The following is a 57,671-nucleotide window of genomic DNA, read 5'->3' on the forward strand; positions in this document are numbered from 1 at the left end:
CCAGTTGTTCTATACGTGGCAATAGCCCGGAGATCCAAATGGAAATTCGAAATCCAAAAATCCCTCCGATTGTGTTGGTAATGAGATCATCGACATCAAAAAGACGGTAAGGATGATCGAAGAAACCGTAAATCCCTGTAATCTGCGTGATCTCAAAGGACAGGGAAAAGGCAAAGGATAGTAGAATGCACACGACCCAGCGTGTACGAAAATAATAGCCCAGAAACATTCCAAACGGTACGGTTAATGCAACGTTAAAAATGACCTGTAAAAATGCAGGCTCACGCAGTAATGACCAGTAGGTCGAGATTTGATCAGGGATGATCGTCGATCCATCCACAATATCCTGAATAAATTGAAGGGGAATGAATTGGACGATACTCCCAGAAGGTGCAGCATTGTGCCGGGAGGATGGAAAAGGAAGCAAGACTAGAAAATAAGCGTTCATCAGATAGAGCAACAGCAGATATAGGATTAAAGCTCTAAGCTTATGTATATAGCCATGTCTGCGGTATTGTACGATAAGAAAAGGAAGTGTGAAGAACAGCGCTGCTATTGGAAACATCATGAACGCATACGAAATTGGAAAAAAGTACGAATGAAACATAAGTCACCTGCCGTGGAATTGTTTTTATAAGAAATTTGACTCTACTTGGAAATTAGCTATCCCCGGCTCATTATAAGTTTTTATGATAGGGAACTCAACTAATTTATCGAACGTTTCCGGCATACATATGTCTATGAAGGAGCGTGAAGTGGATGGAGAAAAAGGTTCAGCAGTATTATCGGCTCAAGCAAAAGCAAAAAGATATTGAAAAAGAATTGGCCGAGCTTCGTCAGGATATTTTAAATTATTGTAGTGAGCAGGAAACCACCGAGACTGAAATTGGCAGCTATAAAGTGAAGCTGGTCGTGCAAAACCGCAAAGAATATGATGATGCAAAGTTATATGAGACCTTATCGGACCCTGAAGTGTGGCGTTTGCTCTCCAAATCAGATCCGGCAAAGGTGGCAAGCTTGACCAAGTTGAATGTAATTTCAGAGGATAAAATCATGCATACTTATGCTTTGAAGACCGTAACACTGCTACAGGTGGATAAAAAATAGTGATTCAAGTGAGCGGTTCCTTGTGGGAGCCGCTTTATTTGGCTGATAACTGTCCAGATTAAGGAAATATGTTACAGTATTAGGGTAGAAGGGAGGCTGAATAGTGAAAAAAATAATCATCGGAGGCGTCATGGGCTTAACGATTTTACTTTTTTTCTTCTTTATTTTGCAGCATAATAATCAATCACTTGAGGTGAAACCGGAAGTTCTGTTCCCAACAGCGGAATACAGGGTGACTGATAGTAGTGCTCCAGGATTACCTATGCTTATAACTGCTGAAGGGGCGAATGTTATTAAGATACAGGTTACGTCCGGCAATTTATTGTTATGGAACCCCCCTGACTACAAGGTGCATAACAAAGGTCTTGAGCTGAAAATCAAATCTGGAGATCAAATTTATTGGAGTCCAATGGATGGAAATAATAAACAAATAGATGAGCCTCAGGATACCAAGATCATAGTGATTGCTTACCATAATGATAAGCAGATCGGAATGTCCAACGTAGAGATTCATAAGAATGATCTAGGTGTCTATACAGGGGAAATACCTGAAGTGAAGTAACTGAGAATCTAAATCGAATCGCAACTATCCTCGTTTTGCGTTAAAATAAGAAGTGAAGCTGACCGAGTGCTTATAGCAACCCTAGAGATGGAGGAAGAGAATTCATGAAAGATTTTGAAGTAATGCTGGAGAAATACGCGAACCTAGTTGTAAAAGTAGGAGTAAATGTACAGCCTGGACAAGTCCTTATGGTACATGCACCGATAGAAACCGCAGAACTTACTCGCTTGATTGTAGCGAAAGCCTATGAAGCGGGAGCTAAATATGTAATTGTTGACTGGGACGATGAAGCAACTACACGGATCCGTTATGAAAAAGCCCCAGAGGATTCTTTCGATTACTATCCACAGTGGCAGGCTGAGATGATGGAGAAATTCGCGGAAGAAAATGGTGCCATCTTACATATTAAAGTACCTGATCCGGAACTGTTTAATGGCATTGATTCTTCTAAGGTATCTAGAGCAGTCAAAGCAGCAGCTATTGCTCGCAAGAACTACTCCAAATATACTCGGAACAGCAAAATCAGCTGGTCTCTGGTCAAAGCGCCAACACGTGCTTGGGCGAACAAGGTTTTTGCCGATCTTCCTGAAGAAGAGCGGGTAGAGGCGATGTGGGAAGCTGTATTCCAGATGAATCGTGTGGGCAGCGATGATCCGGTAGCTGCTTGGAGAGAGCATATTGGTCAGTTGAAAGAAAGTCAGGATAGAATGAACGCTAAACGTTATAAAAGCCTGCATTACCGTGCTCCGGGAACGGATCTGCATGTAGAGCTTCCGGAAGGCCATTTATGGCGCGGGGGTGGCGGTGAGAATGATAAAGGTGTTTATTTTGTTGCTAATATGCCAACGGAAGAGATTTATTCCATGCCCCATCGTACTGGAGTGAATGGCACAGTTAGAAGCACGCTCCCTCTTAATTTGAATGGACGTTTAGTTGAAGGACTTTCATTCACTTTTGAAAAGGGGAAAGTCGTAGCTTATGAAGCTGAATCCGGACGTGAGCATTTAACCTCACTGCTGGCAACGGATGAAGGTGCATCTTATCTAGGAGAAGTAGCCTTAGTGCAGCATGATTCTCCAATCTCTCGCTTGAACCGCATTTTTTACAATACAGGGATTGATGAGAATGCCTCCTGCCATTTCGCGCTAGGAAGTGCTTATCCTGTAAATATTGAAGGCGGCACAAAGCTTACGAACGAAGAGCTTGTGGCTAGAGGAGCTAATGTCAGCTTAACTCATGTCGATTTTATGATCGGTTCAGCAGAGCTGGATATTGACGGAGAGCTGGCGGACGGCACGATTGAACCCGTATTCCGTAAGGGAAATTGGGTGTTGTAAGGAGAAGAAAAAAGCCGGATCTCTTCCAATGAGCTTCCGGCTTTTTTGAGTACCTATAAATATCATTTTTAGATTGAAAAATAGTTAAGACTCATAGCCTCACGTACTTCGGCCATTGTTTCCTGAGCAATGCTGCGGGCATGCTGTGTTCCAGAGATTAAGATTTCCTGCACAAGCTTGGGCTTAGTAGCATAATAGGAACGCCGCTCTCGCATCGGTTCTATAAGCTGATCTAGAGCTGTCGAAATCAACTGTTTGCAAGCAGAACAACCCATGGTACCCCGCTCACAGCCTTCACGAATTTCGGTTACCCCCGCTGAGCGAAAAGCACCATGATAAGCAAAAATAGGACAGATATCTGGATGTCCGGGATCATTTTTATGCACACGCGCAGGATCGGTTGTGGCTTTTCTTATCTTGAAGGTGATTTCTTCCTTAGTGGAGTCCAGCTCGATGGCATTGCCAAGGCTTTTACTCATTTTAGCGTTGCCATCCGTACCCACAAGTCTCGGCGTCTCACTGATCAGCGCTTTGGGTTCCACCAGTATCGGGCTGTACAGCTCGTTGAATCTGCGGACGATTTTGCGGGTTAATTCCAGATGGGGGAGCTGGTCTTCTCCTACAGGAATGATCGTTGCTTTACAAAAAGTTATGTCAGCAGTCTGACTAACTGGATAACCTAGAAAACCGTAATACAATTCATCAAAGCTGGAATTTTTTGATTCGGCTTTAATCGTGGGATTATGCCGTAAAGAATTCACAGTAACAAACATAGAGAACAAGATGGTCAGCTCTGCGATTTCAGGGATCATCGATTGAATAAATATAGTTGTTTTCTCCGGATTTATACCCGCAGATAAATAGTCCAGTGTGATCTCATGCAGATGTTGACCCAGTAGCTGCGGACGATCAAAATGGGTCGTTAGGGCTTGAATATCCGCTAAAAACACAAAAGTTTCATATTGCTCCTGAAGGGCTACTCGGGTCTGCAAGCTGCCGGCGTAATGGCCAAGGTGAAGCTTTCCAGTCACTCGATCTCCAGTTAAGACACGTTCGTTCATCATATAAAAATTCCTCCTGTTATTTAGCATTTGGTTACACTCGAGTCGCCACCACCAGCCATCATCCATGGCCATCACCTCCTTTAAATGACAAAAAAACCTCATCCAATAAGGACGAAGTTGTCGTGGTACCACCTTAAATGATCGTGTCACCTTACGATTCTTGGCTTTCGATCTTCTCTTACCTGTACGGAGAGGTTGAATTAATTCTCGATACAGGTCCCTTGATAACGGCGGGAACCCCGGTTTTCCCTACTGCATCCATTAAGATAGTTCGGAAAAACAACTATAAAGGCCATTCGAGCATACGCTGGTCACCGGTTCGCACCTACCACCGGCTCTCTGAAGACCATGTTCGTCTGTCTACTTACCCTTTGTCATCGTTGTTCATGATATGTGAATTATTGTAATTCTGAACAGGGGTGTTGTCAATGAGTGGAAATCGTATGGTGATTGATGAGGTATCTAGGTTTATATGATCTAGCAAAGTATACCTTAAATGTATATAATCATCAGGAATTTAGTCCAATCTATCATTGCGGATTCACAATATACTACTCTATAACCTTGAAATGGAGTGATGATAAATGGCGACAATAATAAGTTATGGGTCACAGGCAAAAATCCCGTTAGATCCGTTTACTACAGCTATAACGGTTGCAGGGATTCCTGGAGCTGGAGCGGGTCTAGCCACAGCGCAAGTAAATATTAGTCCGGCTAATCCGGCTTCTTTCTCCAGTAGAGTCGAGTTAAATGGTAGTTTTAGTCTTACTGCACTTGCTAATAGCCAATTTCTTGTTATCATCCGACGAGCTGGAGTCGATATTTATAGATCCTTTTATCGTTTTACTACTATTACTGATATTCAATTAAGTGCTCAGTGGGTTGATGGTGCTTATATTGGAGTCCACAACTATGAATTGGTAATTCAGAATGATAGCAACTTGCCTATAAATCTATTTGGACCCATATCATTCACAGCAACTGCTATTGGAGGAGAGGGCGTAATTTAAGTTATGTTCCTATGCGCCATTCAAGGGACGGGTGAATCAAAGCTTTGGACAGTTGAATCGATCTGATTCAGCTGTCCTTTTTTCATGAACGTATAATTGAAGTGCAACTCTCGCAGCATAAATATCCAACCATACCCTTGATAGAGCGGTTTATTTATTTAAAATGTTATCCTCTAAAACAGCGTATTTATCGCCGAATTGCTTAATGATATGTTGTTCTCCCCAATTACATAATGCAGTCAAAATATCGCTTAAACTATCACCATATTCACTAAGCTCGTATTCTACTTTTGGTGGAACCTGATTATAAACAATTCGGTTGATGATTCCATCTGCCTCAAGCTCGCGTAGCTGCTGGGTTAACATTTTTTGAGTAATGCCGGGCATCAACTGTTTTAACTCGGAGGTGCGTTTTTTGCCATGAGTTAAATGACATAGAATTACGCATTTCCATTTCCCTCCGATGACCTCTAGTGTGGCTTCAACAGAAATATTGTATTTTTTCTTGACAGTTGTTGTTGGTGTTGTTGTCATGATAACCTCCATGGTATGGGTACTTTTTAGTACCTATGGCACTTTTAAGTGCGTACTATTGATTATGTCCAATTTAACCTATCATAACATTTTTCGTTCAATTTTTATAGAATGCTATAATTTAGAGAGCTTTTGGCAAAAAAGTTAAACGAAACAAAAACCGTTTCTATACCTCCCCCGTCTTAATCTATGAAAGGTTGAAGAGGGGAGGCTAAGGAAGGACATGACGATGACTAATGCAGAAATGAAAAAAGTAACGATTCTTGATACTCGGAGCGAGACGGATTTTTACGATTCGATATTGGTACATAGAGAACAACTGTACAGTATTGCTTATAGTTACTTGCGGAACCGAAACGATGCGCTGGAAGCGATGCAGGAAATGACTTGCCGGGCCTGGATTAAAAGAAAAACATTAAAGGACCCCAAAGCATTCAAATCATGGATTATTCGAATTCTAATTTATGTCTGTATAGATGAACAAAGACGAAGAAAACGTTCCATGCCGCTGGTAGATGAAAGAATAGGAGAACAGGTCACACATATTGGCCATCATCGGATGGAAATGTTGTGGGCACTTGAGCAGGTTAAGCCCAAGTATCGCCATGTGCTGCTGCTAAAATACTACAACGATATGACCTTGACTGAGATCGCTAACATTATGAATAAACCCGAGGGAACGGTTAAGACTTGGCAACATAAAGGGCTCAAGCAGTTGCGAACCATCATAAAGAATCGGGGTGAATGGAACAATGAGTAGTCAAGAGGAGCTTGCCATGTTAAGCGATGCCGAACGTATCCCACAAGAACAAAAAATAGAGAATGCAGCCGCTCAAATCTATGCGATCCAAGCAGGCTTGGAATTAGGCAAGAAACGTGGCAGAAGGTTAATGTTCACAAAAAGCGCGATGTCTGTGCTGGCGGCTGCAGTGATGATAGCGGGCCTGCTGTTCTTCAATCCAACCCAGCTGATGCCACAGCAAGGGACTTCGAGTGCTGAAACGTTCGATTGGGGCGTATTGGAGCCTTTTAAAACATTGGCTGCAGCTGATATTGATGCTCTTACTTTAGAGTCTGCAATCCGGAATGATTATGTACAAATCGTTAGTAAGAGTGCTGAATCAAATGGATATAAAATTACTCTGAATGCTGTGCTTGCTGATGAAAACAAAATCATGCTGCTGTATACAGGAACAACAAGTGATGGTCAGGAAGTGTACAGTGTAAATAGTGTGAAGCTGACAGATGCTGAAACTGGACGAGATGTAATGGAGGAGAATGGGAATAGAGGCGGAATGGGAGCACACGCAGAGGGAACCATATATACTTGGCTCGGCAAAACTGTATTTTCACTGGACCGAAATAAACCAAGGCCAACAGACGTAGTGGCGGATTTTCAGATTGCCTCTGTAGACCCGGGAATGTTAAGTAAACCGAAAACAGGAACGGTTTTATCTGACATGCGGTATTCTGATCGTTTAAAAGTGAACTTCTCTATTGATCCTAAGTTTTGGGAGCTGAAGACGGAGACATTAGTTGTTGACCACCCTTTCATAATTGACGGACAGGAAGTAAAACTAGCCGAAGTCGAGCTTTCTCCGTTAAGCATAGCGCTCAAATTTACGATAAATGAGGAATTGAAAACGGATTGGATCGTCCGAAATGAACTGTTTCAAAAGCTCCCCTATGAATTAACAGCGCAGGTTGGGAAGCGCGACATTAAAATTAATCCGAATTCTGGTAGTGGATCTGATGATGGATTTATAAGTTACTTCAGCAGTAATGTGTTGGATCACCCGAAGTCTCTACGACTGAAGCTTAATGCGGGGGCAGATCGAGAGAAAGAAGAGTATATTGATATTCTGAAAAAATGAGCGGTATACGATATTAGTGAATATGCGTTGGGAGTTGTAATATAGCAAAAAGGCCGCTGGTTGCGGCCTTTTTGCTATTGTAGGGACATTATACTAACTTTGTGAACGACCATTAACACCAAATTCGTCACTTGTTAATGAGGACAAACTCCTAATGCTCCTATCGGGACTGTATGTGCATAATGCTCTTCAGGGGCTACAGGCTCTTTATGTTCCTCAGGCTTCTCACGTTTCACAGGCTCCACATATTTCACAGGCTCTTCATGTTCTCAGGCTCCACATGTTTCACAGGCTCTTCATGTTTCACAGGCTTCTCATGTTTCTCACGCGCGTAACACTCCTAACGGACTGTATTGCAACTATTTTGGCTTTTTTGACCATTTTGCTGAGTTTTCGGACTGCATAGCTCTTATTGGTCTAAATCCACACCAAAATTAAGCATATTGGGTTGAATAGCTGCATCTGAGTCCGATAGCACTGCGAAATGCCCGGATTTTTCGAAATAAGGGCTCCTGAGTCCGAACCATCTGGCCTCGTAAATACTGCACTGTAAACTGTAAACTCCTGACCTCGTAAATACTGCACAGTAAACTGTAAAACACCGTCTGAGCGTCTTAGATATTTCGGCAGAACAAAAGTGGCGTTAGTGCGGTACAAAAGTGTTGCTAAGTGGCAATTAAGTTAATAACGCTCCTCACTTTTCTCATGTTCCTCATGTTTCTCACGCGCGTAACACTCCTAACGGACTGTATTGCAACTATTTTGGCTTTTTTGACCATTTTGCTGAGTTTTCGGACTGCATAGCTCTTATTGGTCTAAATCCACACCAAAATTAAGCATATTGGGTTGAATAGCTGCATCTGAGTCTGATAGCACTGCGAAATGCCCGGATTTTTCGAAATAAGGGCTCCTGAGTCCGAACCATCTGGCCTCGTAAATACTGCACTGTAAACTGTAAACTCGCCATCTGACCTCGTAAATACTGCACAGTAAACTGTAAAACACCGTCTGAGCGTCTTAGATATTTCGGCGGAACAAAAGTGGCGTTAGTGCGGAACAAAAGTGGTGCTAATGTGGTGTTAATATGGCGCTAATATGGCGCTAATTTGGTGCAAAGGTGGCGCTAATGTGGCAACTAAGTTAGTAACTTTTCTCGTTGTAGTTATGGGAGTATGTGTTCAGTGATTAGTTAGTCGCATTAGTCGCATTAGTCGAATTAGTTACTGTAACTTGTTTTCAACCATTCCTCGTTTGACCAGGACAATTTGCCAGCCCCTGAACCGTCAACAGCGGTAAGTCTAGATTTTAGACTAACTGGGTCATCTGAAGTGTAGCTATAAGGTAGTGTTGTGAATCCGTTCCATGCAAATGCTTTAACGGCAGCGGGTGCAGGGGAGAGAGGGCTGTTCTTAGATGTACTGTCTCCTCTGAATGTTGCTCCATCTAGTGAATAGATCGTATCTAAAGCTGCGATTGCACCCGTATATTTGCTATTACTCGCATCCGCTTGATTGTTGCGAAGTGGATTCACTACATCAATGATTACAGAACTTTCAAGTAATACAGCTCCTCCTTCTGTCGAGATTGCTCCGTTACTTGTAACCCCGAAATGATACCCCTTGCTTGAGATCGCTTTTTCCATAGCGGAGGTTAGACGTTTTTTAGCCAATCTGGTATCTTCGTTGTCCATTACAATGTTATAGGCATGCGCATTACCACTACGAAGGCGGGGCATGCGGTCTTGTATATCTTTATAGTAGTTGTGATGGAGCGTCACAGAAAGAAGCGCATTATCAGCTGCAAATTCTGTTGCGCCTATTAAATGGCCCTTTTTTTGACTAGCGGCAATCGCAATGATGTCGTCTTTACTTAGGCCAACTGAGCTGCTTCTTAAATAAGCGTACATGGGATAAGCAGCCTTGTTGGCTTCCATAGCATTAATTTGCTGAGTAACCCAGCTGTTTGCGTTTCTATCATCCCCTAAGAAGGAAGACCATGAAATGGTGACGCCGTTGCTGCCTTTTTTAACATCGACAACTCCGTCATAAGATTTATTGAAGGTGCAGTGGTCGATCCATACGTTGTTGCTATTCTCAATGGTGATGTAGTCCCAGTCGTTTTTATCGTAATTTCCTTTGGTTGCTTCATCCCATTCCCACAGCTCATCAAATTCAAGGTTGCGGATGATGACGTTAGAGCTTCTTTTAAAAGTAAAAGCGGCATGTTTAAGGGTTGCACCCTTAGCAGAGAAAATGGTCAAACCGTCGAAGTTGTCTATAGACACTTTGCTGACACCAGTCTCTATTAATACGGGATGTGTTAAAGCACTGTTATGAGCGCTAAATGGGGAGATCTTTGCCGCATCAGAAATTTCATTCCATCCCAGATCCAAGTCGTTCATAATTTCAATAACCTTTATTTTGGATCCTTTTCTCAGTGCAGTGGCAAGATCTTCTGCGCTATATACCTTTTTATAGAGTGGACTGGTTTCTTGGATATTTCCACCACCTGTTGTTCCTGTGGCAAACCCAGCCAAATCATATTCACTAACCTGTACCGGTGTAGGCGTTGGTGAAACAGTTGGTATCGGCGTAGCAGTAGGTGTTGGTGTAGCAGTCGGAGTCGGTATTGCAGTCGGTATCGGCGTAGCAGTAGGTGTTGGTGTAGCAGTCGGAGTCGGTATTGCAGTCGGTATCGGCGTAGCAGTTGGTGTTGGTATAGCAGTCGGAGTCGGTATTGTAGTTGGTGTTGGTATAGCAGTCGGAGTCGGTATAGCAGTTGGTGACGGCGTGACAGTCGGAGTCGGTGTAGTGCCATTGGTGTCAGAAACGGTCACGTTGTCGAACATCGTAATTGTCTTAAAGGTAACGAGCCCTACTGTACCTTTTTTTAATTTGGAATCGGAAGCTGAGAGCTCCAGCGTATCATTTACATACATGTTGATGGTATTTCCGCTCATTTCAAGTTTTACATTATACCAAACTCCTGTTTGCAGAGTGTAGGGTTTGCTGGTCAAAGTTGTAGTAGATCCAGAAACCTTTTTTCTGATTTCCAGCATGCCATCATTATTATTATACAAAGAAGCTGCATAAAAATTATTTCCATCTATGTATCTGCCTGCAACATAAGTTCTGTTTGAGCCATTAAAATCAACTACTTTTACATCCGCTTCCACAGTGTAATCGCTCCAGGCTGAATCACCTGCAGAAGTACGTCCTTCTTTTGTGGCAGACTGGTAATATACGCTGTTGCCTTCGTCCTCAACAATAGTCCAATTCCCACTAGTGGATGTCCATAGATTATCGCCCTCTTCAAAGCGGTCTTGGAAGAAGGTAGAAGCACTTGCCGGATACACAATAAAAAGAGAAAATAGCAGGGTAATGCACATAATAACACTCACATTTTTCTTGAATGATTTTAGCAAACTCATTGTAATCCTCCTTATGTATTTATAAATTTATATTAATATAAATACATATATCGGAAATAAATATAAGTAATAATATGATTATAAAGTCCTTTTTTTAATTAGTGCTATAATAGCTTTTTGGGTATTCAACGATGAATTCTGATCTATACGAACTAGGAGTGATAGACTTGAGCGTAATCCGAATGGAGAACGTAACTAAGAAATATGAGAATACATTGATCTTTCGAGATATTTATTTTCGTGTGAGCAAGGGTGAACGTATTGGCTTAATCGGACGAAATGGAGCAGGTAAATCTACTGTTTTTAAGCTAATAATGGGAAAAGAGGAGCCAACGGCAGGAAAAGTAGAATTAGATCCCAATGTGAAGATCAGCTACTTCTCTCAATTTTCGGAGCTTTCCGGGTCTTTGTCTGTACAACAAGAGTTAGAACTTTGCTTCGAAGAGGTAGCACGCATTGAACAGGAGCTTAACCAAATAGGAGAACAGCTTGGGCAGGTGTCGGATGATGTCCAGATGAATGTACTTTTAGAGCGCCAAGCTGAGCTTTTTGGACAAATGGAGCATTTGGATGGCTGGAATGTATCTGTGGAAATCAATACGGTGCTGACTAAATTAGGATTCGATGAGAGATCGCGGCATCAACCTGTAGAGGAGTTATCCGGAGGCTGGAGGAACCGCGCGGCACTGGCTAAAGTCTTAATTGAAGGACCTGATGTTGTATTGCTCGATGAGCCTACTAACTTTTTGGATATGGAAGGGATCGTATGGTTGGAGCAGTGGCTGCACCGTTTCAATGGGGCGATGCTTCTGGTCTCTCATGATCGGCAATTTATTGACAGAGTGGTCACGCGGACGATAGAAATCGAGAACTATCATTTCCAGGAATATGAAGGGAATTATACCGATTACGTTCGTAAAAAGAAGATGCGCAAAAAAGTGCTCGATCGGCAATTTGAGTGGGAAGAAGAACTTCTCCTTATGGAGTCTGAGGCCATAGAAAACCGCGGTAGTAAGAAGTCCTCTAAGGATCGTCTTTCGCGTAAGCTAACGGATATGAAAAAACGAGTGGAACCTCATCCAGTTAACGTATTAATCACTGATATCTATAGCAATTTACGTTTTCCTGACAAGCTGGGGGAAGTGAAGCGGGTTGGACAAAGTTATGATGGCCGCTCCATCTTCCAGAACATTAGCTTCGATATTCAAAAGGAAGACCGGATAGCAATCGTGGGTCCGAACGGCAGCGGAAAGTCGACACTCATCAAAGTACTGACTGGACAAGAAGCACCGGAATCGGGGGAAGTGACTTGGGAACGCGGGGTCAGCTATGCGTACTTTAATCAGATGTGGGATGAGCTGGATCATAAAGATACTGTCAGCCATGCCGTAAATGTTTATGGACTGGGACTGGACGCACCGCGGAAAAAGGTGAATAAATTTCTATCGATGCTGCAATTCTCGGAAATGGATCTGAGTAAAACGATTGGCAGCCTTTCAGGTGGACAGCAGGCCAGAGTGGCTTTAGCGAAATGCCTTCTCTCCGGAGCTGCTGTCATTATTTTAGATGAGCCCACTAACCATTTGGATTTAACTAGTATTCAGGTGATGGAGCAGGCGTTGATTCATTTTCCTGGCGCTGTAGTAACAGTTAGTCATGATCGGTTTTTTATTGATAAAATAGCGACGAAAATGCTCACCTTTGATCCTGAATTAGGCATTACTGAGCAAAATGTCTAGGATTACGCGGGAAGACGGATGATCACTGTCGTTCCTTCCCCTACGTGACTGGAAATTTCAATTCCATATTTTTCGCCAAAATGAAATTGAATACGATCATGAACATTTTTAATGCCAATATGTTCCTCATCTAAGGTATCTGAGGGTTGAGAGAGACGGAAACGAAGCTGTTTAAGTTTCTCTTCCTCGATGCCAATGCCGTTATCTTTAACGATAATCAGCATATCATCCCCCGATATCACCGAGGATACCTCAAGCAGACCTGGTTCACTGCGACTTTCTAGGCCGTGTACGATAGCATTCTCTACGATGGGCTGCAAGGAGAAGTGCATGACCTTAACGATCTCGCATTGCGGATCTAGCTGTTCCATATACTGTAATTTATCCCCAAAACGTAACTGCTGAATTTTCACATATAGCCGGACATGCTCAAGTTCTTCGCGCAGGGTAACGGTGATTTTCCCAGTCTGAACATGAATCCGAAACAATCTGCCCACGATTCCCACCATCTCGCCAATCTCTCTTTGCCCATTGATGATGGCTTTCATTTGAATTGATTCAAGGACATTTGCCAGAAAATGAGGATTGATTTGGCTTTTTAGCGCACCATACTGGGCTACCTTTTGTTGTGCCTTGGCCATCGATGATCGCTCAATATAGTTTTGCAAATCTTTTACCATTTTACGAATTCCATTATATAGAACCCCAAATTCATCTTGGCGGTTACTGTACAAATCCACATCGAAATTACCCATCCCCACCAGCTTCACCTTCCGGCTTAACAGAATAATAGGTTTGGTTACGCGTTCCGAGAGGATATACATAAATAAGAGTGCAGTGACAAGCGATAAGAGCGCTAAGGTTAAAATGATTTTGCCAAGAAAAGAAGCCTGCTTAGTCATCTCTTTTTCATCAATATATTGAATGACCTTCCAGTTGGAGTAAGGAGAAGTAACAAAATTAATATACGAATTCTTGTCATCAAAAGTACCATATAAGCTTCCGGCGTCGTTTTTCATAAAAGTATTAAGCGCCTGTTTGTCGATGGGGATAGGCTCTAAAGGACTCGTCTCCAATGAATCTGAGCTATAAACGTTGCCTCCTTTATCGTCTAAAATAATGAATTTCCGCTTGCTATTCTCGGACAGCTTTAAGATTTCACGTAATGAATCCAGCCGGATATCAATTAACATGACACCTAAGGGCTGCTTGCTTCCTTTTTTATTAATGACTCTGGCGATGGAGATGACGGATTGTTTAGAATTGGTGCGATAGAATGGGAGATGACTTCCAAATAGGATTACACCACCCTTTTTTTGTTGCGTCTGTAAATACCAATCCTCTTGGGTGTAGTCCTTCACATCATAATCCGCACGATTGAAATTGGCGGAGTAGAATACACGTGACCCCGCGAAAATCTGCACACTGTCGACATTTTTAATCGTCATTTCAATCCCGCTGATGAACTGTTCAATCGTGTTTCCATACTGAATACTTAGATCATTCCCGATATTATCTTTGTTGATAGTCCAATGCTCGAGGGCGGTTTGTAATTGACTATCTACTTGGGCATTAAGGGTCCCTTTTTCAATGCTTTGCAGATACTGGTCGATGTTGAAAGAAAGATTATTAAGGATGAGATTAGAGCTGCTTTGATATTCATTTTTGACGGCTTGATTTGAAAAAATATAGATAATCGCGGATATAATCAGCAAAGGAATGGTAATGGTCAGGATCATCAGCACAAAAATCTGCCGATTGACATGCCGCATCCGATAACGTTTTTTTGGCTGGTTAATTTGCATCATTTTGCTTACCACCCCGATTGTTTTCTATAGTCTGATGGGGTCATGTTGGTAAAAATCCGGAACGTTTTAACGAAATGCTTATAGCTTTTGTAACCACACATTGTGCAGACATCGGTCACCAGAATCTCCGGTTTTTTTAAGCATTCCTGCGCGTATTCCATACGGATTTCGGTTACAAATCGCATATAGTTCTTATCGAGTTTTCTTTTGAACAGACGACTTAAATAAGAAGGGTTATAGAAGAATCGATCCGCTACCATTTGTAGAGTAATATCTTGATCAATATTAGCTCTAATGAAGGATTTAATATGTTCAAAGATAATCACATCCTGCTGATGGTTATCCGTCAGACCTTCGGTATAAATGTTTCCCAAATGAACCATCCAATTCCCCAGCCACTCGAACATGACCTCAAGGGAGTGGAAATCCTCTACAAAAGTGAGGTTTAAGAGTTTATCGCTGTACACACCATCCATATGAATCTGATTTTTATTAGCGAAGCGGATAATGACACTTATAATTTCTTGTAAATACGCAAGCCATAGATCAGTAGAAGAGCCATCTGTTTTATGCAAAATATCTTGTGCCAATCGTTGCGTTAATTGCAATATCTCTTGTTTATTGGCGTTTTCGATGCAGGAGATTATTCGTTTCTTATCGTTGTCATCTAGTTGAATAAGTGTTGGTTTAGTAGCTGTGGCGCCAGCCTTTATGGATGAGATATGGAATATATTGCGCTCTTTCTGATAGAAGCGCTGATATAACAGCTTTTCAGACTCGTGAAGTAATGAAGTGATTTGAGATAGTTCGTTCGTTACTGTGCCTATAGCAAGATAAAGGGCAAAATGATGTTCTAGTGTAAGCTTGTTCAAATGCTGATCGAGTTCAGTAAGTACTTGTGTCTCAAAAGGGATAGTGCTCGTTGCAGTCTGTGATCCCATGACTATTAGCCCGTATAGTTTGGATTTAGCGGAATATGTAAAAATAGATCTTGGCAGATCTGCCGGGAGATAGGCCTCCGTAGCAAGATGTATAAACTTAGTAGCCTGTTCTCTCATCCACAAGGTGGATTGTGAAGGAGTTTCTCTGATAAGGAAACCTGCCAAAACAAAAGGGAGATACAAATAATGTTTACTTTTGAAACTACATAATTCAGCGATTAAATTAGTGTCCATTGCAGGTTGTTCTTCTTCCAGTAGTAGCTTTATAAGTTGTGAGCCTTCCAGAGTAGAACGTTTTCTTTGTTCTTGTTGTTTAAGTTGCAGCTTGTTCATGCATTCTTGAATCACGGTTAGACTTTCTTCATATTCCAAAGGTTTGAGCAAAAAAGCATGTACACTCCCAAGTTTGATGGCTCGTTGAGCGTATTCGAAATCATTAAATCCCGTCAAAATGATAAACAAAGTATCAGGAAGGAATTGGCGAAGCTCTTCGATCATCTGAAGACCATCCATTTCGGGCATGCGAATATCAGTGATCACTAAATCTGGCTGCTCACGCAGTGCGGTAACGAAGCCTTCTTTTCCATTCTCCGCTTCAACAATACTCTGAACACCAAGCTCCTGCCACGAAAAGTAATGTTTTAATCCCGTCCGTATTAACGGTTCATCCTCTACAATCATAAGCTTGTACATGAAATCCCTCCGGAAGACTAGATTTATAGTGGATTATTCAACATCGATACCATCAAATGTAAGTTATAAGCTAAAAATTAAAATAATTATAGGTGAAATATGTAATGTATTATAACATTGAAGAGGGACTGAAAGAAGGTATAGGTCAGAATACGACCCTAAATGTAAAAGGAGTGGGATTCTCCTAAATTTATAATTGATTTATGATTAGCGCAAGGAATGATAAAGCATTTTATTCCACAAAAATAATAGGGGGTAGCACATGAGAGCAATGAAAAAAGGGCTAATGAGCATTGTTGGTGTCGCACTTTTAGGTACACAGTTAGTTGCATGCGGAAATACGAATACAGCGAATTCCGCCAATGAACCAAGTAAAAATACTGATAAGAGTGAGCCCGCGGCCACTGAGACTGCTGCTAAACCAGTAGAAATAACATGGTGGAATTTTCCGAGCTTTCAAGCTTTAGATGGTGAAGTTGGCAAATATGAGAAGGAAATCATTGCAGCTTTTAATGAGAAGAATCCGGAAATTAAAGTCAACCTTGAGATGATCACCTTTGAAGGCGGCCCTGAAAAACTGAATGTGGCGATTGCTTCGAATACCGCACCTGATGTAATTTATGATGCTCCTGGACGGATTATTGACTGGGGTAAAAAGGACTTATTAGCACCTCTTAATGATATGGTGACCGATGAAGTGAAAAATGATATTTCGGAAGCCTTTTGGAAGCAGTCTAGTGTTGGTGATGAGATCTTTATGTACCCGATCAATACAGCTCCTTTTATGATGGCGGTAAACAAGACCGTTTTTGAGAAGATTGGCGCGTTAGATTTGCTTCCTCTGGATAAGGAAGATCGAACTTGGACGTTTGAAGAATATAAGAAAGCGCTGGAAGCTGTTAAAGAAAAAGCACCTGATGTTATCCCTACCGGATTCTTCGCGAAGAGCCAAGCTGGAGATCAAGGAACTCGCGCCTATCTTGCTAACTTAGGTGTATCCAGATTTCTAAATGAAGATAATTCCGCAGTCGCGATCAATACTGATAATGCTGCGAAAGCGTTGGATTGGATCGTTCAAGCTACAAAAGATAAACTTAGCGTTTCTGGTGCGGCTTCCCTTGCGGCTGCTGACGTGAACGACTTATTTTTGCAAGGAAAATTAGCCTTTACACTTAACTATTCTGCAGTACTTAAAGCTCAGAACGTATCTAAAAAAATGGTTGAATTCGAAGATGTTCTGCTTCCTTTCCCTACTTTAGATGGATCGGAACCTAAGCTTGAACCTTACCTCGGCGGTATGGCTGTATTCAATAATGGTGATGATGCCAAGATTGCAGCTTCTAAGAAGCTGATTGATTTTATCGCTAATGACCCTGTATGGGGTAAGAAAAACTTGATTCAAACAGGTGGTCTGTCTGTTCGTAATTCGATTACAGGCCTCTATGATGATGCAGAGTACAAATACGCTGAGTATGCTCGTAAATTCACAACAGATGCACCTACCATTGCCGATGGATATGCTGATATTCGTACTTTCTGGTTCCCTGAATTACAACGTGCTTTAACTGGAGGAGCAACCGGTAAAGAAGCTTTGGACAGCTTTGCTGCAAAAGCAAACGAAGCGATTACGAAAGCAAAGGCTGCAATGAAATAAAAAAAGTGAATGGTGTCCAAAAGAATAGAGTGCGGGAAGCACTCTTTTCTTTTTAAATCATCGAAGAAATGGGGAAGGACTGTGGGGACAACGGTTCGCAAAATAAAAGGTTATGTGATTCGCGACTGGATGATGAGTTATCTCTTTTTAGTGCCGGCATTTGGGTTTTTCCTGCTTTTTGTAGCTTATCCGATGGTGAAAGGGGTCTATATTAGTTTCTTCGATTATTCGTTGAGAGATTTCAGCTTTATTGGCCTCGATAATTATATCTCCTTAATAAAAGATGATAACTTCAGGAAGTCGATGGGAAATACATTATTGCTTGTACTCATCACCGTACCCATCGTTATTATTTTCTCGTTATTTATCTCTATGAATATTTATAAGAAAAAAGAGTTTGCCAGATCGTTTTTCCGCGGAGTGTTCTATTTGCCGGCTGTATCCTCGGTCGTAAGTATCACAGTCGTTTGGGGCTGGATCTATCATCCGAACTATGGGATTCTAAATTATTTAACCAGCTTTTTGGGAATGGAGCCTATATCCTGGTTAGGAGATACGAGGACTGCACTGCTTGCAATTATCGTGGTTCTGATAACGACCTCTGTAGGGCAGCCGATCATTTTATATGTGGCATCTATTGGGAACATTCCTACTTCTTACATAGAAGCAGCTGAGATTGATCGAGCGACGCCTTGGCAGATTTTCCGAAAAATATTATGGCCAATGCTAATGCCAACGAACTTATATATTATCGTGATTACCACGATCAACACCTTTCAATGTTTTGCGCTAATTCAGCTGCTCACCTCGGGTGGACCTGTGTATAGCACATCGACTGTAATGTATGGCGTTTACGAACAAGCCTTTATGCTCGGTCATTTTGGATATGCCTCGGCGATGGGTGTCATCCTTGCGATTGTGATCGGGATCATTTCTATCATTCAATTCAAATACTTTGGCAGTGATGTTGAGTATTAAGGAGGGGACATCATGAATTCTACGAATCCGTTAGAACTGAGAGCACCTATTGGCCAATCTAAGAAAGTAAGCAGATGGAAAAAAGAATTGACGATTCCAAAAATATTAGCCACCATCCTGTTGATTCTGGCAACGTTGTTTTTTATCTTCCCTTTTTATTGGGTGGTTTCAGGGGCATTTAAGCTTCAGACTGTAGCAACAACGATCCCCCCGGAATGGTTTCCGGCTAAGCCGACTCTGCAAAACTGGACCGAGTTATTTAAGAATCCTGTTGAGCGCTGGATGTTTAATAGTTTCATCATTGCTTTTTGTGAAATGGCAGCGATTTGTATCGTTTCTTCCTGTGCTGGATATGTGCTTGCCAAAAAGTCTTTTCCTGGCCGAGGGATTATTTTTACGATGTTTGTTGCCGCAATGGCATTGCCTAAGCAAGTTATTCTTGTCCCGCTGTTTACGATGCTTGCAGATTTTGGTTGGGTCAATACGTATAAAGGGCTTATTTTACCGGCGATTGGCTGGCCATTTGGAGTCTTCCTAATGAAGCAGTTCGCGCAGACCATTCCAGGAGAATTGATTGAAGCAGCCAAAATAGATGGCAGCTCTGAGATTCGTTTGTTCGGAACCATCATTTTACCTTTGTTAAAACCTGCAATAGGGGCACTGGCCATCTTTACCTTCATCACTTCTTGGAATGATTATTTCAGTCAGCTGATCATGACCAGATCGACTTCAATGATGACATTGCCACTTGGGGTAGCGACTCTTCGGGGTGAATTCACAACAAACTATGGACTGCTTATGGCGGGTGCTGCGTTAGCCTCTATTCCTATGATTGCAATTTTTCTAATGTTCCAAAAAGCCTTTACCCAAGGGATTACTATGGGGGCTGTAAAAGGTTAATTATTCTTATAACAACGAAAATTAGTAGTATGAATTAAACGACGGAGGCTGTAATTTATGAAATCATATGAGCTTGAATCCTTTAAAGGCATTATTATCGCTATGTACTCCAGTTATGATGCTGAGGGGGGAATCGATAAAGAAGCAGCCCGGAAATTAGCTCGTCATTATGCTACTACCGGAGTAAAAGGTCTTTATGTTGGCGGAAGCTCTGGCGAAGGTATGCTGCAATCTGTAGAAGAACGCAAACAAATGCTCGAGGCAGTTATAGCAGAGGTTGGAAAAGAGCTTACAATCATTGCTCACGTGGGTGCTCCATCTACAAGAGACAGTGTTGAACTAGCTATCCATGCTGAGAAAGTTGGCGCACATGCCGTATCGGCTGTTCCTGCGATTTATTATCGTCTGTCTCCGGACAGTGTTGAAAGTCATTGGCAGGCGATTATTGATAGTACGGCGCTTCCATTTATTATCTATCACATCCCGCAAACTACAGGCTTTCAATTATCGAAAAGCTTGCTGATTAAGATGGCAGCTCAGGATAAAGTAATCGGGGTGAAAATTTCGGCGGAGAGCACGTTTGAGCTTCAGCAATTTAAAGCCGCAGGCGGGAAGGATTTTCTAGTCTTAAATGGACCTGATGAGCAGTATTTGGCGGGCCGCAGTATTGGGGCAGATGGCGGGATTGGTGGAACTTATGGGGTGATGCCCGAGTTATTCCTAAAAGTGGAACAATGTTATGTGCAAGGAGAGATGGCTGAGGCGCAGAAATGGCAGTTCATAATCAATGAGCTCATTGTTGAATTGCTATCCTTTCCTTCATTATATGGTGCGTGTAAAGCGATCCTTAGTGTGCGCGGATTTGAAACAGGTCAGCCAAGAATGCCACTTTTACCGATTAAGGATTCCGATCAGGAGCGGGTGGAAGCTCTGAACAATAGAATATTAGACTATATTCTTGAAGCGAAGGGATAGGGTTAATAATGACTCGAATAAGTGATATCTTTCCGGTGAAAGGTCTGATTGTTTCCTGTCAGGCACTTGAGCATGAGCCGCTTCATGGTGGGGATACAATGGCTAAAATGGCAAGAGCAGCGGTTCAATCAGGAGCTATAGGAATCCGGACAAATGGTGTTCCAGATATTGTAGCTATCAAAAAAGAAGTAAATGTACCGGTCATTGGACTTATTAAACGGGAGATTCCCGGATCAGCCATATTTATAACACCAACCTTAGATGAAGTGAAGGCGATTGTTTCTGCAAAAGCAGAGATTATTGCGCTTGATGTAACGAATCGGGAAGAACGCTTAGAGTCAGTAAAGCCATTAATAGAATATGCACATCTGAGAGGTGTGCTTGTTATGGCGGATATTTCTACATTTGAGGAAGGGCTTGCCGCTGAGAAATTAGGTGTGGATTTTATCGGTACCACGCTTTCAGGCTACACCCCATACAGTACACAGCAGGAAGGACCGGACCTTGTCTTAATTCAACAATTAAGCGGATCTGTGAACATTCCTGTTGTTGCGGAAGGACGTATATGGACACCGGAAGACGCAGCAAAAGCTAAGAATGCAGGGGCATCATATGTTGTTGTAGGAAGTGCAATTACTAGGCCACAATTAATCACTTCGAGATATGTTAAGGCCGTGAGCAATGTCGATGACTGACGGAGGTGAGTCCGCGGTGGAAGGATATGATCCTCATATAGAATATGCGATCGGAGTAGATATTGGCGGCACGAAAATTAATGCCGGACTCGTCTCTTCACAAGGGGGCGTTTTACATACTGTAAGCCTAAGCACATTGGCTGGACAGACGAAAACAATGGATCGCATTATACTAGCAATTCAGACATTAATGGATGAAATAACAGCACAACAAGCGGGAATTCAGCTCCAAGGAATTGGCGTAGGATCAGCAGGGCAAATGGATTGGGAGGCGGGGCGTGTCCGCTCCGCTTCGGAGCTTATCCCTGGCTATGCTGGCACAGCTTTGAAGGATTTGCTTCAGACACAGTTTCAACTTCCAGTAATCGTTGATAATGACGTGAATGTATTAGCATTAACAGAGAAATATTTAGGCTCAGGCAAAGAGGTAAAAGACTTTATCTGTCTTGCCCTTGGTACGGGCGTGGGTGGAGCGATAGTCGTAGACGGCCATCTTGTTCATGGTTCTTGGGGTGGGGCTGGAGAGTTAGGCCATATGTCCGTAGATTTCAAAGGTCCTGCATGCGTTTGTGGTGGAAAAGGCTGCTTGGAGCAGTATGCTTCAGGCACAAGTATCGCACGTCGCATGCGCGACAAGCTTTTATTACATAACCAGTCCCCAGAGAACGTAGACTCACGGGAAGTGTTAGCGAGATGGAGGGCGGGTGACTCTCTGGCTACAGAGTTAATGGTAGACACGATTGCTGCGCTCGGATCCGCGATCGCTTCATTAATCCATATTTTTAACCCTAAAGTCATCGTCATTGGCGGTGGAGTGGCTGAAGCAGGCGAACTTTTATTTGAAGGCATTAGAAGAGAAGTAAAGAGCAGAGTAATGCCATCGATGCTGGAAAATGTTCGTATTGAAGCGGCCTATCATGGTAATTTATGTGGAATGATCGGAGCGGGGCTGCAGGTGTGGGAGTATAGCCCCAATAAAGTAAAGAGAGCAGAGCTATAAGGATCTATGCACAATCTATCTGTATAGAAAGTCACCGGGAGCAATACGTAGAAGCATTTAATTGTAATTCGTACAACTATATTTCTCGAATCCCTCAAGCCGATGGATATAAGTGTATTTTGTACAGCTATTTTCTTGATTTACAGCCTTAGTGGTGGCTTCTCGTGTTTTTAGTTGTATAAAATGCAACTAAAGTCAAAATGATTGCATTTGCCTACGAAATAACTGTATAGAATACATTTATTCCATTCCTCAGATTCCCCTGAGATCCGGTGTAATTGAGCCATTGAAGATTGATTAGTGTTTTGGGATTGATTAATTTTTTAAATAATTAAGTTAGAACCACATGTGAATAATACTCCATGTGGTTTCTTTTATTAGTTATAGCCCACCCCAGTACCCAATGCCGAATGAACCCTTCGTTCAACCATCAACACAACTAACCTATGTTATAGAGAGCAGTTTTTCGCTTTTTACGTTGAATTTATGATGGTGATTCATTAATGTGAGTATATCACACGATATCGCTACGACGAATTCAATGTGTCCAAAGACTCGGGGAAATTCGACCTTAACTGGTCCGGCTCGGATAAACTTGTTTGACCAAACCAGCCTAGCTAAGATTTTAATTAGGCTTAAGAAATACAAGATATCCAATTTGTATCCCTTAACTTATATAACAAAGGATGGGCAAACTATGGTCGATTATAATAACAACGAAGGAATAGGCGGTTTTCAACAAGGTAGCTATCGTCCATTAGCCATTAATCCCATTGATGCGAATTGGACCAGACAATCCCGATTCAGAGCTCCAACATCGCTTTCAGTTTTGAAGCGAGTTGTTGACTCGGGGCGGCCGGATTTTTCATATGGATTAAGCCCGTTTACAGTGGATGAACAAGGGAGAGCCATTTTAGCTGTGGGGCAGGGTGATTTCGAGCTTAATCATCAATACGGCAAACCATATTTACCTGTGTACATATGAAGATGAGTCACAAATTATTGGGAGACTCTATGCTTTTGACGCGGATGGAACCATAAGATGGGTTTACAAGTGCTCGTCCATATTTTGGTGCGATCCGGTTATTTCCCGTGAAGGAATCATATATGTTGGTCAAAATGTGAATTCCAAACTTTATGCTTTTAGTCCTGATGGAGAGTTGTTGTGGGAGAAACGGATGGGTCAAGGAGAAGGGCACCGTCCCCCTGTCATAGATCAGGATGGGGTTATGTATTGGTGTCTTTCTAGCCAGTTATATGCCATTGCTCCGGATGGCGAAGTGAAATGGATATACCAACCGGAGGAAAGTTACGTTGACACCAGCCCTTCCCTGGGCGCAGAGGGTAATTTATACGTAAATTTGACCGGCGGGGAATTCATTTGTTAGGTGGTTGAATAATGGGAACTTCATTTGCTAATCTCCACGTGTTTACCCATCGATAAGGAAGCCGTGCTGAAGAGCTTGAAACGGCTAAGACCTAAAGGAAGCTACTACATCGGGCAGTCCCAAGGCTGGACAACAGTACTGGGGGAGAAATTCAACTGGGAAACGATTGGTGAAAGCGCCAGATCTTTGTCTAACTTGATCTCTTCCCTTGTACTTGCTATAGGATACTTTGATGATGAAGTGTTGGAAATATTCATTTATCAGAATGGGGAAATACTGGACAGATATGCTGGAGGTGATGTTCTAGAAGAATATGAAATGGAGCCGGAGACTTTTGACTACGCTGCAGTCGTCGAACGTTTGGGGTTGACCGTTTCGCCCGATTCTTTGGGTGTCATGTTCCAGAATGATGATGTCCGGGAGATTGTAGAGCAACTGGAGACTGTTGTGCCTGCTCCGCTTATTCTGAAATATGACTGGGTAGAGGACGATGAGTCGCTTGGTGGGGAATTTGTTCACGTCCGCAGAGACCTTCAAACTATCAAAGCCTAAGAGGATTTGCTCCGGCACAGTGAATTATATAGTCCTAATTAGAAAAGGTTTTTTTATAAAATGCTATAGATATGATAGGGAAAGCCAAATGAAAGGAAGTTTTTCTTTTATAGTTCGTGATGAAAATATAGATTTTGAGGAAATAAGTAAAAGGTTAGATCTATCACCACCTTCAATTATTAAAAAGGGGCAATACATTAGAGATGGTGGGAGAACAAAAGCGCTGTAGCTCAAATCATAATTCAATTTTGATGGAAGGAGCTTTAATATTAAGAAAACCACCATGTTATCCATAATTCTTGCTGTAGTAATGTGTGCTGTAACAGCTTGTACTAACAAGGAGCCGACACTTGAAAACCACATAAACGAAACTAAGCTAATCGAAAATCAACACAGCATTTCTTATGAATTATCTCCGGAGTTATATACTTACAATGAACAAATTAATATTAACTATCCGCAAATATCTATTTTTGGAAAACCGAATGAACAAGAGAAGTTAAATGAAATGATCAAGGAACGTGCTTATAGTTATTTGGATAATTACTCTCCGGAGGAAAAAGAGACCTTTAGTTTAGATATGGATTATTCTGTATCTTTAGAAAATGAGGGCTTACTAAGTATTCAGTTTTCAGGATACAGTTATGTTGAAGGTGCTGCTCATCCTGTAGATATTTTTGATACTATAAATATTGATATGAAGAAATTTGAACCCCTACAATTAACTGATATCGTGACCATCGATGCGGAATTTTTGAAGGAGCTGAAGGAAAGTGAACTTCAATCCGATATTATTGAGCAAAAGAATATTCTTACTGAAAGATCAGATGAGGAATGGCTGACTTCACTTCAGCACGCAGATACTAGTGGAGCGGATATAAGATGGTACTTGACGGAGAATACGCTGGGGATAAGTGTGCAGATTTCTCATGCTATCGGAGATCATGCTGAGTTTGAAATCAAGTATGACAAACTGAAGCCTAAGCTGAATACTTTTTTCTTCCAGAAATAATAGAGCCTATTAAATTCCCTTGATTTAATAGAATAATTTACCGATAATGTTAATGGGGAACCCAGAATCAAATCCGTCATGAAGCAGGAGGCACTATCGGACAATGATGACTTTAATGAACATGGTGCGGGGAACGGAGAACGATCTTCCTGCTAAAGAAATGATTAAGTATTGGAATCATGAGCCTGGAACTTTAAAGATGGTAAGGGCCAGTAGCAATTTTATTTATACCTTTCAGTGGAATGGTAAACGCTTTTATTTAAGGTTTACTCATGAAGAGGATAATTCTGCAGACAATATCCAGGCAGAGCTGGATTTTATGATGTATTTATTAGAGCAAGGTTATGAGACCGTCGCTCCTGTGCGTTCTAAGTCTGGCAATTGGATTGAAACGTTGTTAACGAATCACGGGCGATACCACGGGGTAGTTTTTGAACAGGCCCAGGGTGAATATGTTTCACTTGATGAGATGAAGGAACCTCATTTTTATCAATGGGGCCAATCGCTTGCACGTCTGCATAATTTTTCGGAAACCTATGCACCGAGCACGCCTTATCGCAAAAGCTGGGTCGATTCATTGAATTTTATTTATTCCGTATTGAGCAGGCATCCTGAGGAGCATAAGGCGCTTAAGGAATATGAGCGGATTGAAGCTTGGTTATCAGAGCTCCCTTTTGGAGTGGGGCATACTGGGCTCGTACATTATGATTTTGAGATGGATAATATCTTTTATATGCAAGAAGAATCCCGCTACAGTGCCATCGATTTTGATGACTCTATGTATCACTGGTTTGCGATGGATATTACATCGGCGTTAAGAGACCTGACGGAATCGGATGATGATGAAAGTAGAAGAAACATTGATGTTTTTATTAGTGGATATAGATCGGTTAAGCAGCTAGATGATGAGTATATTAAGATGATACCTGAATTTCAAAGATTTGCAGACTTATACAGTTTTGCTAGATTACTTCGGTGTATGGAGAATTCGGATGATTCTATTTTCCCGGATTGGGCGCAACAGCTTAAACTGAAATTAGAAAGAATTTGTGACCGATTACGAACCGGCTTTCAAGCACATATAGTGCTGAAGGATATCACGGAAAAAAACTGGTACGCTTGTACTCAATTAGAAGTATCGGATGCGCAAAAGTCTATTTTCCCCGTACCGGTGGTCTATTGGTTAGCAGAAGCAGCTTATTGTGGTATGACCCCGCTCGCTTTATATGCAGATGAGGAATTGGTAGGTTTCTCTGTGTATAGCGTAGATCCTGAGGATGGAAGTTATTGGATTATGGCTTTTATGATTGACCAGAAGTACCAAAACAGAGGTTTAGGCAGAACGGGTATGGATACCTTAATTCGTTATATTAAAGCAGAACATCATTGCGACAAAATCGTTATTGGCCATCGGATCGAGAACGAACGTGCTTCGAATTTATATACATCACTCGGGTTCGTTGAAGTCAGTAGGGACGAGGTTGAAGTTATACGAGGGTTGGTAGTGTAGAAAGGGAGAAGCCGCCAAAGGTTTGGCGGCTCTTTTTTTATATAAGGAAATAAAATTAATCTACAGAGCCGGTAGTCAGCAGCTGATCAAAAGAGACAGGGAATAGTGGCTCAATTAGCGATAAAATTGCTTTTGCATACTCCTGAATTTCTTTCTGAGCGTCATGCTCCAGTCTTTGATTTAAAAAATGAGCTACAGATTGAACTGAAGCTGTCCAGTACCAACGAACGAATAATCCATAAGCAGGTAGAAACAGTCTTGCTTGTTCAGCACATATGCCATCTGCTAAAGCTGCTTCATACTTAGATAATCCTAACTCGGTGTATTCTTGAAGCTCGCGGGTGTATTTTTCACCAAGCTCCCATGCAATGATGTCGCCACTGCCTTGTTTGGAATTCTCTGGTTTGGATCTCCATTCTCCCGCAGCAGGTTGATAAAAGACGGGTTCTTCTGTAATGTATCTTCTGCTGGATTCGTTCCAGGCTTCCAAGCTATCCCCAGTACCTTCGTAATGAGCAGAACCGACTACGTATTTCCACCACTGTCTCGCAACCATTAATGGGGCATAAACCTCAAATTGAGTGATGGCATGGCGGAAAGGAGAGGTATGTCCTTCACGGGCAAGGAATTTTATTAGTTTAATATCCCGATCACTAAGCTCAAAAGATTGTTTAGCATAAGATACACGCGCAGCGTTAGCAACCGTTAAATCTGAGCCCATATGATCTACTAATCTTACATAACCTTCATTTAAAACTTTGATTGTTGTCAATTTAATGTAGCCTCCTTTTCCAAAGCAGAGTAAATGAACTCGTCACACCATTGTTGATTGCAAAATCTAGTCTCTCTGAGGATTCCATCTCTAATCATTCCTGCTCTAATCATAACTTTTTCAGATTGAAGATTCTCTGCATTGGCATATGCAACGACTCTATGGGCATTAAGAGAGCTAAAGGCGTAACCTATCAGTGTTTTGACGGCTTCAGTCGCATAGCCCATTTTCCAGTATTCCGGCAGTAGGACCCAGCCAATCTCCCATTCTCTGATCTCTTCCCAATTTAACTTTATACTTACGTTACCTATGGGTGTCCTATTTTGCTTAGTACATACTGCTAAATCATAATGCTCACGCGGATCGCTGGTAGTCTGAGTCAGAATCGACAGGAAGTTCTCTTTAATTTGTTTGGCATCTGGTGCGGAGTTTTCATATTTGTAAGACAAAGGATTAAGTTCCAGTTCTTCATAAAAAGAAAAATCATCGCTTGTATAATCTCTTAATATCAATCTGTCGGCTATTATCTCCACTGGCTAACACCTCCTAATCCATGATTATAATGGAAGACCCTGTAATTATCACGGAGTAAATTCACTAGAAATACAAAAAAATATTTCTGTAAATTTTTCTCTAGTAAAATTGTGGAATTGTGATACAGTAATTAAGGTTTATATATTTAGAGGGGGATGTAAGGAAAATGAAAGCTATTAAATGGAGCATCACTGCAGCGTTAGCAGTATCTATGTTGGGTCCAATACATACAGTGAAGGCGGCAGATACGCGTAACGTCGATTACGATCAAGGTAGTATTTTACGGAGTGCCAGTTCAGTTTCGTCATCATACAATGAAGGCAATCAGCAGGTTGAAGATTTGATATTTCAGATGGATGCTACGGAAATCACTGTTGGGGATAATGTTCCGGTACAAATCTATGCTAAAGATGCCGATGGCATATCCGAACGCGTCCCGTTAGCTCAAGCAAATGTCGTAATTGAAAAGCCTTATTTGCTGCAAAAGCAAGCCGATGGCACAATGAAAGCCTTAGCGGTAGGAGAAACGAACGTAACGGTCATTTCAGGATCAGATACCAAAACAATAAAAGTTTCGATCAGTGCGGACCATGATATTGATCAAGGTGCATTTGTTAATGGAACAATGTATTTGCCGGTTCAATCGGTTTTTCAAACGTTGGGAGCAACAGTCCAAGTTAATACAGCAACTAAAACCTTTAGCATTCGTCTAGGTGATTTGCCAATACAGCTTCAACTCGGAAGCGATATTGCAATGGTGAATGGTGCGAAAGTCAAAATGAGTGGTAAAGTGCAAAAGATCGACGGATCTACAGTTTTTCCTGCCACGCTTTTAAAGACTGCACTGTCAGCAGAGTTAATTTGGGATGGAAATTATCAGACGATGGAGATCTACTTCGGCAAAGCAGAGTTGTTCGCCTATACGAAACAAACCGCGCAGATTTTTAAGAAGGAAGAACAAGGAAACCTCGTTAAGTTCATTGGAAAAACATATTGGCTCAATCAATTCGACTCCGATTATAAGTTCCAAAAAGTCACTATTGTAGATATTCTACCTGATTATGAAGGTGAATTCGCCATTTCATTTAAGATTTTATCGACGGGGCAAATTCTTAACTCTTATAAAATGTCGGGAGATGAGTTGATCCGTACATTAGGAAATAAAGAATATTTCTTAACAACGGATCCATTTAAGACCTATAAGTGGTCGGATGCGATTTGGACTAAGATTAAAAAGAGCATAGTTGCTACTGGGATGACCAAGCAGCAAGTGGAGTTTAGTTGGGGTAAGCCAATAAGTAAATCTACACTATCAGGTAGTGGCATTCAAGTGGAGACCTGGCAGTATGGTAATTATAACTATGTTACCTTTACGAACGGTGTTGTCTCCATGATCTATACGAATTAATTCTTCCTTATTTCTGCGTTACTTTAGTCATAGAGCCTGTCTTTGCGACATATCATTTTGGAGAAGCACTTTCAGAATTAAAGTGTTGACTATTGTTGTTCGAAATGAGGGGTTTATTCATGGCAAAGTCAAAACGTGGACATGCACTTTGGAATTTACCATCAAGGGGCAGAGGGACTTGTCCAATCTGTCAGAACACCCGTATTAAGCTGCTTTATCCCAAGAAAAAAACGGATGGAGCAGTCGTTAAGGTCTGTAAACGCTGTGACAAGGCTCCGCAGACAAAAGTAGATGCCGTGTTGATTTAAAAAGAGTACACAAAAAAGAGGCTGTCTCAAAAGTGGATTTTTCTACGTATGAGGCAGCCCTTCTCATGAATAAAACAAAGAAGCGCTTCTCTAATAAGAGAGGCGCTTCTTTTAAATTCTACAGAGATTTAGTACGTATATGATTATTTCGTTATCCGATTAATGACCTGTTCGCGTCTAGGACCCACGGAAATCGTAGTAATACGCGTGCCAATAGAGGTTTCAATAAAATCAATGTAAAGCTTAGCTTGTTCTGGCAGATCTTCGAAGTCGGTGATCTGAGAGATATCGCTGTTCCAGCCAGATAAATGCGTGAATATCGGTTTTGCAGAGTTCAGTTTATTCGTAGCCGGGAACTTGTCGGTGATCTCTCCATTTTCAAGCTCATAAGCCACACAAACCGGAATCTCATCCAAATAACCAAGCACGTCAAGATTAGTCAACACGACTTCAGTGGCACCCTGCATTTGGCAACCGTAACGAGTAGCTACAGCATCAAACCAGCCCATACGTCTAGGACGGCCAGTCGTAGCCCCGAATTCCCCGGCATCGCCACCTCTTGTACGAAGTTCATCCGCTACGGGTCCTTCTAATTCCGTAACAAAAGGTCCAGCGCCGACACAACTGGAATAGGCCTTGGTTACAGCGATGACATTCGTGATAGCTGCTGCAGGAAGACCAGCACCGACAGGTGCAAACCCGGCAAGTGTTGAAGAGGAGGTGGAGTAAGGATAAATACCGTGATCAGGATCACGCAGAGCCCCAAGCTGACCTTCAAGTAAAATAGTCTCTCCCTTGGCATAAGCCTCTTGCAGTAAGTCTGTTGTATTGGCTACATAAGGCGCTAGCTGTGCAGCTTCTTCTTGCAGCTGAGCCATTAATTCCGAGATTTGGATAGGCGTTTTCTTATATAAATGCTCAAGTAATATATTTTTGGAAGCGAGTAATTGTTCAAGACGTTTCTCAAGTCGAGCAGGATCAAATAAATCCGCTACCTGTATGCCTAGCTTTGCATATTTATCTGCGTAAAATGGTGCGATTCCTCGTTTTGTTGAACCGAATCCTTGAGATCCCAGACGTTCCTCTTCTAGTTCATCAAACAAACGATGGATTGGAAGCACGATTTGCGCCCGTTCGGATACGAATAATCTAGGTTTTGGCACGCCTCTATCCGTTAAAGCTTTCAGTTCTTTTATTAATACTTCTGTATCAAGTGCTGTTCCTGGTCCGATAATGTTTGTAACGGAAGGATAAAATACCCCAGATGGCAGCATATGCAATGAAAATTTTCCATATTGGTTTATGATGGTATGCCCAGCATTACTACCACCTTGAAAACGAACGACAAAGGAAGATTGTGCAGCTAGCACATCCGTCATTTTTCCTTTTCCTTCGTCGCCCCAGTTTGCTCCTACAATTGCAATTACGGTCACGCGTTTTCGCCTCCCAAGCTTGTTTTTGGCTACAGGACTAAGTATAATGCTAGTTAAATCATTAGAAAAATTGATATAAGTTATATCTATTATAAGGTGGAGTAATGACGTGGGGATGGACATTAATTTGGAGTGGTATCGCTCTTTTTATTGGGTAGCAAATACAGGGAGCTTAACTGCTGCGGCAGAACGACTCAATATTACACAACCGGCAGTAAGTCACACGATTAAACAATTGGAAGAGAAAATGGGCGGCCCGTTATTTTTTCGCACTTCTCGCGGGGTTGATCTAACAACAGAAGGAAAAGTACTGCTTAGCTTTATTGAGCAAGCCTTTCATCATGTAGACATGGGCGAAAGAGCGATCGCAGATATGAACAATCTGAACAGCGGCGAGATTCATATCGGAGCAAGTGACACCTTATGCAAATATTATCTGTTGCCTTTTTTGGAGCAATTTCACGAACAATTTCCCAATATCCGCATTCATATTACGAATCGTACGACACCAGAAACACTTACGCTTTTAAAAGAAGGGAAAATTGATTTTGGTATCGTCAGCTTGCCGACATCTGATAAACAGATTGATTTTCGCAAAAGTACTCAGCTTCAAGATTGCCTTGTAGGAGGCAAAGGTTTTCGTCATTTGGCGGACAAGACCATGCCGCTTGCAGACATTCAGCAGTATCCGTTGTTATGCTTAGAAGCGGGTGGGAGCACCAGAAAGTATATGGATCAGTTTTTAGCTTCTAATCATCTGACGATTACACCTGAATTTGAACTGGGCAGTGTGGATTTGCTTGTTCAGTTTGCGAAACGTGGTTTTGGCCTTGCTTTTGTTATTCGTGATTACGTAACCGAAGAATTGAAGAAAGGTGAGCTTGTCGAGATTCCTCTGGACCCACCTTTGCCAGAACGTAACATAGGAATTGCTACCCTGCGTGGAGTTCCTCTTACAGCTGCTTCAAAGTCTTTTCTAACATTATTAGAGTAGAATCAGGATAAAGAGCAATTTGAGCATACCTAGTGAAGAGGAGGAAAGGTAATGAATTCTTTACTGGCTCGGCTGCGCAAGGGATACGGGAAAAAGCTTCGGGCGCTTCATACCTGGAATGGCTGGCTGGTTGTGTTGCTCACGCTCACAGGACTTGTACTTGTAGGTGGCTTCTGGCGTGGCTTCTTAGGGGAAGGCAGAGTATGGATCAAAGGGCTTCATATCGTGGTCGGTGTTGTTTCGATTATTCCGGTTATTTATTATTTGCTGCTGGCAGGGAAACATTGGAAACAATTGAAGGAGCGGCCTTGGCAACGTTTTAATGTAATCGTTGTACTTTCATTGCTGCTAGGCTGGTTCGTTTCAGGAGTGCTACTTTGGCAATTCCGCGTGGTGGGTCCACATGTATCGAACGTTGCTCTGGTCGTCCATGACTTATTGACCTGGATAGGCCTTCCTTATATTATTTATCATTCTTTGACTCGGGTAAAATGGCTTAAAGAACCGAGCCGCCGGGTAGTGAAAAGCGGCATTGAGACAGGTAGCCCTTCGAATCATCGGGAAACCCCGCAGCCGGTTTATACACGTAGAGCTTTCATACGCGGATCGATTGGTGTTGGGCTTGCGGTAACTATAGGCCCATCGTTTATAAAATGGCTCGGCAGTTCAATTGGAAATATCGGGGGCAGCGAAACGATTGAAAAGCTGATCGAAAGTGATCGCAATCAGTTGTTGCCTGCACCCCAGCCACTGGCGGCATCCTCACCCCCTCTCGGAGGAGGGGCGCAAGGACAATTCCGTGTTTACACAGTCACTCCGATTCCGGAGTTTACGAACAACAATTGGTCTTTTACGATAGATGGGCTTGTGGAGCAGAATTTCAAGTGGAACTGGGAACAGTTCGTAAAGCTGAAGCGGACCGTTCAGGTGAGTGATTTTCACTGTGTGACAGGCTGGTCAGTCTATAAGAATACCTGGGAAGGCATCAAGCTAAAAGATCTTTTGAGTCAGGCCGGTGTGAAGCCCACAGCTAAGACTGTGAAATTCTATTCTGGTGATGGTGTATACACGGATACGCTCACATTGGAACAAGCTGACATGGATGATGTGCTGGTCGCAGTAATGCATGATGGAAAGCCGATTCCTAGCGATCTCGGCGGTCCTGTACGGTTAATCGTTCCGAAGATGTTCGCATACAAGTCTGTGAAGTGGCTGAACCGGATTGAGCTGATCGAAGGCGATCATACGGGATATTGGGAGCAACGCGGGTATTCAAATGATGCGTGGGTATAAAATAGTGATCGTTAACCTTAATGGGCTTGTTGCCTGTTAAGGTTTTTTTGTTGATTAATTCCTTATTTTTTTAACATATAGCAAATGAAGAGACGTAATAACAGAAATTGCTCCATACAATAGAAGTGACTGGATGCAGGAGGTGGTTGTGATGAACGGGGTTAGAGCCATAAAGCTGTTGGGACTTATTCTCGGTGTGGTACTACTGAACATTATCGTGTTGTCACCAGGTTTATTAGGGGTGGAAATCGGAGGAACCAGTGTATTTGAAACCGCTTTGGGTGTGACATTGTTGTTTGTTAGTCTACTTGTTGTTCTTTATGGAAGTTATATTTTATTGTTTAAACCTTCATCTATCCCTGCTGTGAAAACACTGAAATCTTATGAGGATTATATAGCCGCGCTTACTCAATACAAAAATGTCAAAGTACTGAAAAAAGACATTGCGCTTGCTCTAGATCAGATATCCCGGATGGAAAAGAAGAGAAGTACCTTGTTAGATGTTTTAGGTCAGAGATTCGAATCCACTGAACTTAGCTTCAAAAAATTTAATGCAGTCAGTTATGAAGTAGCGAAGCTTTTTTACCGGAACATTCGAGGGATTCTGAATAAACTCAGTGTATTTGATGCCTCAGAGTTCACCCTTTTCTCCAGCCGGCATAGACCCTCACAGTTCTCAGATAAATTGGTGCAGAAAAAGACAGCTTTGTACAATGAATATTTGGCCTACGTAACAGGGTATCTTGGGGCAAATGAAGAGATTCTGCTGAAGCTGGATAAGCTGCTGCTGGAAATATCGCTACTCGACAGTACAGATTATACAGATGTTGAAGAGATGCCTTGTATGAAGGAAATCGATGAGTTGATCAAGCAGACGAAATTTTATAAGCAATGAAGGGGAGATGTGTATGGCTAATAAAGGAAAAACAGTAGCAGTTTTAGGGACCATTACTGTGGTAGTTTTTGCTCTCGTGTATTTTGGAATCACCTTAACCTCTAATATAGGAAAAACCAAAACCCAGATTTCTTCCGAAGATGCGGGGAAGCAGCTAGAGAAGCTATACAAGAACATAAACGTGACTACGGCTGAGCAAATCAAAGGCCAGATTGACCTGGATCCTGTTGCGATTGGGGATTCATTACCAGATATCTCAAAGTTTCCTGTATCCGTAGACAATACAACAGATAGCTTTGTAGAGATATTCTCTTCTACTGAAAAATCAGGAACAGGTAATGACGGGTGGCTGAATGAAGTTGCTACAGATTTTAACAACTCTAATATTGAGGTGAACGGGAGTCACGTTTCTGTGAAAATCCGTAATATTGCTTCAGGTACAGCGACAGATTACATAAGATCTGGGAAGTATGTGCCAGATGCCTTTACCCCTTCAAATGAGTTGTGGGGCGAAATGGTAAAAGCAAACGGGATGAACACGCAGCTAATCACTAAACGCCTTGTAGGTAATGTAGCTGGTATTGTTACCAGTAAGGCGAAATATGATGAACTAATAGAGAAATACGGTTCTTTAAACGTAAAGACGGTTACAGACGCCATAGCAAATAATGAATTATCAATGGGTTATACCGATCCTTTTGCCAGTTCTACGGGTTTGAATTTTCTGGTAACAGCGCTTGGGACGTTTGGCGGTGCAGATTTACTTGGAGAGCAAGCGGTGCAGGGCTTTGAGAAATTCCAAGCAAATGTACCCTTTATCGCCTCAACCACTTTACAGATGCGAGAGGCTGCAAAAACCGGTAAGCTTGATGCTTTTGTCTTAGAATACCAGATCTTTGTGAATGCAACAGATTTGAAGGGGGGGTATGTATTCACTCCTTTTGGTGTAAGACATGACAGCCCGCTTTACGCTTTGGGTGATCTTCCTCAGGAAAAACTCGATATTATTAAGAAGTTTGCTGAGTTTGTTGAACAGGATAAATACCAGGATCTGGGGGAGAAAAAAGGCTTCAATGGTCTTAATGATTACCAATCAGAGCTTAGTACAGTGGATGGCAGTCTCATATCCTCAGCTCAGAAGCTGTGGAAAGAGAAGAAAAATGGCAATAAACCTATCGCCGCAGTATTTGTAGCAGATGTCTCAGGAAGTATGAACGGGGAACCCTTGAACCGTTTAAAGCAATCTTTATTAACAGGCCAGAAGTACTTGGGCAAGGATAACAGCATTGGTTTTGTCTCTTACTCTGATAACGTTACAATCAATCTTCCGATTGGAAAATATGACACGAACCAGCAGTCCATGTTTGTTGGTGCGATTGACAGCCTCCAAGCAAATGGGGGGACGGCTACTTTTGACGGAATCGCGGTAGCCATTCATATGCTTCAAACGGAATTACAGCTAAATCCGGATCTGAAGCCGTTGATCTTTGTATTAAGTGATGGGGAGACCAATGCAGGGCATTCCTTGAATGATATCAGAGGTCTGATTGAAACCTACAAAATCCCGATTTACACGATTGGCTACAATGCGAATATCAAGGCGCTTGAGAGTATTTCGAGTATAAATGAAGCGGCCAACATCAATGCAGATACAGAGGATGTAGTCTATAAAATCGGCAACCTGCTCAATGTTCAAATGTAAGCTATATTTTATAGGAGGGGTTCTATGTCGTTTACTATGGAAGTCGTAAGTCAGGAAAAGCTGAAATCAGTAATTGAGGAGCAGGTCAAACCTGAGCCCGAGGAAGTATCACAACTCAAAGCACTGGCAGTAAACAATGTCTCCGCCATTCTGGATCTGAATTTAGAGTCACTGGATAAGCGAAAAGGGGTGCTGCAATCCATTGATAGCTTCGGTATGGAAACGATGAGATCCTCTTCGGACAAAAACTCCCTGTTGCAGATTTCTGTGGGGAATTTATCAAAAACAGGAGATGAAGGCGGCCAAGTAGCAAAAGGTTTGACGGAGCTTAATCTCCAGCTGAAGGATTTGGATCCCAGTGCAGTAGATTTTGCCAAGACGGGTTTTCTAGGTAAGTTCTTTAATCCATTACGTAGTTATTTTGCTAAATATCAAAAGGCGGATGCTGTGATTTCAGATATTATAATTTCTTTAGATAAGGGTAAGACCGTTTTGAAGAACGACAATACTACGCTGGAATTCGAGCAACAGGCCCTTCGGGAACTCACAAAAAAGCTACAAAAAGAGATTCAGCTCGGCATGTTGATGGATCAGGAGATAGAGACGCAACTGGAAGCGGCTAAGCTGCGTGATGAGGATGAGGAGAAAGTTCGGTTCATTACAGAAGAAGTGCTGTTTCCGTTGAGGCAGCGTGTTATGGATTTGCAACAGATGCTTGTAGTGAATCAACAAGGAATTATGGCCATAGAAGTAGTTATTCGAAATAATAAAGAGCTGATCAGAGGGGTGGACAGAGCTAGAAATGTTACCGTGTCTGCCTTGAAAATATCGGTTACGGTAGCTAGTGCGCTGTATAATCAAAGAATTGTTTTGAAAAAGATCGAACTTCTAAATCAAACCACCGATAGCCTGATCAGCGGTACCTCAAAAATGTTGAAAAACCAAGGGGCGGAAATCCATAAACAGTCGTTAGAATCAAGTATTTCAGTGGATACATTAAAGCAAGCTTTTACAGATGTGCTATCCGCTCTCGATTCCATCAGTACTTATAAGCAGGAAGCTCTCCCCAAAATGCGTGAAACTATTAATCAGTTCAGAGAGCTGGCAGATAATGGCGAACAGCAGATTGTACGGCTGGAAAAGGGAAATAACTTGGGATTGTAGCCTAGCAAAATCATAAAACCGATCAATTATGCGCCTTGAAGGAATAAATCCTAGCCTTTAGTCTGGTATGACTCCAGCCCCAAGACTGTTTTGAGCCTTCTCTTTCCCACGTATAATGAGATTAATTGAAAAACGTGAGAGGAAGGACAATAGAAATGAATGATAAGTTATACTCTATGCCGATGGGAGCTCTTGATTCCATGCATATTCCAGCAGAATCCCAACCCCAATCTAAAACGCGCAAACGTGGAGCAAGTCCAAAGACATATCGGAGTATTTTATACTTCTTAATCTCTTTGCCGCTTACGATTGTATATTTCGTGTTTATGGTGACAGGGCTGACGTTATCCATTGCGTTAACCCCAATATTCATCGGAATTCCTTTGTTTTTTGCAGTAGCTAAGGGATTGGATTACAACGTACAATTTGAGCAAGAGCTGGTCAGATCATTGTTAGATATTCCTAGACCTAGTGAAGAGGCCAGATCGGAAATGCAGCTGGAGGGAGCGGGCTTCCTGCAACGAATGAAGTTAGGTTTTCATGGAGCGAAGTTTGCCCGTAACGTCATGCTGATTATGGGTCGATTCGTATCCAGCATTATATTCTTTTCAATAACAGTAACTGTAGTAGCGGCTGCATTGGGCCTGATTACACTACCTGTGCTGCACCAGATTTTCTTGCAAACCATGGATTTGAACATTTTAGAGAATAGTGTGTTTGCTTTGTTCCAGATCGACTGGACATTATCTCAACAATATATCTCCTATGTAGTAGCTGGATTTGTTGTTGCCTTGTTAGCAAGTTGGGTGATTCGTATGCTTATGGATGTGCAACGTAGAATGCTGTTTGTATCCTACGAGGAAAGACAACAGTACTAATTGGAAAGAAGAGATTGTCTCAAAACAACCCTTTCTGAATCTGAATAAAACGCCAGACAGTGATCCTTCAGTTCGTGGAGAATCACTGTCTGGTGTTTTTGGTCTGCGGGGAGGTTTGCTTTTGCAAATGATGAGCTAGTGGAAGCTGACTGGTTGCTTCTTTGATTTTTTCGTCGGGTTGTTGGTGTGGGAAGTAGAAGGAATCTGCGAAATAGCTGTACTTTGTGCAGTTATTTCGAGTGCCAAAAGAATAATCCTGACTTTAACTGCACTTTATACAACTAAAAACTAGAGAATCCACTTATAAGGGAGTAATTTCAGAAAATAGCTGCACGAAATACACTTATATCCAGTGATCGAGCGTTCTGTTTGATTATAGTTGTATGAAATACAATTAAACTCGAACGCTTTTACACATTGCCCCCCCGTCAACTCAACTCTCCATGCATCACTTGTCGCTGGAGTGTAATCGCACAAATTATATAGATTTATATGTTCATTCATAGGCGCGTGTATCAGGTTAGAGATCAGTTAGTCTTCAACAATCATCTCTTTGGGAACTCCAATCTGGCTTTTCCTATTCCTTTATGCCTTTGAATGATGTTATAAAAATATGCCCTATTCCTGCCTGCTATGGCAATGCTACAAATTGTAGCCCTCACGGAGCGATCCGTAAACCGTTCTTCGGGTTGTTTGGACGTTGTCGGAGTTGGTTTGTATGTCCCAGGATGTACTTGGTTTAGAGCTTACTATAATGCTCCTCCAACATGTGAAAAAATGTTCATTATCCCATATAAATCCTGTATAATGAGAGCTGTGAAAACGTTTGAACAAAAATCAGGAGGGGTTCTATGCATTCAAATGGATTATTTAGATGGAGGTTTTGGGGATTTGCAGTATTAGTTTTGTTAGCGCTTTCGGGATGTTCCAGTAACGGAAATGTAAATGAAAAAGTTGCTACATCACCAACCCCCAATCCAACGATAAGCAATACTTCTAATGCATCGGAGAACCCAACCAATGTGGGGGCGGCAAAAGGTACTGTGCACATAGAGAATCTAGGTGAGCGGAGAATATTTGTCTATTTGCCTGCAGGGTATGAAGCTGACAGTGGGCGTTATCCTGTTGTGTATATGCACGATGGGCAGAATGTTTTTAATACAAATACCAGCTCTTTAGGCAAAGAATGGAGAGTTGAGGAGATCATTGATCAGCTTGTTGCTGATGGAACCATGGAGAAGGTTATCGTGATAGGTGTCGCTTCAAGTGATGGATCAGAACGGGGAATGGAGTATGTTCCATTTCCGGAGGAGTCTATTCCAACGGATGGAACGAGTGCAGCCGAATTTACCCAATATTTTATCAATACAGTTATTCCCTATGTTGATGGTGCTTACCGGACCATTCCCGATCGGGATCACCGGATGATCATGGGATCGTCATTCGGTGCTGTTCAGGCATTATGGATGGGATATCAACATCCGGAGACTTTTTCGTCGATAGGAGCTTTATCCCCTGCTACTTGGGTAGGCAATGGGCGCATGTTGGAGGAGTTGGCGAAAGAGTCCGGGAAGCCTGCATTGAAGATTTGGCTCGACATGGGTGTAACCGAAGGAATGCCAATTGATCCGCTTGTGAATGTGTTAAAGTCGAAGGGATTTGTATCAGGTAAGGACCTATTCTTTCAGATGGACCCTTTGGGTACACATGAAGAGAAGTCATGGAATAGACGTGTACATAGTCCATTGATAATGTTTGCCGGGAAAGAGGCTGGACAAAAGATCAAGCTAGCAGTAAGCGACTATCTAACATTACTAGGACCGGAAGCTCTCGACGTGCGTCTTAATTTAATAGCCACTATGGATAATGGGATGGATTATACAATCCTTGACGGAGTTGGATATCAAGTGTTGAATCCTGAAGTGGGGCAGGTAGATATTGCAGGCAGGGTGAGCTTCCTGAAACCGGAATCCTTGAAAGTAAATGTTTCATTTCAAGATGTTACTGAAGAACATTTGGTTAACTATGAGCATTATGTAAAGGTATTTAAAGTTTATGTGAAATCTCTTGATGTTGACGAGAACGGGGATGAGTTCTCCATTAATCTGAAGCCCTCTGCTCGGAAATTAAATTCAACTCCTGAGTATATCTCAGCGCTAGTGAGCGCTGCTGAAAAAATCGGTATATATACAATTAAGGAGATTCAGGAGGATTCCATAAGTATAACCTTTAATACGAAGTAGTCATTGGAGTTCATAATCAAATGAGGTTATGCTCCTTATTTGAATTTACTATGATCTTAACTAAGGGAAACGGATCCCCTGGCTGATAATCAAGGAATTCTTCCCTAATTCTTTAAACTAAAAGAAGCTGACTCAATAAGTAGAAATTCTTACTTATTGAGTCAGCTGTTTTTTATCGCAAAATATATCCCCCATCCGGAAATAAAGTACTTCCTGTTGTATAGCCATTGGTCATCAAATAAATCGTTGTATGTGCTGCTTCGTCGGCATGGCCAACCCTGCCAAGGAGATTGATATTCGTATATTCGTCGTAAGCCTTGTCTCTAGTTTCCTGTTCTGCGCCTTCCCAATTAAAGTTGGTATGGATGGTTCCAGGGGAAATAACATTTACCCGAATCGGAGCCAATTCTACTGCTAATGCTTTTCCCAGACTTTCAATTGCGCCGTTACAAGCTGCATAGGAGGCACCGTCTGCAAGTGGACGTTGGCTGAATGCGCCGGACATAAGAACAATGGAGCCTGTAGGGTTGATAAAAGGGATAGCATGCTTTACAGCATTATATTGCGGCCAGAACTTTGCATTAAAGCAATTGTGAGCAACCTCTAAGCTCGAAGTAATCGGTCCTCTAACATAGGAGGCTCCCGGAGTGAACAAATGGTCAAATGCGCCGATTTTTTCAAAGAAAGCTTTCAAGTCCTGTTCATTTTGATTATCTAGTGAATGAATTTCAACAGAATCGAATCCCAGAAGCTGTTGAGCATTCTCTAATTTATCTTGTGAACGCCCAGCGATTATGACAGCTGCGCCTTGTTCAACCGCTTGTTTGGCAGTCGCAAGCCCTATTCCGGAGCTTCCTCCGATAATGACGATACGCTGGTTTTTTAATGAAATAGTGGACATATTTATCTTCTCCGTTCATAGTTAATTGGACTTATTAAGTTCTGTTTTTTATTATTAGCTATAAAATATAACCTGCACAGTACGCACTATTTTCGTACTAGGTACGATTTTTCGTACTAGCTGGTTCGAACATATAGTTATATAACTATCGAAAGAGGGGATCACATGGATTTGCTGGAGCCGAGATTGACTGGGGTTCTTACAACACTTGAAAAGATCGGTGGAAAGTGGAAGCCGCTCATTTTATTTATTTTATTGATAGATGGCACAAAAAGATTTGGGGAACTTAGACGGATCATCCCTGATGTTTCCCAAGGTACGTTAGCTAAACAATTACGTGAGCTTGAAGAGGATCAGCTTATCGACCGGGTGAGTTATCATGAGCTTCCTTTGAGGGTAGAATATAGTATTTCAGAACATGGAAAATCGCTAATTACAGTGTTGGATAGCATGTGTGGCTGGGGTAGGATGCATAAAGAATATTTGAATAATACAAATAAGTAGAGGGGGGACATTATTATTCATACTATTTTGCAGGAACCAACGGGTCAGACCTACAAGACGCTGGTACAGGTAGCTATGGAAGTATGTGATGAATTTATTCTAGTAAAACGTGATCAGATGGAGTTGGAGCCAGAAGGAGTTGAACTGCTTGAACAGCTGCAACCATTTCTCAAAAAGGTCATAAAAGATGACTATTGGCCGGGGACTCGGCTTATGGGGCATTATGCAGATGTTTATTTTTTTCATTGTTCACCTGAAGCGGTCGATATTCTTTTATCCTATTCCACCAGCTTGTACTCGTGGGTACAGACCAGGCTGCCTGATGATCTTTGTTTTCTAAAACAAGGACAACCGTGGCTAATCAATACAGCCCATGAGAGAGAAAGCAATTTGATCACTGATGTGAATGAGGAACTTAATAGACTAGAGGAGTGCGGATTGTTGTTCCGTGACTTATCTGAGTTTTATAACGTTGATTAAAAATTTAACTCATATTTAGTGCAGAAGAACCCGCATTTGGTGCGGGTTCTTCTGCATGCTCATTAATATTTCTACGCATCTGTTAAACTACAAGATTTCATATATTCAAAGAAAAGTATTGATAATTATTCTCATATGATTTAATATGATAACGATTCTCATTATCATCACTTTGGTTTGAAGAATGATAAATAAAATATAGATGGGGAGATTGAATATGAATCAGAAAAAATATTTATTAGCTGGGGTATCAGCAGTTTTAGCTTTGAGTTTGGCAGCTTGCGGTAACAATGAGAAGGATAAGACAGCTTCAGAAAAAAGCACAAATAATGCTGCAGTAGCAGCAGAAGGAACAGCAAATAACAAAGGAAATGCGGCTCAGGAGGCAGTTGCCACTGAACAAACCGTTACATATTTGGGCAAGGATTATGTCGTGCCTGCAGAGATTAATAATATTGTAGCAGCAAGTCTCGAATCTATGGAGGATGCCGCCATACTGGGAGTGAAACCTGTAGGTGTACTTGCGATAGCTGATGCTATTCCAGGTTATCTGTCAACAGAGCTAGCGGGTGCATCCTTAGTGGGGGATAAATTTGCTCCAAGTAATGAAGCGATCCTGCAGCTGGATCCAGATGTTATCTTAGGGTCTTCCAAGTTTGGGGAAGATGTGGCAGGCGCACTTAATAAAATTCAAACGATGATTCCTTATTCACATATTTCAACGAACTGGAAAGATAACTTGCTCTTATTAGGTCAATTATCCGGTAAGACGGCAGATGCGGAAAAGATTATTAGCGATTATGAATCTAAAGCCGCTGATGCTAAGGCTGAAATCGGAGAAAAGCTGAAAGATCAATCCATTCTAGTCATTCGTATTCGTCAAGGCAGTATGTGTGTATATCCTGCTGGCGTTTATTTGAATCCGGTTATTTATGAAGATCTGGGCGCTGCCATTCCTGAGGTGATCTCCTCTACAGAGGCACAAGCAGAGCTTTCATTAGAAGCTTTGGCGGATATTAATCCGGACTATATTTTCTTGCAGTTTGAGACTAGTGAGAATACTGATAATGCAACAGCACTTGATGATTTGCTCAAGAATCCGATCTTCAAAAGCGTTACTGCTGTCAAAAATAATCATGTGTTTGTAAATGCAATTGATCCGTTGGCACAAGGTGGAACGGCTTGGTCTAAAGTAAGATTCCTGGATTCAGCAATTGAAAACCTGTTGAAGTAAAACCAAAGGTGCGATGAATAAAATGAATACAAAAAATTGGAAAGTTATATTGATCCTATCAACTTCTCCATTATTCATCGTATTAGCAATTGTTGTATCCGTCTTATATGGTGTTAAAGATATTGGAATATTGACAATATGGCAGGCGATTACACACTTCGATGCTAATAATGTGGACCACAACATTATTATGACATCTAGATTTCCGCGTGTAATCGCCGCTTTATTAGTTGGAGCGGCTCTGGCTGTTTCAGGGGCGTTAATGCAGGGGGTTACACGTAACTATCTTGCATCACCATCGATTATGGGAGTAAATGACGGATCGGCATTTGTTATTACGTTGGCTATGGTGTTTTATCCGGGATTATCGAATGTTCAGATGATTATTTTATCCATGGTGGGTTCAGCCATCGGAGCGGGTTTGGTTTTCGGATTTGGTTCCTTGGTCAAAAACGGTTTATCACCAGTCAGGTTAGCTATTATTGGGACTGTAATTGGTACTTTTTTAAGTAGTATCGCCTCAGCAGTAGCGATGTTTTTTCAAGTCTCACAAAATGTTAGCGTTTGGTATAGCTCGAAAATACATACCGTTAATCCAGATATGCTAATATTATCGATTCCTTTTATAATCGTTGGACTGCTCTTGGCGGTTAGTATTTCTAAATCAGTAATGGTTGCTTCCCTAGGGGATGAAACGGCGATTAGCTTGGGTCAACGAACAAAATGGGTGAAAATTGTCAGTATTATATCTGTTATATGTCTGACCGGGACAGCAGTAGCTTTAGTTGGCAAGATAGCCTTTGTGGGCCTAATCATTCCTCATATTACACGTTTTATCGTAGGTATAGACTATCGCTTTATCATTCCTTGCTCAGCGGTGATTGGAGCTGTTTTTTTAGCGTTATGCGATGTCTTAAGCCGTTATATTAACTTTCCGTTTGAGACGCCAATCGGTGTTGTAACAGCCTTTATTGGAATCCCGTTCTTCCTTTATTTAATTCGGGTTAAAGGGGGAGAGCAGCGTGGATAGAAGTAAAATACAGTTTAGCCGCTATATGCTGACACTATTAGTTTTTATCCTGTTAACCCTTGTGGCGGGGTATTTTCATCTTACGAATGGCGTGTTTGATATGTCTGTAATGGATGTGATAAAAACGCTGCTGCGAATAGATCCTAACCCTAAATTTGATCTGGTTATTTTTCAGTTTCGGTTACCACGGATCATTATTGCTTCTTTAGTAGGAATAGGTCTGGGGATGGCGGGAACTGTCATTCAAGGAATTACCCGTAACGGGCTGGCTGATCCAGGGATCCTTGGGATTAATGCAGGCGCTGGAGCTGCCATCGTCGCGTTTATGTTTTTCTTTCAGATGTCGGGAGTTACTTTTTTCAAAGAAAGCTGGTTCTCGATACTAGCCATGCCGCTGTTTGGTTTTGTAGGTGGGCTTGCCGCAGTTGTGATTATCTTTATTTTCTCTTGGCGGAATGGTGCACTCGATATGCAACGCTTGATTTTGACAGGGATCGCGATTAGTAGTGGTTTTGGTGCGTTGTCGTTGTATATTTCTCTGAAAATGAATGCAAGTGATTATGAAATGGCCGCGGTTTGGAGTGTCGGAAGTATTTATAGCGCGAACTGGACTTATATCATTATGATCGCACCTTGGGTGCTTATTTTAGGATTTGTAATGTATCGAAAAAGCTATTTACTCAATTATTTTCAATTGGAGGATTCCAGTACAAAAAGCTTGGGGATCTCGGTAGAAAAAGAAAAGCTGATCTTTCTGTTATGCAGTGTGGGGATTGTAAGTGTTTGTGTATCTGTATCCGGTTCTATAAGTTTTATAGGCTTGATGGCTCCTCATATCGCCAGACGATTAGTAGGAATTAATCACCGCTATATTATGTTATCCAGTGCAGTGGTTGGGATGTTTTTGCTGGTGATCTCAGATTATTTTGCCAAAACAATATTTCAGCCGGCAGAGTTACCCGTGGGTATAGTCGTTTCGATTATTGGTATTCCATATTTCTTATATTTATTAGCCAAGTCAAGAGTGTAGGGGAGAGAGTACAGAAAAAATGACAACACAAGTAGAGCTCGAACACACAGAATCATGGAAACTTGAATCTCAGTATATGGGTTACACGTACGATATAAAGGTTTCTCTTCCCAGAGAAGCAGCACCAGAAAAGGGCTTTCCAGTATATTACATGCTCGATGGTAATTCATATTTTCAATTAGGTCGGGATGTCGTAAAACTGCAGTCAAGAAATGCCCCAAAAACTTTTATTGCACCAGCAATTGTGATTGGAATTGGACATTATGGTACAGATGAAGAGGTCTCTAAAAGAAGATTTTATGATTTCACACCTCCTGCGAGGCAGTATGTATATCCGGATCGATTGAAAAATGCTGACATAGGACCACATGGTGGGGCTGAGAAGTTTTTAGCTTTTTTAGAATTAGAGTTAATGCCAGCAATCAACAAGAAATATAATGTGGATCAGCATAAACAAGCCTTGTTTGGTCACTCTCTCAGCGGTTTATTTGTCCTCTGGACGTTATTCACTCGTGCGAAGCTATTCCAGTATTATTTGGCCTCTAGTCCATCCATTTGGTGGAATGATCATGAAATCCTGACGTATGCGGAGCGGTTTAATAACAATGGTCAAGTGAAGATGACCGATAAACAAAAGTTATTGATTACCGTAGGGAGTGAAGAGTCGTTTATGGTCGATGACGCAGCATTATTATTTTCAAAAATGAATGAATATGCTCTGCCTAATTTAGAGGTTGAGCACTATGTCGCACCCAATGAAAATCACGCTTCTGTAGTGCCAACGATTATGAGTAGAGCGTTTCGAGTGCTGAACTGTTAAGGAGTGGGGATATGACGCAAATTAGGGCAGGCGAGCTTGTGCTTTTTGAACATATAGATCGTCAGATTACCGTGTATTTACCGAAAGAATATCATCTATTTCCGGAGCGGATATTTCCAGCGGTTTTCTTACAGGATGGAGATTTTTTGTTCAAAGAGGCGATTATAGCTATAGAGAAAGATGTGGAAGAGGGAGTAACAGAGCCGGTTATTTTTATCGGGATTGATTCTCAACTGCGGAATGATGAATATACACCTTGGGAAATGCCTGCTCTTTTTAAGGATTGGTCCTTTGGGGGCAAGGGCGATGATTATTTGAATTACGTCTATCAGGATCTTGTACCCTATATCAAAAGCTCCTATCGCATCTCTAACGAGCCGAAGAAATTGGCTTTGGGTGGTGTTTCACTAGGTGGATTAATAAGTCTGTACGCAATGTACAAGACTGAAGCTATTTTTGGAAATTTTATATTCATATCTGCGTCTGTATGGTTTAAAGATTTCATTCATTACATGGAAGCTTCAAGACTAGATAGGGAATGCAGAATTTATATGTATGTTGGTGAACAGGAAGGTATCCACAAGACAAATGTCCAGAAGGACATGGTGCCTAACAGCAAACGTGCTTATGATATTTTAAAAGAGAAGATTGATGAAGCTGATCAGCGTGTGAAGTTTGAGACGGATCCGCTGGGCACGCATAATGACATGTTTTTCCTGCAATATTTTCCGAATAGTATCAGGTTCTTATTTCCTGCAAAATAAACATAATAGGACGAGCGGGAGAGAGTAGCCTTGCTTCGTCCTATTTATCGATGAAAAGGGTCATGGCTAGCACATAGCTGCTCTAGTTATTCTTCTGTAAATTCTCGAGATGGGCATCCAAATTGTCGAAGGTTTGGGAAATCCCCTCTAACATCCCCATATCAATAACTTGTTGCAAGGCTTCCGGAGAAGAGTATTTACCGGTATTCACCAGCTTCGTTTGACCATCCAGGACGATAAAATCTAGTTGGACAAGCGTCTCAGGCAAATCTTTTGAAATATTACCCTCTGCATCTGAGAACCCATCTGTATAAATGACTTGTTCTGGGACTGTAATTTCCTTATACAATGCCTTGCCCCAAGACTCCATACCGTAGAAATCACCTTGATTCTTATCCTCGCACTTCATGCAATAATGCCAAGTACCCCCTGGACGGAAATCGACATTACATACGGGAAGCGTCCAACCTTTTGGACCCCACCAGTGCTTCAAATGCTCAGCCTCAGAAAAAGCTTTGAATACAAGTTCACGTGGAGCTTGGAATACGCGCTCTAATACTAACGTGTTGCCATCAACAATTTTGGATACCACTTGGTTGGACGGGTTAGAATTTGTCATGGGATAGATCCTCCTCAAATTTGTTTGCTTCCTGCCAATTTCAGCCTGAGACTATGATTTTTTATTGTTTTCATTGCTCTGTAGCTTTTGCAAATAATCATCCAGTCGATCATATCGTTCTTCCCATATATGGCGGTAGGAGTCTAACCAATCGTCTATTTCCTTAAATGGATCAGGACGGAGCTTGCAAATGCGCTTGTTAGCAACAGCTTGAACTTCAATTAAGCCTGCTTCACTAAGGACACGCAAATGCTTGGACGCTTGAGGCTGCCGTAGCTGAAGACTTTCTGCAATCTCCCCAACGGTTAAGGGATTAACCCGTAATAGTTCAACGATCTGCATGCGGTGTGGCTCAGCTAAGGCACTCATAACGTTAGTATTCATAAACGAGGATCACTTCGATTCATTAAATTCATTCGCTCTATTAATGACGCACCATGGTTAAACGGCTCTATAGCGCCTCCTTTTTGTTATTTCCTGTTTGTAATATTAATTTTAATATACCATGACAGGAATATTCCTGTAAAGGAATGTATAAAATGCATTGAATGACACCTGCAAAAGAAGGGCATGATACAAGCATTAAAAAGAAATATGTTCCATGATAACCATCAAACTTTACAAAAAACATAGGAATAGATATAATTAAGTATAACTTATCGGGTTTTAGAAATACGCAAGGGGCCTAACGCCAGTGGGCTCCTTTTGTATTTCTTGGCCATGTTACAGGAGGGTGAAGGTCATACACAATGAAAAGATTATGGTTTGTGTTCATTATGGTCCGCATGGGGAGCGTTTAATCCGGCGTGGTGTCCAACTATCTGAAATTATAGGGGCGCCATTGTTTGTATTAAATGTCGATAGTTCGGATATTGATGAATATAATCAGAGCAAAGAAATGTATATGACGGTCTGGAAACGTCTTGCCGATGAAGCTGGCGCAGAGTTTATCATTCGGAAACGTGAAGGCCGAAAAACAACAGATATTATTGTAGAAGTTGCTGAAGAGAATGAGGTTACACAGATCGTCATTGGACAATCTGCTCAAACTCGGTGGCAGGAGCTTACCAAACGTAATTTCATCAATGAACTCATTGGTAAAATGAAAATGATGGATCTGCATGTCGTGGCTGTGCAGCGGATGCGCGCCGGGTTGGAAGAAACCCATGAGGAAGGCGTTATCGCCTACCTGGTCAAAAACGGGGCTGAATATCAGCTCAGTGATGAACCTCAGGGAGAGTATTCGCTTAAGGGAAAGTTCTTTCACGAACTACACACAGAATTTGAGAACGGTTTATTCAGAATTGAGCAGGAAGATGGAAAGGCTAGATATCTGCATATTTGTGATGGCACATTGACCGATTCTTTATAATCGGGCTTGCCCTTATCAACATTGGGGCCTTGTATATAAGGCCCTACCAATCATATGATCTTTGGCTTTTGGTAAAAAAGTAAGTACTAAAGTTCACAACTTGATAAGCTCAAGTGGAAAAGGAGGACTGCCTTTGCTGCATGTAATCATACTTGTTCCGTTTCTAATGGCCTTAGTAATCGCACTTTTGTCCAAGAGAGCACCCAACCTTCATAGAGGATGGCTTGTTTTCCCTGGTTCACTCGTTTTGTTTGTTTATTTCTTAACCCGGATTCCCGTTATTAAGGGTGGGGATTTGGGATATGAAACCATTTCATGGATTCCTTCACTAGGAATTGATTTGGTTTTCCATCTGGATGGATTAAGTTTGTTGTTTGCTTTGCTAATCACTGGGATGGGTAGTCTTGTAATTATCTATTCAATTTATTATCTTGACCGGCGAAAAGAAGCGTTAACCCCTTTTTATATTTATCTGATGTTGTTTATGGGGGCGATGCTTGGCGTTGTGCTCTCGGATAACTTGATGGTGTTATACGGCTTTTGGGAATTAACAAGTGTTTCGTCATTTCTGTTAATTGCCTTTTGGCATCGGCGGCAAAAATCGCGGTATGGTGCTCTCAAATCTATGTTGATTACCGTATTTGGTGGTTTAGCGATGTTTGCCGGCTTTTTAATGCTTTATGTAATGACAGGCACCTTTAGTATCCGGGAAATTTGGAGTGAGGTTGGCGATATTAGCGGGCATGCTTTATTTATTCCGGCGATGCTACTAATTCTTTTAGGCGCCTTCACCAAATCAGCGCAGTTCCCGTTTCATATCTGGCTGCCAGATGCCATGGAGGCACCTACACCCGTTAGCGCCTATCTTCACTCGGCAACGATGGTTAAAGCTGGATTGTATCTTGTCGCCCGTTTCAGCCCTGTTTTTGCGGGGCAATATGAGTGGTTCTGGGTTGTGTCAGGCGTCGGTTTGATCACCTTGATTTATGGCTCTATCCAGGCGATGAAGCAGACGGACCTGAAGGCTCTATTAGCCTATTCAACGATTAGTCAACTTGGACTGATTATGGGATTGCTGGGAATGGGATCGGCAGCGGCATTTTATGTAGGGGGAGATTCAGTCATTTACACTGCTGCAACAACAGCGGCTATCTTTCACCTTATTAACCATGCCATCTTTAAAGGCTCTTTGTTTATGATGGTCGGTATAGTTGACCATGAGACGGGTACCCGCGACCTGCGAAAGCTGGGCGGACTGATTTCCATTATGCCGGTTACCTTTACGGTAGCGATGATCGGCAGTTTCTCGATGGCTGGTTTGCCGCCATTTTCCGGGTTTTTAAGTAAAGAAATGTTTTTTACAGCTGTTCTGAATATCCGAAACCTGGATATATTGTCTGTTCCCTCGTTGTTTACGCTCTTCCCGGTTTTGGCCTGGATTGCCAGCGTGTTTACTTTTGCATACAGTATGATTTTGGTTTTTCACACCTTTTTCGGAAAATATCAGCCTGAGAAGCTGGACAAAAAACCGCATGAAGCCCCATTTGGACTTCTGCTTGCCCCGTGCCTGCTAGCAGTGCTGTCTATATTTATCGGTTTTTTCCCGAATATATTATCCAATACACTTATTATCCCTGCAATGAATGCTATTCACCCAATCTTGCAGACCGGAGAACCCTTTGTTGTGAATATTCATTTCTGGCACGGCTTTACACCAGAAATATGGATGACACTTGGTGTTGTGATTCTTGGTATTATTGTATACCGAATCTATGGCCGCTGGAGTCTGGTCGATAAAGAATGGGGCAGTGGCTACACTTTAAATCAAGTCTATGACGGAGTAATCCGGCTGGTCGAGAAATCGTCTAGGGCGTTGACTGGCACCTATATGACAGGTTCTATGCGCCATTACTTGATGTATATCTTCGCTTTCCTAATCGTAGCCATTGGTGGAGCCGTGTGGTATACCGATGGAATTACGCTTGGGACAACTGAATATGCTCCGTTTTCGTTGTTTGAAGTTATTGTTGTTATGGTTATGCTTGTGGGCGCTTTGGCTATCCCATTTGTACGTTCCAGAATCACAGCCATTTTGTTAACAGGAATGGTTGGTTATATGGTTACTTTACTCTTTGTTCTGTTCCGGGCACCTGATCTGGCGCTTACGCAGATGATTGTCGAAGTAGTATCCGTTACATTGTTCCTGCTATGTTTTCGGCATTTGCCTAAGCTGGAGAAAGAACCGTTCAAACTTCGGTCCCGCTTGCCTAAGCTAATTATTTCCATCGGGATGGGAATAACCATGACATTGGTTGCACTTGCTGCTTTAGGCAGTAGTCCGTTCGAATCCATCTCGAAATATTATGTGGAGAATAGCTATACCTTGGGTGGCGGTAAAAATATTGTTAATGTTCTGCTCGTTGATTTCCGCGGCTTTGATACCATGTTTGAAATTACAGTGCTTGGCCTTGCCTCACTTGCTATTTATTCCATGATCAAACTGCAGTTGGATACGGATGGAACTATTGCCCCACTGAAGCGGGCTGTGAAGGATAATAAACCACGTTCTTCTGTAAGTGATGATGTGTTACTACAAGCGGTAGCTAAAGTAGCCTTCGTTATGATACTAATATTTTCGCTTTATCTGTTTTTCGCCGGACATAATAATCCGGGAGGCGGATTTATTGGAGCATTGATGGCATCAGCCGCATTGGTACTGCTCGCCATTACTTTTGGGATTGATATGGTTGAGAAGGTATTGCCTATCGACTATCGTAAGTTAATCGCGATAGGGGTATCTGTAGCTTTTCTTACAGGAATAGGTTCGTTTTTATTCGATGTACCTTTTCTGAGCCAAGCGTTTGGCTATTTCCAACTGCCACTTATGGGCAAAACAGAACTGACCACAGCAATGTTCTTTGATCTCGGTGTTTTCTTAGCTGTTATTGGTGTCACTATGAATATCATATTTACGATCGGGAGGGATAGCTAATGGAGCTTATTATTGCCCTGGCGATCGGTGTACTGTTTTCCGTAGGTGTTTATCTAGTTCTTTCCAAAAGCTTGCTGCGTATCCTTCTGGGAACCACTTTAATAACGCACGGCGTTCATTTGTTGTTACTGACAATGTCTGGCCTCAAGACAGGTGCTGCACCATTGCTGGGTGAGGAAGCGGAAGCTTATGTCGATCCTTTGCCGCAGGCGCTCATTTTGACCTCTATTGTAATTAGCTTTGGAGTAACAGCATTTTTTATTGTTTTGGCATACCGGACTTACCGCTCGACGGGTACCGATGATGTGGAAGGAACCAAGGAGGAGAGACGATGAACAACTTGTTAGTGCTGCCTCTGCTGATTCCGGCCATTACGGCAGTTATACTCATTTTTCTGAAAGAACGAGTACGTCTGCAACGAATCATAAGTGCCGTCAGTGTGTTTTTAAATATCTTTGTTGCAGGATTCATTGTGTATCAGGTAAATACAAACGGTATCCAGACCTTATATATGGGGGGATGGCGTCCACCTTATGGCATTGTGTTTGTTGCCGATATGTTTTCGGCATTGCTCGTGTTGACAGCGGCCATTGTTGGTGCGGCTTGTCTGTTTTTTTCCTTCGCTAGCATTGGGGAAGACAGAGAACGGTTTTATTACTACCCGTTTTTCCATTTTTTATTAACCGGGGTTTTTGGCTCTTTCCTCACCGGGGACCTGTTTAACTTGTTTGTCTGCTTTGAGGTGCTGTTAGTTGCTTCTTACGCTTTGATCGTACTTGGTGGGTCCAAGGGTCAACTGCGAGAGACATTAAAGTATGTATTAATTAATGTGATTTCCTCTTCCTTGTTTGTGGCGACGATTGCTTATTTATATGCTGCGACAGGCACACTGAATATGGCGCATTTATCTATGCGTGTAGCAGAGGCGGGACAAGGCGGTGTAATGAACGTCATTGCGGTCCTGCTGCTAATTGTATTTTCGATTAAGGCAGGTTTGCTGCTCTTTTTCTGGCTTCCCGATTCCTATAGTGCACCGCCATTGGCTGTTAGAGCCCTGTTTGGGGCTTTGTTAACCAAGGTCGGATTGTATGCAATTACACGTACCTTTACTTTGATTTTTATTCAAGAACCGGGACTCACCCATACATTGATTGCCTGGATGGCGGGGGCGACAATGATACTTGGGGCAATCGGGGCATTGGCTTACAACGATCTGGGCCGAATATTTAATTATAATATCATCATCAGTGTAGGATTTATTGCTTTTGGGATCTCTGTCGCAACTCAGGATTCGTTAAATGGTGTAGTGTTTTATTTAATGCATGACATGGTTGCCAAAGCATTATTATTTTTCCTGGGTGGGATGATTATCTCAGCTTCGGGCACCGACCGATTAAAAGAAATGGGTGGTTTGATCCGACGTTATCCGTGGACCGGCTGGATGTTTTTTGTACTGACTTTGGCATTGGTTGGTGTTCCACCCCTTAGTGGTTTCGCTGGAAAAGTGATGATGGTGCGTAGTGGATTTGGAGAGAATCACGTGGCTCTGGCGCTGATTGCACTTGCATCCAGCTTTGTAGTGTTATATTCCTTGATCAAGGTATTCCAGCAAGTATTCTGGGGTGGCGAGAAAAGGGAAGAACAAGTCAAACCGCTTCATTATAAAGCCATGATGGCACCGGCGGCTGTTCTGTTCGTGATTGTAATACTGATGGGTGTAGGTGCGGAGACGGTAAACGGTTTTGTGAGTCAAGCCGGAGCCGTACTGGCTGATCCAGCACTATACATTAACGCTGTCATGAAGGAGTGATACTATGGCTTTTCAACTATTATTGAATTTCATGATAGCATTCCTGTGGATGTTCCTGCACAATGACTGGACTGGGCCACGTTTCGTCATTGGTTTCTTGATCGGTATCCTCATTCTGCTCGGAATGCGACGTTTTTGGCCCAGATTATATCTAGGAAAAGTGTGGGCAATTATTAAGCTAATCCTTTTGCTGCTGCGGGAACTGGTCGTTTCAAGTTATGTAGTGGTAAAAGCCGTTCTGAGACCGGAGCTTAATATACGTCCAGCAATCTTGAAATATACTACAGAGCTGAAATCGGATTGGGAAGTGGCTACTTTGATCACATTGCTCTGCCTTACTCCCGGATCTGTGGTACTTGAAGTATCGGATGATAACCGGACTTTGTATATTCATGCCATGGATGTTGATGATCCCGCACAGTTCAGAGCGAATATCCGTGACACCTTTGAGCGTGCGATATTGGAGGTGACCCGTTAATGATCCATTTTATTCTTATGCTCTCGCTTACGATTATGGCGCTGGCGATTGGTGTATGCGCCTGGCGTTTGTTGAAGGGACCTTCTTTGCCTGACCGGGTAGCAGCACTGGATACGATTGGAATTAATCTGTTAGCCATGGTAGCCGTTCTTTCTGTTTTACTCCGAACGCAGGCTTTTATCGAAATTATTTTGTTAATAGGCATTCTTTCCTTTATCGGCACGACGGCATTTGCCAGATACATCGAAAGGGGAGTGGTGCTAGAACATGGAAACGATCAAGACAGTCGGTGAATTGCTGTTTGCTTTGTTAATTCTGATGGGGGCATTGCTTAGTGCTGTAAGTGCTTATGGACTGATTCGGCTGCCTGATGTTTATCTGAGATCGCATGCCGCTGCTAAAAGTGCAACCCTTGGTGTTTTATGTGTTCTGAGCGGGGCCTTTCTATATTTTGCATTTTTTCTAGATCATATAAGTGCTAAGCTGCTACTGGGGATTGTCTTTGTATTTATGACCTCACCTTTATCTGCGCATTTGACAGGTAGAGCTGCTTATCGCTCAGGGGTTCCCTTATGGAATCGCAGAATTCAGGATGATTTAAGAGAGGTACTGGAGAAAGAAAAAGCTGTAGCAGCATCCCCTGAACGGGATGTGCCTCAAGAATAAAATTCAGGAAATGTTAGTCTGTAATTTCGGATTACAACAATAAGTTTGGATCGCAATAGCTAAAAAGCAACAACCCTGCATGAAAACGCGGGGTTGTTGCTTTTTTAGATTAAAACTACTCTTTTTTTGTTATCTTAACGAACTAATATTTTGCCTTCTCCAGCAAGTATGCGAAGTACCCTTGGGAGTCGTTCACCGTCATTCTCAGGGATGTCCAACTGAATGCCGTAGTGGAAACTGCCTTGTTGTTCTTTGTTCCATTTCAATATTCCTTCTATGTACATAGATTCATCCGTAAGATTCATTTCCATGCCAATGCGTACTAGGTTATTTTCTGGGTTGATATTGAGGGGTAACGATAAGTGGCAACCCGATCGACTGATGTCGAACAATACAGCCCTTACAGGCTTGGAAGGAACCTGGATGCCGTTAATAGTAAGAATATGAAGATCAAATGTTACAGGTTCTTTAAGGGTATATCGAAAAGGTTCGGTTCTGCGATTAGTGTTCATATGCTCCTCCATACTTTTCCATGTAATATAAATTATCGACATAAAAGTAGGATTAGTGAAGAGTTGATTCTATTTTTGATTTATTTCACTACTTGAGCAGTCTCGTAGGTAAGGCAGCGCAGACTTTGATCAGGATAACGCATTTCTGCTGTGTAGCTGCTGCCATCTTCCAGCATCATCTGAACAGCGACCATGCCGCGTTTATCATTGGTTTCAGTGTTGATTAGTGTTGCTGTAACAATTTTTCGGCTTTCTTTTTGTTTATCTGTAAGGATAGTAATGGCCGTATTGATCCAACTAGCATCTTTATAGATGGCGCTGGCAGCAGAAGCGCTAATTGGTGTTCTTTTCAGAGAATTATTAATCGCGGTCGTATTCACTACCATACCGTTTATGGGATCAATTAGTACATCGTATTCCCAGAATTCCTTACCTTGCCCTTCTAGGGTCTTGGCGTTATATGGACTGAAATGTACAGCCCATGTCCACGGCAGCGAGGTTCGGGTATCACTCAGAATAACCCGCATCTGCAGCTTTCCCATGTCCACTTCGAATAATTTGCGAACGCTTGAAGCAGCGAGAGCAACGGTATCGCTTTGACTCAAATGCCCTACAGCAGGCGGTGTAACAGTGTTCCGTTTGGATACAGAAGTCTCATTACCAGCCATGTCTATGAAATTGTTAATTTGTTGTATTTCTTTAGGGCTCGTCTGCTGTTGTAGATCGTCATTCTCTGTGGACACCCGCGTGGGTGCTTCCAACTTCACCCCTGGGGTTTTGATGCTGGTTAAAGCTAAATGGGTGGTGTTTTGAATGACTGCACTGACGATTAGCAGACTCCCCGAGAACAGGAGTACAGCTAAAGCAGTGGGGAATTTTTTGTTATTCACTTGAATAACCTCCATTTGCTTCGGATGATGCTGAATCTTCCTAACCTTAAACTATAGATGTTATAGAGTAGGTGAACAGATGTTATGGAGTTGTAAAAAGATGCGGATACTTGTTCCTTGACCTAAAGTAGAATTCAGTGAAATTCTGGCTTGATGTGCATCTGCGATTTGCTTGCATAAAGATAAACCAAGACCCGCACCCCCGTATTCGCGTGTGCGCGATTTTTCACCTCGATAAAAGGGTTCAAAAACACGCGCGCTCTGTTCCGGGGTCATCCCAAATCCCGAATCACATACTTCCAATATGGCTTCATTTTGCAATGCATAGGCAAGCAAGCGGATGGTGCTCCCTTGCGGAGATGCATGAATGGAATTTTCGACAAGGTTAACCAAGAAGGAAGCTAGCAGATCATGATCACCCCAAACCGCAGGGATCGAATAATCCATTTCTAGTTTGATGCCTGCTTCGTCCAATTTAAGCTGCACAATCTGTTTAACCGATTTGAACAAATCTGATATGTCTACTTGTTTCAGAGTCAGAGGATGATGCCGTAGGACGGACAAATCCAGCAGTTTGAAGGCTAAATTCTTCAGGCGTAAGGTTTCACTAAGGATATATTGACCTGCCATCTGCTGTTCTTCCTGGCCTATATTTGCGGAAGTCAGAAATTCAGCAAATCCCTGCATACTGGTTAAAGGTGTGCGCAGTTCGTGGGCGAGGTTATCGACCATTCTCTGCTTTTCATCGGCCATATTAGACAGTTCGATCACGTGCTGTTCCACTGCGTTTGCCATTCGGTTAAAGTTCAGGGCTAACTCACCAAATTCATCTTTACTGCGCAACTGCACACGCTCAGTATATTTGCCTTCAGCGATCGTTTTTGTAGTCTTTGAAAGCTGTTTAAGTGGTTTGGTCAACTGCCGGATCAGCAAGTAGAGTAATAGGAGCAGAATTGGACCGATAATCCAGTTAATCATTACAAAAAAACGGTTCAGCTCATGCTGCTTAGCATACAGGTCACTGATATCACGTTGATAAACGATCGTCAAAGCTTGATAGGGAGCAGGGAGCTCAGTAGAGAGTTGAATAGAATGTGATTCCGGCGTTGAGACGGATGGGACTCCGGCATTCGGATAAACCAGCTGGTCATTCTCCCAGAGCTGTAGTCCGATTCCCTGCTT

At 42.1% G+C, this 57,671-nt stretch carries 56 protein-coding genes and 1 other annotated feature (2 of these 57 running past the window's edge); of the genes, 41 read left to right on the plus strand and 15 right to left on the minus strand.

What is annotated here, in order from left to right; translation table 11 throughout:
• Positions 1–568: the 5' portion of a VanZ family protein gene (locus MKZ16_RS13925; protein WP_256717962.1), read on the minus strand. The gene continues 530 nt to the left of window position 1, outside the view; 568 of the gene's 1,098 nt are visible here — the first part of the coding sequence; it begins with the start codon at positions 566–568; its stop codon lies off the left edge, out of view.
• Between the two features lie 191 nt (positions 569–759).
• Between MKZ16_RS13925 and MKZ16_RS13930 the strand changes: the two genes are divergently transcribed.
• The 3 genes from MKZ16_RS13930 (at position 760) to MKZ16_RS13940 (ending at position 3,006) form a co-directional block, all read left to right on the plus strand.
• Positions 760–1,107 (plus strand): hypothetical protein, encoded by a 348-nt coding sequence (locus MKZ16_RS13930; RefSeq protein ID WP_038570468.1) that lies wholly within the window; start codon positions 760–762, stop codon positions 1,105–1,107.
• Between the two features lie 103 nt (positions 1,108–1,210).
• Positions 1,211–1,669, plus strand: a complete 459-nt coding sequence (locus tag MKZ16_RS13935) for a hypothetical protein (RefSeq protein WP_076101705.1) — start codon at positions 1,211–1,213, stop codon at positions 1,667–1,669.
• Positions 1,670–1,773: 104 nt separating this feature from the next.
• Complete coding sequence (locus MKZ16_RS13940) at positions 1,774–3,006, plus strand: aminopeptidase (protein WP_036686346.1); 1,233 nt, start codon at positions 1,774–1,776, stop codon at positions 3,004–3,006.
• A gap of 68 nt (positions 3,007–3,074) precedes the next feature.
• Here MKZ16_RS13940 and trpS read toward each other — a convergent pair whose 3' ends face one another.
• On the minus strand, positions 3,075–4,070 hold the full coding sequence (gene trpS, locus MKZ16_RS13945; protein ID WP_076105026.1) for a tryptophan--tRNA ligase: 996 nt from the start codon (positions 4,068–4,070) through the stop codon (positions 3,075–3,077).
• A 104-nt stretch (positions 4,071–4,174) separates the two neighbouring features.
• Positions 4,175–4,457: a binding site (T-box leader), on the minus strand.
• A 197-nt stretch (positions 4,458–4,654) separates the two neighbouring features.
• On the opposite strand from trpS, the gene MKZ16_RS13950 reads away from it, so the two are divergent.
• Positions 4,655–5,080: a hypothetical protein gene (locus tag MKZ16_RS13950; protein WP_036686349.1), complete on the plus strand. Its 426-nt coding sequence runs from the start codon at positions 4,655–4,657 to the stop codon at positions 5,078–5,080.
• A gap of 150 nt (positions 5,081–5,230) precedes the next feature.
• Here the strand turns inward: MKZ16_RS13950 and MKZ16_RS13955 are convergent, their stop codons facing one another.
• Positions 5,231–5,614 (minus strand): winged helix-turn-helix transcriptional regulator, encoded by a 384-nt coding sequence (locus tag MKZ16_RS13955; RefSeq protein WP_036686351.1) that lies wholly within the window; start codon positions 5,612–5,614, stop codon positions 5,231–5,233.
• A gap of 223 nt (positions 5,615–5,837) precedes the next feature.
• Between MKZ16_RS13955 and MKZ16_RS13960 the strand changes: the two genes are divergently transcribed.
• Entirely contained in the window at positions 5,838–6,374 is a 537-nt protein-coding gene (locus MKZ16_RS13960) for a sigma-70 family RNA polymerase sigma factor (protein WP_036686352.1), read from the plus strand.
• Positions 6,367–7,488, plus strand: coding sequence for a DUF4179 domain-containing protein (locus MKZ16_RS13965; RefSeq protein ID WP_076105027.1), 1,122 nt, complete (start codon positions 6,367–6,369; stop codon positions 7,486–7,488). Before MKZ16_RS13960 ends, MKZ16_RS13965 begins: the two co-directional genes overlap by 8 nt.
• A 1,216-nt stretch (positions 7,489–8,704) precedes the next feature.
• On the opposite strand, the gene MKZ16_RS13970 is transcribed toward MKZ16_RS13965, so the two are convergent.
• Entirely contained in the window at positions 8,705–10,918 is a 2,214-nt protein-coding gene (locus MKZ16_RS13970) for a pectate lyase (RefSeq protein WP_256715452.1), read from the minus strand.
• A 167-nt stretch (positions 10,919–11,085) separates the two neighbouring features.
• Between MKZ16_RS13970 and MKZ16_RS13975 the strand changes: the two genes are divergently transcribed.
• Complete coding sequence (locus MKZ16_RS13975; protein ID WP_076104302.1) at positions 11,086–12,657, plus strand: ABC-F family ATP-binding cassette domain-containing protein; 1,572 nt, start codon at positions 11,086–11,088, stop codon at positions 12,655–12,657.
• 2 nt (positions 12,658–12,659) lie between these two features.
• Here the strand turns inward: MKZ16_RS13975 and MKZ16_RS13980 are convergent, their stop codons facing one another.
• Positions 12,660–14,465 (minus strand): sensor histidine kinase, encoded by a 1,806-nt coding sequence (locus tag MKZ16_RS13980; protein ID WP_076104301.1) that lies wholly within the window; start codon positions 14,463–14,465, stop codon positions 12,660–12,662.
• 5 nt (positions 14,466–14,470) lie between these two features.
• Positions 14,471–16,099, minus strand: coding sequence for a response regulator (locus tag MKZ16_RS13985; RefSeq protein ID WP_076104300.1), 1,629 nt, complete (start codon positions 16,097–16,099; stop codon positions 14,471–14,473).
• 262 nt (positions 16,100–16,361) lie between these two features.
• Here MKZ16_RS13985 and MKZ16_RS13990 point away from each other — a divergent pair, with 262 nt between their 5' ends.
• The 11 genes from MKZ16_RS13990 to MKZ16_RS14040 all read left to right on the plus strand — a co-directional run bounded on the left by MKZ16_RS13990 (position 16,362) and on the right by MKZ16_RS14040 (position 26,763).
• The gene (locus MKZ16_RS13990; protein ID WP_076104299.1) at positions 16,362–17,753 is read left to right on the plus strand and encodes an extracellular solute-binding protein; all 1,392 of its coding nucleotides are present in this window, start codon (positions 16,362–16,364) and stop codon (positions 17,751–17,753) included.
• Between the two features lie 129 nt (positions 17,754–17,882).
• A complete protein-coding gene (locus MKZ16_RS13995; protein WP_052097471.1) occupies positions 17,883–18,731 on the plus strand; it encodes a sugar ABC transporter permease in 849 nt (282 codons plus the stop codon).
• A gap of 12 nt (positions 18,732–18,743) precedes the next feature.
• The gene (locus MKZ16_RS14000) at positions 18,744–19,631 is read left to right on the plus strand and encodes a carbohydrate ABC transporter permease (RefSeq protein WP_076101717.1); all 888 of its coding nucleotides are present in this window, start codon (positions 18,744–18,746) and stop codon (positions 19,629–19,631) included.
• 57 nt (positions 19,632–19,688) lie between these two features.
• Positions 19,689–20,606 (plus strand): dihydrodipicolinate synthase family protein, encoded by a 918-nt coding sequence (locus tag MKZ16_RS14005; protein WP_076101719.1) that lies wholly within the window; start codon positions 19,689–19,691, stop codon positions 20,604–20,606.
• An 8-nt stretch (positions 20,607–20,614) separates the two neighbouring features.
• Positions 20,615–21,301: an N-acetylmannosamine-6-phosphate 2-epimerase gene (locus MKZ16_RS14010; protein WP_036686363.1), complete on the plus strand. Its 687-nt coding sequence runs from the start codon at positions 20,615–20,617 to the stop codon at positions 21,299–21,301.
• The gene (locus tag MKZ16_RS14015) at positions 21,294–22,301 is read left to right on the plus strand and encodes an ROK family protein (RefSeq protein WP_076101721.1); all 1,008 of its coding nucleotides are present in this window, start codon (positions 21,294–21,296) and stop codon (positions 22,299–22,301) included. Before MKZ16_RS14010 ends, MKZ16_RS14015 begins: the two co-directional genes overlap by 8 nt.
• A 697-nt stretch (positions 22,302–22,998) precedes the next feature.
• Positions 22,999–23,286 (plus strand): hypothetical protein, encoded by a 288-nt coding sequence (locus tag MKZ16_RS14020; RefSeq protein ID WP_076104298.1) that lies wholly within the window; start codon positions 22,999–23,001, stop codon positions 23,284–23,286.
• Positions 23,231–23,689, plus strand: a complete 459-nt coding sequence (locus MKZ16_RS14025; protein ID WP_305953727.1) for a PQQ-binding-like beta-propeller repeat protein — start codon at positions 23,231–23,233, stop codon at positions 23,687–23,689. Before MKZ16_RS14020 ends, MKZ16_RS14025 begins: the two co-directional genes overlap by 56 nt.
• Positions 23,690–23,713: 24 nt before the next feature.
• Positions 23,714–24,241, plus strand: a complete 528-nt coding sequence (locus MKZ16_RS14030) for a hypothetical protein (protein ID WP_076144030.1) — start codon at positions 23,714–23,716, stop codon at positions 24,239–24,241.
• A gap of 283 nt (positions 24,242–24,524) precedes the next feature.
• Entirely contained in the window at positions 24,525–25,253 is a 729-nt protein-coding gene (locus MKZ16_RS14035) for a DUF4163 domain-containing protein (RefSeq protein ID WP_076104294.1), read from the plus strand.
• A 103-nt stretch (positions 25,254–25,356) separates the two neighbouring features.
• Positions 25,357–26,763 carry a GNAT family N-acetyltransferase gene (locus MKZ16_RS14040; protein ID WP_081383574.1) on the plus strand — a complete coding sequence of 469 codons (1,407 nt, stop codon included), beginning with the start codon at positions 25,357–25,359 and terminating at the stop codon, positions 26,761–26,763.
• A 55-nt stretch (positions 26,764–26,818) separates the two neighbouring features.
• On the opposite strand, the gene thyX is transcribed toward MKZ16_RS14040, so the two are convergent.
• Positions 26,819–27,535: an FAD-dependent thymidylate synthase gene (gene thyX, locus MKZ16_RS14045; RefSeq protein ID WP_038570515.1), complete on the minus strand. Its 717-nt coding sequence runs from the start codon at positions 27,533–27,535 to the stop codon at positions 26,819–26,821.
• Positions 27,532–28,068, minus strand: coding sequence for a GNAT family protein (locus tag MKZ16_RS14050; protein WP_076104293.1), 537 nt, complete (start codon positions 28,066–28,068; stop codon positions 27,532–27,534). The genes thyX and MKZ16_RS14050 overlap by 4 nt, the downstream gene beginning before the upstream one ends.
• Positions 28,069–28,235: 167 nt before the next feature.
• On the opposite strand from MKZ16_RS14050, the gene MKZ16_RS14055 reads away from it, so the two are divergent.
• The gene (locus tag MKZ16_RS14055; RefSeq protein WP_076104292.1) at positions 28,236–29,477 is read left to right on the plus strand and encodes a stalk domain-containing protein; all 1,242 of its coding nucleotides are present in this window, start codon (positions 28,236–28,238) and stop codon (positions 29,475–29,477) included.
• Between the two features lie 119 nt (positions 29,478–29,596).
• On the plus strand, positions 29,597–29,785 hold the full coding sequence (locus MKZ16_RS14060; RefSeq protein ID WP_036686376.1) for a hypothetical protein: 189 nt from the start codon (positions 29,597–29,599) through the stop codon (positions 29,783–29,785).
• A 143-nt stretch (positions 29,786–29,928) separates the two neighbouring features.
• On the opposite strand, the gene MKZ16_RS14065 is transcribed toward MKZ16_RS14060, so the two are convergent.
• The gene (locus MKZ16_RS14065) at positions 29,929–31,218 is read right to left on the minus strand and encodes an adenylosuccinate synthase (RefSeq protein WP_076104291.1); all 1,290 of its coding nucleotides are present in this window, start codon (positions 31,216–31,218) and stop codon (positions 29,929–29,931) included.
• A gap of 115 nt (positions 31,219–31,333) precedes the next feature.
• On the opposite strand from MKZ16_RS14065, the gene MKZ16_RS14070 reads away from it, so the two are divergent.
• The 7 genes from MKZ16_RS14070 (at position 31,334) to MKZ16_RS14100 (ending at position 40,387) form a co-directional block, all read left to right on the plus strand.
• On the plus strand, positions 31,334–32,212 hold the full coding sequence (locus MKZ16_RS14070; protein ID WP_036686616.1) for a LysR family transcriptional regulator: 879 nt from the start codon (positions 31,334–31,336) through the stop codon (positions 32,210–32,212).
• Positions 32,213–32,263: 51 nt separating this feature from the next.
• A complete protein-coding gene (locus tag MKZ16_RS14075) occupies positions 32,264–33,505 on the plus strand; it encodes a molybdopterin-dependent oxidoreductase (protein ID WP_076104290.1) in 1,242 nt (413 codons plus the stop codon).
• Positions 33,506–33,656: 151 nt separating this feature from the next.
• Positions 33,657–34,400 carry a hypothetical protein gene (locus MKZ16_RS14080; protein ID WP_076104289.1) on the plus strand — a complete coding sequence of 248 codons (744 nt, stop codon included), beginning with the start codon at positions 33,657–33,659 and terminating at the stop codon, positions 34,398–34,400.
• Between the two features lie 13 nt (positions 34,401–34,413).
• Positions 34,414–36,102: a VWA domain-containing protein gene (locus MKZ16_RS14085; protein ID WP_076104288.1), complete on the plus strand. Its 1,689-nt coding sequence runs from the start codon at positions 34,414–34,416 to the stop codon at positions 36,100–36,102.
• A gap of 24 nt (positions 36,103–36,126) precedes the next feature.
• Complete coding sequence (locus tag MKZ16_RS14090) at positions 36,127–37,266, plus strand: toxic anion resistance protein (protein ID WP_036686385.1); 1,140 nt, start codon at positions 36,127–36,129, stop codon at positions 37,264–37,266.
• A 155-nt stretch (positions 37,267–37,421) separates the two neighbouring features.
• Positions 37,422–38,144: a sensor domain-containing protein gene (locus tag MKZ16_RS14095; protein WP_076104287.1), complete on the plus strand. Its 723-nt coding sequence runs from the start codon at positions 37,422–37,424 to the stop codon at positions 38,142–38,144.
• An 851-nt stretch (positions 38,145–38,995) separates the two neighbouring features.
• Positions 38,996–40,387 carry an alpha/beta hydrolase-fold protein gene (locus MKZ16_RS14100; protein ID WP_076104286.1) on the plus strand — a complete coding sequence of 464 codons (1,392 nt, stop codon included), beginning with the start codon at positions 38,996–38,998 and terminating at the stop codon, positions 40,385–40,387.
• Between the two features lie 172 nt (positions 40,388–40,559).
• Here the strand turns inward: MKZ16_RS14100 and MKZ16_RS14105 are convergent, their stop codons facing one another.
• Positions 40,560–41,288 carry an SDR family oxidoreductase gene (locus tag MKZ16_RS14105; RefSeq protein ID WP_076104285.1) on the minus strand — a complete coding sequence of 243 codons (729 nt, stop codon included), beginning with the start codon at positions 41,286–41,288 and terminating at the stop codon, positions 40,560–40,562.
• Positions 41,289–41,453: 165 nt separating this feature from the next.
• Between MKZ16_RS14105 and MKZ16_RS14110 the strand changes: the two genes are divergently transcribed.
• The 7 genes from MKZ16_RS14110 (at position 41,454) to MKZ16_RS14140 (ending at position 47,150) form a co-directional block, all read left to right on the plus strand.
• On the plus strand, positions 41,454–41,792 hold the full coding sequence (locus tag MKZ16_RS14110) for a winged helix-turn-helix transcriptional regulator (RefSeq protein ID WP_036686390.1): 339 nt from the start codon (positions 41,454–41,456) through the stop codon (positions 41,790–41,792).
• A gap of 27 nt (positions 41,793–41,819) precedes the next feature.
• The gene (locus MKZ16_RS14115; protein ID WP_051491456.1) at positions 41,820–42,272 is read left to right on the plus strand and encodes a hypothetical protein; all 453 of its coding nucleotides are present in this window, start codon (positions 41,820–41,822) and stop codon (positions 42,270–42,272) included.
• Positions 42,273–42,489: 217 nt separating this feature from the next.
• Positions 42,490–43,506, plus strand: coding sequence for an ABC transporter substrate-binding protein (locus tag MKZ16_RS14120; protein WP_036686393.1), 1,017 nt, complete (start codon positions 42,490–42,492; stop codon positions 43,504–43,506).
• 13 nt (positions 43,507–43,519) lie between these two features.
• Positions 43,520–44,536: an iron ABC transporter permease gene (locus MKZ16_RS14125; protein WP_036686394.1), complete on the plus strand. Its 1,017-nt coding sequence runs from the start codon at positions 43,520–43,522 to the stop codon at positions 44,534–44,536.
• A 25-nt stretch (positions 44,537–44,561) separates the two neighbouring features.
• A complete protein-coding gene (locus MKZ16_RS14130) occupies positions 44,562–45,566 on the plus strand; it encodes an iron ABC transporter permease (RefSeq protein WP_076104305.1) in 1,005 nt (334 codons plus the stop codon).
• Between the two features lie 19 nt (positions 45,567–45,585).
• Complete coding sequence (locus MKZ16_RS14135; RefSeq protein WP_076104284.1) at positions 45,586–46,386, plus strand: alpha/beta hydrolase-fold protein; 801 nt, start codon at positions 45,586–45,588, stop codon at positions 46,384–46,386.
• 11 nt (positions 46,387–46,397) lie between these two features.
• Positions 46,398–47,150, plus strand: coding sequence for an alpha/beta hydrolase-fold protein (locus MKZ16_RS14140; RefSeq protein WP_076104283.1), 753 nt, complete (start codon positions 46,398–46,400; stop codon positions 47,148–47,150).
• A gap of 82 nt (positions 47,151–47,232) precedes the next feature.
• Here MKZ16_RS14140 and MKZ16_RS14145 read toward each other — a convergent pair whose 3' ends face one another.
• Positions 47,233–47,769 (minus strand): SRPBCC domain-containing protein, encoded by a 537-nt coding sequence (locus MKZ16_RS14145; protein ID WP_036686397.1) that lies wholly within the window; start codon positions 47,767–47,769, stop codon positions 47,233–47,235.
• Positions 47,770–47,820: 51 nt separating this feature from the next.
• Positions 47,821–48,153: a metalloregulator ArsR/SmtB family transcription factor gene (locus tag MKZ16_RS14150; protein WP_036686399.1), complete on the minus strand. Its 333-nt coding sequence runs from the start codon at positions 48,151–48,153 to the stop codon at positions 47,821–47,823.
• A 349-nt stretch (positions 48,154–48,502) separates the two neighbouring features.
• Between MKZ16_RS14150 and MKZ16_RS14155 the strand changes: the two genes are divergently transcribed.
• The 7 genes from MKZ16_RS14155 (at position 48,503) to mnhG (ending at position 55,087) form a co-directional block, all read left to right on the plus strand.
• A complete protein-coding gene (locus MKZ16_RS14155; protein WP_232061321.1) occupies positions 48,503–49,141 on the plus strand; it encodes a universal stress protein in 639 nt (212 codons plus the stop codon).
• 127 nt (positions 49,142–49,268) lie between these two features.
• Positions 49,269–52,133, plus strand: coding sequence for a Na+/H+ antiporter subunit A (locus MKZ16_RS14160; protein ID WP_076104304.1), 2,865 nt, complete (start codon positions 49,269–49,271; stop codon positions 52,131–52,133).
• Positions 52,133–52,468 (plus strand): Na(+)/H(+) antiporter subunit C, encoded by a 336-nt coding sequence (locus tag MKZ16_RS14165; protein ID WP_036686402.1) that lies wholly within the window; start codon positions 52,133–52,135, stop codon positions 52,466–52,468. Before MKZ16_RS14160 ends, MKZ16_RS14165 begins: the two co-directional genes overlap by 1 nt.
• Positions 52,465–53,943: a Na+/H+ antiporter subunit D gene (locus MKZ16_RS14170; RefSeq protein ID WP_076101745.1), complete on the plus strand. Its 1,479-nt coding sequence runs from the start codon at positions 52,465–52,467 to the stop codon at positions 53,941–53,943. The genes MKZ16_RS14165 and MKZ16_RS14170 overlap by 4 nt, the downstream gene beginning before the upstream one ends.
• A 4-nt stretch (positions 53,944–53,947) precedes the next feature.
• Positions 53,948–54,421: a Na+/H+ antiporter subunit E gene (locus tag MKZ16_RS14175; RefSeq protein ID WP_076101747.1), complete on the plus strand. Its 474-nt coding sequence runs from the start codon at positions 53,948–53,950 to the stop codon at positions 54,419–54,421.
• Positions 54,421–54,714 carry a Na(+)/H(+) antiporter subunit F1 gene (locus MKZ16_RS14180; protein ID WP_036686407.1) on the plus strand — a complete coding sequence of 98 codons (294 nt, stop codon included), beginning with the start codon at positions 54,421–54,423 and terminating at the stop codon, positions 54,712–54,714. The genes MKZ16_RS14175 and MKZ16_RS14180 overlap by 1 nt, the downstream gene beginning before the upstream one ends.
• Positions 54,689–55,087, plus strand: coding sequence for a monovalent cation/H(+) antiporter subunit G (mnhG, locus tag MKZ16_RS14185; protein ID WP_036686408.1), 399 nt, complete (start codon positions 54,689–54,691; stop codon positions 55,085–55,087). Before MKZ16_RS14180 ends, mnhG begins: the two co-directional genes overlap by 26 nt.
• Before the next feature lie 134 nt (positions 55,088–55,221).
• On the opposite strand, the gene MKZ16_RS14190 is transcribed toward mnhG, so the two are convergent.
• The 3 genes from MKZ16_RS14190 to MKZ16_RS14200 all read right to left on the minus strand — a co-directional run.
• Complete coding sequence (locus tag MKZ16_RS14190; RefSeq protein ID WP_036686410.1) at positions 55,222–55,599, minus strand: PilZ domain-containing protein; 378 nt, start codon at positions 55,597–55,599, stop codon at positions 55,222–55,224.
• Positions 55,600–55,679: 80 nt separating this feature from the next.
• On the minus strand, positions 55,680–56,489 hold the full coding sequence (locus MKZ16_RS14195; protein ID WP_051491458.1) for a hypothetical protein: 810 nt from the start codon (positions 56,487–56,489) through the stop codon (positions 55,680–55,682).
• Between the two features lie 60 nt (positions 56,490–56,549).
• Positions 56,550–57,671, minus strand: the 3' portion of a protein-coding gene (locus MKZ16_RS14200; protein ID WP_076101750.1) for a HAMP domain-containing sensor histidine kinase. It continues 252 nt past the right edge of the window; 1,122 of the gene's 1,374 nt are visible here — the last part of the coding sequence; the start codon falls outside the window, past its right edge — the gene reads right to left on this strand; it ends in the stop codon at positions 56,550–56,552.

It is taken from the genome of Paenibacillus sp. FSL R5-0928, assembly GCF_037970385.1.
GTDB lineage: Bacteria > Bacillota > Bacilli > Paenibacillales > Paenibacillaceae > Paenibacillus_AQ > Paenibacillus_AQ odorifer.

Excerpts from the sequence above, each read along its gene's own strand:
- mnhG (WP_036686408.1), top strand. The coding sequence starts at position 54,689 with ATGGAAACGATCAAGACAGTCGGTGAATTGCTGTTTGCTTTGTTAATT.
- MKZ16_RS14135 (WP_076104284.1), top strand. The coding sequence starts at position 45,586 with ATGACAACACAAGTAGAGCTCGAACACACAGAATCATGGAAACTTGAA.
- MKZ16_RS14125 (WP_036686394.1), top strand. The coding sequence starts at position 43,520 with ATGAATAAAATGAATACAAAAAATTGGAAAGTTATATTGATCCTATCA.
- MKZ16_RS14085 (WP_076104288.1), top strand. The coding sequence starts at position 34,414 with ATGGCTAATAAAGGAAAAACAGTAGCAGTTTTAGGGACCATTACTGTG.
- MKZ16_RS14080 (WP_076104289.1), top strand. The coding sequence starts at position 33,657 with ATGAACGGGGTTAGAGCCATAAAGCTGTTGGGACTTATTCTCGGTGTG.
- MKZ16_RS14190 (WP_036686410.1), bottom strand. The coding sequence starts at position 55,599 with ATGAACACTAATCGCAGAACCGAACCTTTTCGATATACCCTTAAAGAA.
- MKZ16_RS14150 (WP_036686399.1), bottom strand. The coding sequence starts at position 48,153 with ATGAATACTAACGTTATGAGTGCCTTAGCTGAGCCACACCGCATGCAG.
- MKZ16_RS14035 (WP_076104294.1), top strand. The coding sequence starts at position 24,525 with ATGTTATCCATAATTCTTGCTGTAGTAATGTGTGCTGTAACAGCTTGT.
- MKZ16_RS14040 (WP_081383574.1), top strand. The coding sequence starts at position 25,357 with ATGATGACTTTAATGAACATGGTGCGGGGAACGGAGAACGATCTTCCT.
- MKZ16_RS13965 (WP_076105027.1), top strand. The coding sequence starts at position 6,367 with ATGAGTAGTCAAGAGGAGCTTGCCATGTTAAGCGATGCCGAACGTATC.
- MKZ16_RS14005 (WP_076101719.1), top strand. The coding sequence starts at position 19,689 with ATGAAATCATATGAGCTTGAATCCTTTAAAGGCATTATTATCGCTATG.
- MKZ16_RS14010 (WP_036686363.1), top strand. The coding sequence starts at position 20,615 with ATGACTCGAATAAGTGATATCTTTCCGGTGAAAGGTCTGATTGTTTCC.
- MKZ16_RS14140 (WP_076104283.1), top strand. The coding sequence starts at position 46,398 with ATGACGCAAATTAGGGCAGGCGAGCTTGTGCTTTTTGAACATATAGAT.
- MKZ16_RS14180 (WP_036686407.1), top strand. The coding sequence starts at position 54,421 with ATGATCCATTTTATTCTTATGCTCTCGCTTACGATTATGGCGCTGGCG.
- MKZ16_RS14060 (WP_036686376.1), top strand. The coding sequence starts at position 29,597 with ATGGCAAAGTCAAAACGTGGACATGCACTTTGGAATTTACCATCAAGG.
- MKZ16_RS13985 (WP_076104300.1), bottom strand. The coding sequence starts at position 16,099 with ATGTACAAGCTTATGATTGTAGAGGATGAACCGTTAATACGGACGGGA.
- MKZ16_RS14075 (WP_076104290.1), top strand. The coding sequence starts at position 32,264 with ATGAATTCTTTACTGGCTCGGCTGCGCAAGGGATACGGGAAAAAGCTT.
- MKZ16_RS14145 (WP_036686397.1), bottom strand. The coding sequence starts at position 47,769 with ATGACAAATTCTAACCCGTCCAACCAAGTGGTATCCAAAATTGTTGAT.
- MKZ16_RS13980 (WP_076104301.1), bottom strand. The coding sequence starts at position 14,465 with ATGATGCAAATTAACCAGCCAAAAAAACGTTATCGGATGCGGCATGTC.
- MKZ16_RS14095 (WP_076104287.1), top strand. The coding sequence starts at position 37,422 with ATGAATGATAAGTTATACTCTATGCCGATGGGAGCTCTTGATTCCATG.
- MKZ16_RS13930 (WP_038570468.1), top strand. The coding sequence starts at position 760 with ATGGAGAAAAAGGTTCAGCAGTATTATCGGCTCAAGCAAAAGCAAAAA.
- MKZ16_RS14000 (WP_076101717.1), top strand. The coding sequence starts at position 18,744 with ATGAATTCTACGAATCCGTTAGAACTGAGAGCACCTATTGGCCAATCT.
- MKZ16_RS13960 (WP_036686352.1), top strand. The coding sequence starts at position 5,838 with ATGACGATGACTAATGCAGAAATGAAAAAAGTAACGATTCTTGATACT.
- MKZ16_RS14070 (WP_036686616.1), top strand. The coding sequence starts at position 31,334 with ATGGACATTAATTTGGAGTGGTATCGCTCTTTTTATTGGGTAGCAAAT.
- MKZ16_RS14055 (WP_076104292.1), top strand. The coding sequence starts at position 28,236 with ATGAAAGCTATTAAATGGAGCATCACTGCAGCGTTAGCAGTATCTATG.
- MKZ16_RS14090 (WP_036686385.1), top strand. The coding sequence starts at position 36,127 with ATGTCGTTTACTATGGAAGTCGTAAGTCAGGAAAAGCTGAAATCAGTA.
- MKZ16_RS13955 (WP_036686351.1), bottom strand. The coding sequence starts at position 5,614 with ATGACAACAACACCAACAACAACTGTCAAGAAAAAATACAATATTTCT.
- MKZ16_RS13950 (WP_036686349.1), top strand. The coding sequence starts at position 4,655 with ATGGCGACAATAATAAGTTATGGGTCACAGGCAAAAATCCCGTTAGAT.
- MKZ16_RS13940 (WP_036686346.1), top strand. The coding sequence starts at position 1,774 with ATGAAAGATTTTGAAGTAATGCTGGAGAAATACGCGAACCTAGTTGTA.
- MKZ16_RS14110 (WP_036686390.1), top strand. The coding sequence starts at position 41,454 with ATGGATTTGCTGGAGCCGAGATTGACTGGGGTTCTTACAACACTTGAA.
- MKZ16_RS14175 (WP_076101747.1), top strand. The coding sequence starts at position 53,948 with ATGGCTTTTCAACTATTATTGAATTTCATGATAGCATTCCTGTGGATG.
- MKZ16_RS14120 (WP_036686393.1), top strand. The coding sequence starts at position 42,490 with ATGAATCAGAAAAAATATTTATTAGCTGGGGTATCAGCAGTTTTAGCT.
- MKZ16_RS13990 (WP_076104299.1), top strand. The coding sequence starts at position 16,362 with ATGAGAGCAATGAAAAAAGGGCTAATGAGCATTGTTGGTGTCGCACTT.
- MKZ16_RS14105 (WP_076104285.1), bottom strand. The coding sequence starts at position 41,288 with ATGTCCACTATTTCATTAAAAAACCAGCGTATCGTCATTATCGGAGGA.
- MKZ16_RS14015 (WP_076101721.1), top strand. The coding sequence starts at position 21,294 with ATGACTGACGGAGGTGAGTCCGCGGTGGAAGGATATGATCCTCATATA.
- MKZ16_RS14020 (WP_076104298.1), top strand. The coding sequence starts at position 22,999 with ATGGTCGATTATAATAACAACGAAGGAATAGGCGGTTTTCAACAAGGT.
- MKZ16_RS13995 (WP_052097471.1), top strand. The coding sequence starts at position 17,883 with ATGATGAGTTATCTCTTTTTAGTGCCGGCATTTGGGTTTTTCCTGCTT.
- MKZ16_RS14165 (WP_036686402.1), top strand. The coding sequence starts at position 52,133 with ATGGAGCTTATTATTGCCCTGGCGATCGGTGTACTGTTTTCCGTAGGT.
- MKZ16_RS14130 (WP_076104305.1), top strand. The coding sequence starts at position 44,562 with ATGCTGACACTATTAGTTTTTATCCTGTTAACCCTTGTGGCGGGGTAT.
- MKZ16_RS14170 (WP_076101745.1), top strand. The coding sequence starts at position 52,465 with ATGAACAACTTGTTAGTGCTGCCTCTGCTGATTCCGGCCATTACGGCA.
- trpS (WP_076105026.1), bottom strand. The coding sequence starts at position 4,070 with ATGATGAACGAACGTGTCTTAACTGGAGATCGAGTGACTGGAAAGCTT.
- MKZ16_RS13970 (WP_256715452.1), bottom strand. The coding sequence starts at position 10,918 with ATGAGTTTGCTAAAATCATTCAAGAAAAATGTGAGTGTTATTATGTGC.
- MKZ16_RS14100 (WP_076104286.1), top strand. The coding sequence starts at position 38,996 with ATGCATTCAAATGGATTATTTAGATGGAGGTTTTGGGGATTTGCAGTA.